The organism is Tepidimonas ignava (assembly GCF_004342625.1).
Lineage (GTDB): Bacteria > Pseudomonadota > Gammaproteobacteria > Burkholderiales > Burkholderiaceae_C > Tepidimonas > Tepidimonas ignava.
Genome location: NZ_SMAH01000005.1, coordinates 1 through 57,350, shown reverse-complemented (window position 1 = coordinate 57,350; position 57,350 = coordinate 1). Strand labels below are relative to the sequence as shown.

Genomic DNA, 57,350 nt, shown 5'->3' with positions numbered 1-57,350 from the left:
CTCGAAGCCCTCGGAGCCTTGTTGTTGTTCGTGTTCATCGTCTGGTGGACCATGTTCGCGGGCCGCAAGCGCGGCGAACCACCGCCAGCCGATCCGCCCGCCCACGGCGACGAGCCGCCGCGTTGAACGCGCCGGTGCGCCATCACAGGCGTCGGTGCTGCAGCGCAGGCAGGCGCCGCCGCACGTCGTCCAGGTGGGCGCGGTCCAGCTCGGCCACCACCACGCCCGGCCCGGTGGCTTGCTGCGCCAGCACCACCCCCCACGGGTCGACGACCATGCTCTGGCCCCAGGTGCGCCGGCCGTTGTCGTGCAGCCCGCCTTGCGCCGCCGCGATGACGTAGGCCTGGTTTTCGATGGCGCGCGCGCGCAGCAGCACCTCCCAGTGCGCCTGCCCGGTGACATGGGTGAAGGCCGCCGGCACCAGCACGATGTCGGCCGCCAGCGCCCGGTACAGCTCCGGAAAGCGCAGGTCGTAGCACACGCTCAGCCCCACCCGCCAGCGCTGCCCGGCGCGGTCGGTCAGCTCGAACGCCGTTGGCTGCTGACCGGCCTTGAGCACCGCGGCCTCGTCGTAGCCCTGCTGCCCGTCGTGGAAGCGAAACAGGTGGATCTTGTCGTAGCGCGCGACGCAGCGGCCGTGGGGGTCGTACACCAGCGTGGCGTTGGCCGCGCGCTGCGGGTCGTCGGTGGCCAGCGGCAGCGTGCCACCCGCGATCCACAGCCCCAGCTCACGCGCGGTGTCGCTCAAAAAATCCTGCACCGTGCCCAACCCCGGCGTTTCGGCGATGAGCAGCTTGTCGGTGTCGCGCTGCCCCATCAGGCAAAAGTACTCCGGCAGCACGGCCAGCTCGGCGCCGGCGTGGCGGGCCTGGTCCAGCAATTCGTGCGCCTGGGCAAGGTTGTGGTCGAGGCTGCTGCCCGACACCATCTGGATAGCGGCAACTTTCATGGCGTGCGCTCCGCGGGGTTGGCGGTACTGTCCGATGGCGCTATGGTACGCGCGACACGCTCCACCTGCGGGTCGGCCCACGGGCCGGTGATGCGAAACGTCTGCGTGGCCGCGGCCTGCAGCGGTTGGCGCAGCACCAGCTGCGCCAACAGCGTGCCCAACCCGGTGACGGGGTTGACCATCGAGGCCAGCAACGACGCCGTGCCGGCGTTGAGCTCGGGCACCACCACCACGGTGAGGTCTTGCGTCTCGCGCACCAAGTCGGCGCTGCCCTCCAGCAGCACCGCGGCGCTGACCCCCTTCATTTGCAGGTTGCGCGTGCTGGCGACCCCGCGCGTGATCGTGGTGTTGCCGCGCACGCTGTCGAAGGCAAAGCCCTCGCTGAAAACGTCCCGAAAGTCCAGCGTCAGCCGACGCGGCAACGACTGCAGGCTCAGCACCCCCAGCAGCTTGGCCACGCCCGGGTCGGCCTTGAGAAACTGGCCACGCTGCAGGTCCAGCTCCAGCTCGCCGCTGAGGCTGGGCACGTGCAGCGCCAGCGGCGAGCCCAGCCACCCCAGCGACCCTTCCAGCCGCCCCCGCCCGCCGCGCACGGTGCCCGGCCAGCCGAAGCGCTCCAGCAGCGCACCGGCGTCTTCGATGTCCAGCCGCAGCTGCAACGCGGTGCGCCGCGCGCTGGCCGCTTGCCCCGGCGCCGTCAGCGCCGCGGTGGGCGCCCAGTTGCCGCGCGCGCTCAGGCGCGCTTCGGGCAAGGTCAATTGCAAATGCTGCAGCCGCCACTCGCGCAGCGCCGCCCCGCCTTGGGCGGCGTCGCGGTTGATGGCCTGCACCTCCAGCCGCCCCAGCGCCCGCCCAGCGAGCTCAAAATCATCCACCACAACGTCAATGGCCGGCAAAGCGCGTGGGTGGCTGGCCAGGCGCTCCACGTCGGCGTCGGCCCCCGCGGGCAATTGCAAACGACTCAGCCGCGCGCGCACGCGCGGCTGCGCCCCCAGGTCGGCCTCCACGTAGCCGTCGGCTTGGCGTGCCGCCACCGTCAAGCGCCACAGGTCGCCGCTGCGGCTGCCGCCCAGCGTCACGCCGTCGAACGTGCGCCCCCCCCACTGCAGCCGCTGCACCGCAACCCCCAAGCGCGTCGGCCAGTACGCTTGGGCATCGGCCAGCGCAGCGCCCGCCGCGTCGCCGCCCCCGCCCGCGTCCAGCGCCTCCATCCAGCCGTCGGCGGACAGCGCCGTCAGGCGCAACGCCGCCACGACGCCTTCGTCCGGCCACGACGGTGGCGCGGCCCCCAGGGCGAGCCGCCCGCGCAGCACCCGGGTGCGCTCGCCCTGGTGCTCGCGCTCGTACTCGGCCAACAGCGCGCCCCCCGGCAGCGCCTCGGCCTGCACCTGCAGGCGCAGGCGGTCGCGCCCGCCGCCCGTGGAGGGGGCCACCGGCTGCAGCTCGACGCGGGTGCGCCAAGCGGCTTCGGCCGCCTTGGCCAGCGGCGCCGGCAGGTCCAGCCGCAGCCCGCGCAGGTCGGTCTCGACGCGCACACCCAAACCATCGCCCCCACCCTCCAGCGTGACGCTGTAGCCGGCGCTGCCCTGGGCGTGGCGGCCCAGCCAACGCGCCCAACCCCAGGCGGATTGGGCGCGCAACCCCTCGGCGCTGGCGTTGCCCTGCGCTTGCACGCGCAGCCGTTGCGGCTGCCCTGGCAGCGAGCCGCCACTGAGCCGCACCTCGCCGCCCAGGGCGCGCGCCCCCACCCCGGCCAGGCGCCAGCCTTGGTCGGTGAATTCCACCGTGCCCCGCACCTCCCGCAGGGGAGGCACCGCGGGGCTTAGTTGAACCTCGTTGCCGGCCAGCCGCACCTGGCAGCGCACGCGCGTGGCGCCGGTGTCGGCCAGCGGCATCGTCAGCTCCAGCGGCACCTCCACCGAGCCGCTGCCTTGGGCCGCGTCCAGGGCGCCGCCGGTCAGCGCCTGCAGCGGCGACTCGGCCACGACGCGCAGCGCCTGCGCCAGCGGCCCGCGCACGCTGCCGTGCACCTGCAGGCGCGGCGCGTCGGCCATGTAGTCTGGGATCGTCGCTTCGGCCAGCACCTGCAGCCCAGGCATGCCGCGCACGCTGCCTCGGGCGGCACGCACCTCCAGGCGGCTGCCGTCGATGCGCAGCTGCGCTTGCGTCAGTTGCAGCGCGGGCCAAGGCAAGCTGCCGGCGGGCAGCACGCTGGCCGGCGCGTAGTCCAGCGTCACGTCGTGCAGCTGCGCCTGCACCTGGAACGTCCCTTGATGCGGCTGCGCAAACGGAAAATCCCACAGGTCGCCCTGGATGCGCCAGCGCACATCGCTGGCGCGCCCGGCGCGGATGGCGTCACGCAGGTAGGCGCGCACGTCGGCCCCCACCTCGTGGGGCAGGTAGCGCACCACGCGCGCGCCCTCGGCACGGCTGAGGCGCAGGTCCAGGTCCAGCACGCCGGGAAAGCGGTCACGCGCGCCGCTGCGCGCGGGGTCGGCGGTGCGCCATGACAGCCGTCCTTGCCCTTGGGCGTCCGCGTTGGCCAACGTCAGGCGCGGCACCTCCAACTCCATGGCCTGGCCCTGCAGCCGCCAGCGCAGCGTCGCTTGCAACTGATCGAACGTCAGCCGCGGCTCATCGAACCCGCCCGGCAGCGTGATGGCGCCGCGGCGCAGCGCCACCTCGGCACGCCCTCCGCGTTCGTCGAACTCAAACTCGGCGTCCGCCCCCTCCACGCCCGGCCGCCCCCAGGTGTGCGGCGGCGTCACCGGGCCGGCGGCCAGCGTCAACCCCTGCACCCGCCCCCGCCCCGACCAGCGCGCGGGTGTCCCGTCACCGCCGGCGGCCTGCCAACGCCACTGCAGGCCTTGCACGACGCCGGCTGGCCGCAGCTCGTCGAGCCACCGCGCCGGCTCACCCAGCGGCAGCACGCGCCCCAAACGCTGCAGCACGGCCAGGTCCAGCCGGTCGGCCTGCAAGGCCCAGGCGCGCCAGCCTTGCCCACCGCTGGGCGTGAGCTCCAGCGTCACATCGCCTTCGGGCCAGCGCAGCCCCTCGGCCGCGTCGACCTGCAGACCTTGGGTACGCCAGCGCACCCGCTCGCCGTCGCGCTGCAGGGTCACACGCCCCTGCACGCGCGCCAGCGCCAGCGGCTCGCGCGCGGCGTCCCAGCGCAGATTCACGTCCTGCCCATGCACGTCGACCACCCAGGACACCCATTGCCCGGCGCGCACATCGCCCCACGCGCGCACCGCACCCACGCCGCGCACCGTTTGCAGCCCCCAGGCGGTCAGGTCCAGGTACGGCGCCAGCGCCCCCGCGTCCAGCGCCGGGGCCTCCAGGTACCACGGACCGGACCACCGCCGCCAATCGCCCCGCGCCACCTGCCATGGGGGCTGTGTGAAGCGCGCGCGCCAGCTCAGCCGCTGCCCCCACGGCGGTGGCGGGGTGGCGTCGAGCCGCAGCTCGTGGCGCCAGCCGGGGTTGCGCAGCACCGCCACCACGTCGGTCAGCGTCAGCGGCGGGGCCTGCGGCCGTCCTTCGTCGATCCAAGTCAGTTGCGCGCCACGCAACACCACCTCGCGCTGCGCGAACAGCCAGTCCGCCAGCGCGCCGTCGTCGGCCCCGGGCGTCACCTCCATGCCCGCCACCTGCAAGCGTCCATCGGGCAAGCGGCGCACCTGCAGCGCCAGCCCGTCCACCACCAACTGCTCAAACCCCAGTTGCAGCAGGGAGCGTGGCGACACCACCGCCTGCGCCAGCGGCACGTGCAACGCCTCGCGGCCTTGGGCGTCGATCAGCCGCACGCCATGCAGCGCGAGCTGGGGCGTCACTCCCCCGCGCACCACGTCGATGCGCTGCAGCTCCACGCGCACCCCCAGCGCCCGTGTGGCCGCCGCCTGCAGCCACGGACGCCAGGCGTCGACCCGCGGCACAATCCACCATTGCAGCGCCGCCCACGCCAGCAGCAGCGCGCACCAGCCGGCCAACGCCACGCCCAACACGACGCGGCTGGCCGACGCCGCGATGCGCCAACGCCGCGCCACGGGAGGATGGTCCAAGGATGGGGTCACGAAAACATTATGATCGCCACGGCACACACCGGTTCCGCCGCCAGCGCCGAGCATAGCCGCTTCGTGCAGCGGGTGCGGCGGCGCTACGCGCCCGAGCTTGCCCTGCTGCCGCCCGGTGCGCCCGGGCCGGACGCGCTGCGCGCCACGTGGGACGCGCTGCGCGCCCGGGGTTACGAACCTGCGGCGGCGCTGCGCGTGCTGCGTCACCTGACGCTGGAACGGCTGGCGGTGCTGGACTGTGAACACGGCGCCGCGCTGGCCGACATCACCCGCGCCGTCACCGCGCTGGCCGAATTCGTGCTGGACCAAGCGGCCGCCCTGGCCTGCGCGGAGCTGGACGCCGTGCACGGCTCCCCTTACGTCGACGGCCCCGCGCCCGGCCCCAACGCCCCCGCGGCCGATGCCCGTGGCCAGCGGCCCTGCGCCTGGTGGATCGTTGGCATGGGCAAGCTGGGGGCGCGCGAGCTCAACGTCTCCAGCGACATCGACCTGATCTACGTGTACGAGGCCGACGGCGAAACCGCGGGCGACGCGCAAGGCCGCCAGCGCATCACCAACCACGAGTATTTCGCCAAGCTGGTCAAGCGCATGCAAGCGCTCATCAGCGACGTCACCGAGCACGGACAGGCCTTTCGCGTGGACCTGGCGTTGCGGCCCAATGGCAACTCCGGTCCGCCGGCCGTGCCCCTGGGGGCGCTGGAGGATTATTTCCAAGCCCACGGGCGCGAGTGGGAGCGCTTCGCCTGGCTCAAAAGCCGCGTCGTGGCCCCGGCCGCCGCCGCGCGGCGCGCCGGCACCGGCCAGTGGTTGCGCCCGGTGGTGCTGCCGTTCGTGTTTCGGCGCTACCTGGACTACGCCGTGTTCGAAGCGCTGCGCCGCTTGCACCGCCAAATCCGCGACCACGCCGCACGCCGCGCCGCCGGTCACCCCGAACGCGCCTGGGACGTCAAACTCTCGCGCGGCGGCATCCGCGAAATCGAATTCATCGTGCAGCTGCTGCAGGTGGTGCGCGGCGGGCAATTCCCCGAGCTGCGCACCCGCCCCACGCTGCAAGCGCTGCAGCGCGTTGCGCGCGCCGGGCTGATGCCGGCCGACCAGGCGCAGCGACTGGCCGACGCCTACACCTTTTTGCGCCGCGTCGAGCACCGCATTCAGTACTTGGACGACCAGCAAACGCACGTGCTGCCCACCCGCGACGACGACCTGGCTTGGATCGCCGTCACCATGGGCTACGCCGACACCCCGGCGTTTCTGCGTGCGCTGGACGCGCACCGCGAGGTGGTGGCGCAGGAGTTCGACACCCTGCTGGGCGGCGAGCGCGGCGGCTGCAACGGCAAAGGCTGCAACGGCCACACCCGCGCCACGCCCGACGACCTTGCTGCCCTGCTGCCCCAATGCCCGCCCGCGCTGGCCGAGCGCTTGGCCCCTTGGGTGGAGCATCCGCGCGTGCTGGCGCTGCGCGACGAAGCGCGCACGCGCCTGGTGCGGTTGCTGGAGCGCACCGTGGCCTGGATCGACGCCGGGCGCGTGACCGAAACCGCCGCCATCCGGCTGGTGGACTGGATCGAGCCGCTGCTGCGCCGCGAGGCCTACCTGGCGCTGCTGCAAGAACGCCCCGCCGTGCACGAGCGTATGCTGCGCGTGCTGGGCGCGGCGCGCTGGCCGGCGCGTTACTTGCTGCGCCACCCCGGCGTCATCGACGAGTTGGCCAGCGTCGAGCTGTACGCCACGCGCTTCGACCGCGCGGCCTTCGTGGCCGACCTGGAGCAACGCCGCTGGGCGCTGCACAAAACCGGCGAGGACGACGACGAAGCCCTGCTGGACCTGTTGCGCCGCGCCCACCACGCCGAGGTGTTTCGCACGCTGGCGCGCGACGTCGAAGGCTTGCTGACGGTGGAACAGGTGGCCGACGACCTCAGCGCCCTGGCCGACGCGGTGCTGGACGTCACCGGCCGCTGGTGCTGGCAGCGCCTGCGGGGCCGCCACCGCGACGAACCGCGGCACGCCATCATCGGCTACGGCAAGCTGGGCGGCAAGGAATTGGGCTACGGCAGCGACCTCGACATCGTCTTCGTCTACGACGACGACGACGAGCGCGCCCCCGAAATCTACGCCGCCTTCGTGCGCAAGCTCATCAACTGGCTCACCGTCAAAACCGGCGAAGGCGACCTCTTTGAAATCGACACCGCCTTGCGCCCCAATGGCAACTCGGGCCTGCTGGTCACCAGCTTCGACGCCTACGCCAACTACCAGCAAAACCGCGGCAGCAACACCGCCTGGACCTGGGAACACCAGGCCATGACGCGCGCGCGCTTTGTCGTCGGCGCGGACGACCTGCGCGCGCGCTTCGACGCCGTGCGCCAGGCCGTCATCACCGCCCCGCGCGACCACGCCGCGCTGGCGGCCGAGATTCGCGCCATGCGCCAGCGCCTGTACGACGCGCACCCGGTTCGCCCTGGCTACTTTGACCTCAAGCACAGCCCCGGCGGCATGATCGACATCGAATTCGCCGTGCAGTACCTGGTGCTGGCGCACAGCGCCGCGCACCCCGCGCTGCGCGACAACGCCGGCAACATCGCCCTGCTGCAACGCGCCGAGGCGGCCGGGCTGCTGCCCCCTGGCATGGGCCACGCCGCCGCCGACGCCTACCGCCAACTGCGCCAGTGGCAGCACCGTGCTCGTCTGGACGAAGCGCCCACCCAAATCGACCCCGCCCAGGCCGAGCCGTGGGCCAGCGCGGCGCGGGCGTTGTGGGCGCACGTTCTGGGATAACCAATCCAGGACATTTATCACATTCAAATCCCGCCCGAGAAACAGCCCACAACCTAAAAAATTGAGCGCTCTGCTTCATGCGCACGCCGCTCACATCCGCTGCAATCAATCCATGCGCAGCGAGCAGCGTCGGGCCGAGCGGCACAGTGTCGAGCTTCCCGTCATGGTGCGAGACGGTGGCTTGGGCGTCACCCGCGACGTCAGCGCCAGTGGCATGTACCTATGGGTGCCGTCCACATGGGCAGTGGGTCACTTGCTGGACTTCACCGTCGACATGACATTGGGCGGCACGGCCATGCGCCTGTTTGGACGTGGCGAAGTGGTACGCGTTGAACCTGGTGACGGCGCCGTCGGCGTGGCGATCCGCTTGGCCGAAACGCACTGGCAACGGCTGCTCCGCCCCGAGGCTTAACGGTTTATCCACGTCACACCGCAACGGCAAGGAGTTTGCAATGGCAACGTACACATGGTCCTATGGTGCCGAAGGCTCAGGCTTGCATTTCACGGTGGTGTACAACACCACGACCGAACAATTCACGGTCACCAGTCTGGAAGGCTCGTTTGACCTCAATGCGCTGTGGTTCTCGAACGGCAATGGCTCCGTGGATGGCAACGTCACGCTGACGAAATCTGACAACAGCCTCAATATGAACGGCACCAACACGGTCTGGAGCGATGACGGCAGCTCATCGGGCGCCAAAATCACCTGGGACAGCTACCTCAAGCTATCCAACCCGGGCTTGGGCAGCGAGGGCACCGCCAAAAGCACCTACCTCACCGCGGGCGAGAGCTACACCTTCGACGCTCCCAACGGATTCGTGGCCGACGGCACCACCGTGGGCGTGCGCGCCACCAGCGTCAACGGCAGCGACAGCATCAAGTGGGTGGATACGGCGGCACAGTATGACAGCGGCACGCCACCCTGGGGTACCAACCCTTACACCGTCACCGGACCTGTCGACACGGAGGGTATGGCCGGAACTGACGGCGACGATGGTAACGATGGCGATGTCGGCTTGGATGGCACCGCCGGTAGCGATGGTGGCGCTGGCACCGAGGGCGCCAACGGCGCCAACGGTAGCAACGCCGTCGGTACAGGCAACAACAAGACCGTAGCAACGAAGGGCGAAAACGGGTCGGTTGGCACCGACGGAGTGGATGGTACCGATGGCGGTGCGGGTGGCGCCGGTGGCGCCGGTGGCGAGGGTGGCGACGGTGGCGATGGCCAACCGGCGTTGGCGCTGGACGGCACAGCTTCTTACACAGCGATTTTGATCGACGCTACCCAAGGCGACGTAACCATCATCGGTGGCGCTGGCGGCGATGGCGGCGATGGCGGCGCGGGTGGCACGGGCGGCGATGGCGGCGACGGTGGTACAGGCGGCGATGGCGGCGACGGTGGCAAAGGCGGCGCCGGGGGCAACGGGTCTTCCGCTAACGGCTACAAAGATGGTGCCAGCGGTGGTGACGGTGGGGCGGGCGGCGACGGCGGCGACGGCGGTGCTGGAGGCGATGGTGGGGCGGGCGGCGACGGTGGCGACGGTGGCGACGGTGGCGACGGCGCAGTCGCAATCGTCAACGGTGACGTGAAGCAGGTTTACATCATCGGCAACTACGATGTCACCATCCTCGGTGGCGATGGCGGCGCGGGTGGTGACGGTGGTGCCGGTGGCGCCGGTGGTGCCGCCGGTGCCGCCGGTGCCGGTGGTGCCGGCGGTGACGGTGGCGCCGGTGGTGCCGGCGGCAATGCAGGACCATCTGGTACGCAGGGCGCCACCGGCAGCCCAGGCGCTGCCGGTGATGATGGCGCTGACGGCACGGCTGGCGCTGACGGCGTTGATGGCGTTGATGGCACGGCTGGCGCTGATGGCACCGATGCGCCGGCGTTTTCCGACCCCGTCGAGGTGGATGCCACAGCGCACACAGGCCACCTGACCATTTCGGGCTCCAACGGCGACGACGTGATCAAGGTTGGCAGTGGCGGCTCCACCCTGTACGACACGCTGGGCAGCGACGCCTACATGCTTGGCGAGGGTGAGGACCTCATTGTGTTCGGCTCGAACCGGGGTGATACCGATGTCGACACCATCACCAACTTCGACACATCGACTGATACGCTGAACATTGCCGATCTTCTGGACGACACTTCGTGCAGCGACTTGGCTGGGTGCGTCGCCCTCGACGAAAGTGATGGCAATACAGCTCTGCAGGTGGATCGGGATGGTGGCGGCGATGGGTACCAAACCGTGGCCATCTTGGTCGGTGTGACGGGGCTGGACGCCCAAACATTGGTCGACAATGGCAACCTGATCGTTTGATCGCCCGACGATGGACCGCCCCCGCCGTGCCCTTTCTGGACCACGGTTGGGGGACGTGCACAGTTACGTCACACCGGACGCCCACCCATGCCGGACGGCGAAATCATGCAAAGCGGTGCGGTTGGGCAACTCGAGTTTGGCGTAGATCGAGGTGAGGTGGTTGCGCAGGGTGCGCTCACTGATGCAGAGGCGAGCGGCCACATGCCGGATCGATGCCGCTGGATCACGAACCAATTCACCGATCACGATGCGCTCTTTACGCGTCAGCCGAGCCAACTGCCGTTGATGGGGCGACACAGTACCGTGCGTTCGCGCCGCCGACGTCAGCACGCGTACCATCGCCGCACGCCCGAGCCAAAATTCACCCGCATGAAGTTTGACGATGGCCTTGAACAGCACGTCCACCGGATCGTGTTTGTCCACCACCCCGCGCGCCCCCGCCAACACGGCCGCATCCAGCTTTGAGACATCAGGGGAAGCACTCAAAACCAACACCGGCACATCAGGCCGAACCAATACGAGCGTTCGCACGGCGGTCATTGCGTCGGCCATCTCCAAATCGACCAACGCCACATCCATCGGTAGCAATGGCACTTGCTGTGCCAAAGCTGTCGCATCAGAGCCGTTCCCAACGTAGGTGAGGTCTGCACTCGGCTGCGCAAAGCAGGCACGCAACCCCATGACCAACAGAGGTTGGTCACACAGCGTCCACACACGGATCCCCGTGCGAACATGCACAGCTTGAGTGTTGGTCATTTTCACGGCTTCCTTGTTACGGGACGCGGGAGCCTGCCTGGTTAAACACCCACCAACATCCTTGGCGCCGCCGTCACCTCCCTTCAGGATGCAGTTAGCATACGGTAAACGTCCTTTTGACGGTAGGGGCACTGCACCCCAGCTGGGTAGCCGTTACCATGGCTGCCCGCCCTGATAGTGCCAACAGAGACGTGCCCACATGCCTTACCCCTCACCGCGTACCCTGGGCTTTTTGACCGCCGCCCTCCTCACCATGAGCACCCCTGCCCACGCCACCCCGTGTCCGTCCATCCTGCAGCACACCTTTGCCCGACTGCAAGACGAGCAGCCCCAAAACCTGTGCCAGTACGCGGGCAAGGTGGTGCTGGTGGTCAACACCGCCAGCTACTGCGGTTTTACGCGGCAGTACGAGGGGCTGGAAGCCCTGTACCGCCGCTACCGCGACCGTGGCCTGGTGGTGCTGGGCTTTCCATCCAACGACTTTGGCCAGCAGGAGCCCGGCAGCAACCAACAAATCGCCGAGTTTTGCGCCAACACCTTCGGCGTGCAGTTTCCCATGTTTGCCAAGAGCAGTGTGCGCGGGCCCGAGGCCAACCCGCTGTTCAAGCAGCTGGCCGAGCGCACCGGCACCACACCGAAGTGGAATTTCTACAAATATTTGATCAGCCGCGACGGCCGCACCGTGCTGGCCTACAACAGCCTGACCGGCCCTGAAAGCAAAACCTTGCTGCGCGACCTGGAGCGGCTGCTGGCCGACGGTGGGCAAGCGGCCCGCTGAGGGCACGGGTTCGGCTGGGTGGGTTCAACGCCCCGGGACGCCGACGCCTTGCGCGCGCCATGGGGCTGCCCCGTCATCTGGCAGCGCCACGCGACGCGCTCCGTTGTAGCGGCGTGCCCAGTAACGATCGTCCAGGCTGGACACCTTGACCCGGTCGCCTTTGTTGGGCGCGTGCACAAATTTGCCGTCGCCCAGGTAGACACCGACGTGGCTGAACGCCCGCCGCATCGTGTTGAAAAACACCAGGTCGCCGGGCTGGAGCTGGTCGCGCGCCACGGGCTGCGCGGCCTGCGCCTGCTCCACGGCACGCCGCGGCAGCATCAACCCCAGGGTGTTGGCGTACACGTAGCGCACAAAGCCGCTGCAATCGAACCCCGCCTGCGGCGAGCTGCCACCCATGCGGTACGGCACCCCCACCAGCCCCAGCGCGGTGTCGATGAGTTGCGTGGCCACCGTGCTGGTTTCGCTGCCCACGGTCTGCAGGCGCTGCACCCACGGGCCCAGCGCACTGCCGTCGGGGGTCGGCGCGACCGCATCCACCCCCACGGCCGGCACGGCCTCCGCGGGCGCCGCCACCACGGGCGACACCCACACGGTCAGGGCCAGCACCAGCCCAAGCATCTGTCCAGCACGCATAGGGCGCGATGTTAGCAGATGGCCCGCGCACACCCCGCCGCCACGCCCACGGCCAGCCGCTGCAGTGCCGCCCAGGGGTCGGATGGCCAATCGGGATGGGGCAGCCCCTTGACCACGCCATCCACCGTCTGCGCCTCGGCCAGCCAGCGGCCGGTCAGCGCGCTGCGCAGCCGTGGCGCCAGGCGCTCGTAGCGCTGCTCGCGCGCGCCCCACACGCGCTGCTCGCGCAGCGCCAGCGGCAAAGGCTGCCCGGCGTCCAGCGCGCGGCGCACCGCGTGCAGCGCGCGCAGCTCCTCGGCCAGCGCCCAGTGCACCGGCACCGGCGCCACGCCCTCGGCTTGCAAGCCTTGCAGCATGCGCTGCACGCGCGCCAACGCCCCGTCCAGCACCGCCAACGGCAGCTTGAACGGGTCGTAGCGCGCCACGTCGAGCACGGCGCGACGCACCTGCTCCAGGCTCAACTCGCCCGGTGGGTACAGCAGGCCGAGCTTGACCACCTCCTGATGCGCGGCCAGCAGGTTGCCTTCGACCCGGTCGGCCATGAAAGCCAGCGTGCGCAAGCCCTCTTCGCCTTCGGCCACGCGTTGCCCCTGCGCCGCCAAGCGTTGCGCGATCCACGCCGGCAATTGGGCACGCTCGACCGGGTCGATGCGCACCACCACCCCGTGCGCGATCAGCGCCGCCATCCAACCGCTCTTGAGCGTGGCCGCATCCAGCCGCGGCAGCACCACCAGCGTCACCGTGTCGGCGCTGTGCGCGGCCTGCGTCGCCAGCTGCTCCAGCGCGGCCGCCCCGTCGCGTCCGGGCTTGCCCGAGGGGATGCGCACCTCCAGCACGCGCTTGTCGGCAAACAGGCTCAGCGCCCCCAACGCGGCCAGCACGGCGCTCCAATCCGCCTGCGCGCTGGCCATCGTGAACACCGTACGTTCGACGTACCCCGCGGTGCGCGCCGCCGCCCGGATGGCGTCGCACGCCTCCTGCACCAGCAGCGTTTCGTCGCCATGCACCACGTACAGCGGCGCCAGCGCGCGCTGCAGTTGGCCGGGCAATTGAACGGGGCTGACCTGCATGAAGGCCATTGTAGGTGGCCGAGCGCATGACACGCCCAGCGGGCACAATCACGCGATCGACAACCAACGTCAACACAGCGATGACCACACCGGCACTTTCCCGTACCGTGGCGCTGATCGGTGCCCCCACCGACGTGGGCGCCGGCGCGCGCGGCGCCTCGATGGGTCCCGAAGCCTTGCGGGTGGCCGGCCTGGCCGACGCCCTGCGCGCGCAAGGCGTGCAGGTGCTCGACCGCGGCAACCTGCACGGACCGGCCAACCCCTGGCAACCGGCGCAGGGCGGCTACCGGCATCTGGACGAGGTGGTGGCCTGGAACCGCGCCGTGCACGCCGCGGTGCACGCCGAACTGCAGCACGGCCACCTGCCCATCCTGCTGGGCGGCGACCACTGCCTGGCGATGGGCTCGATCAGCGCCGTGGCGCGCCATTGCCGTGCCGTCGGCCGGACGCTGCGCGTGCTGTGGCTGGACGCCCACGCCGACTTCAACACCTCCGAACTGACCCCCAGCGGCAACCTGCACGGCATGCCGGTGGCGGTGCTGTGCGGCTTTGGGCCGACGGCGCTCACGCACTTGGGCGGTGCCAGCCCCGCCTTGCACCCCAGCCAGGTGCGCCAGATCGGCATCCGCAGCGTCGACCCCGGTGAAAAGCGCTTCGTGCACGAGCAGCGCCTGGAAGTGTACGACATGCGCTACATCGACGAGATGGGCATGCGCCACACGATGGAGCAGGTGCTGGCGGGGCTGGATGACAACACCCACCTGCACGTCAGCTTCGACGTCGATTTCCTGGACCCCGACATCGCCCCCGGCGTGGGCACCACGGTCCCCGGCGGCCCCACCTACCGCGAGGCCCAGCTGTGCATGGAAATGATCGCCGACACCGGGCGCCTGGGCAGCCTCGACATCGTCGAGCTCAACCCGGCGCTGGACGAGCGCAACCGCACCGCGCGGCTGGCGGTCGATCTGGTGGAGAGCCTGTTTGGCAAAAGCACCCTGATGCGCGAGCACCAGGTGCGGCGCAGGGGTTGAGCTCAGGCAGCGGGCCGCGGCAGCCTGTGGCCTTGGCCAGGCCGTCCTTGCGGCGTGGTTTCGCCGCCGTCGATGCGAAAACGTGCCACCGCAGCGGCCAGGTCGGCCGCTTGCTGTTTGAGCGCCGTCGCCGCCGCCGCCCCTTCTTCGACCAACGCGGCGTTTTGTTGTGTGGCCTGATCCAACGCCGAGATCGCTTCGCCAATCTGCGCGATACCGTGACGCTGCTCCTCGGCCGCGGTGGCCATGTCGTGGATCACAGACGCCAGGGCCTTGACTTCTTGCACGATGCGCTCGATATCGGCGCCTGCCTCAGCCACCAGCGCCGAGCCCTCGCGCACCTCGCCCACGGATGTTTCGATCAATGACTTGATTTCTTTGGCAGCCTGCGCACTGCGCTGCGCCAGCGCGCGCACCTCGGCCGCCACCACAGCAAAGCCACGCCCGGCTTCGCCCGCACGCGCAGCCTCCACCGCCGCGTTGAGGGCCAAGATGTTGGTCTGGAACGCAATGCCGTCAATCACGTTGACAATCTCACCCACCCGCTGCGATGAGTTCGAAATGTTGGCCATTTTGGTCGTCACCGCATGCATGACCTGGCCGCCCCGCTCGGCCGCCTCGGCCGCCCCGGTCGCCCGCTGACTGGCCTGCTGCGCGCGTTGCGCGGTTTGTGCCACCGCGCTGGTGAGCTGCTCCATGGTCGCGGCGGTTTCTTCCAAACTGGATGCCGCGCTCTCGGTGCGTGATGACAGGTCAAGGTTGCCAGCCGAAATCTCCTCGGCCGCCGTATGCACTTGCCCACTGGTGCTGCGGATATCGATCAGTACCGATTGCAGCTTGGCCACAAAGGTGTTGAAGTGCCCGCTGATGCGCGCCACTTCGGAAACGACCCCTTCGGTGTCCAGCCGCCGGGTCAGGTCGCTCCCCCCCGACGCGACGTCGGCCAGCGCCGCGTCGAGCCGTCGCAAAGGACGCAGCGACACGGCCACGATGAGGCCGACCACCAGCGCCGACACAACGCCCACCACCAACGCCCCAACCAACGAGTTGAGCGCCAGCACGCGCACCGCCGCCATCGCTTCGCCTTGATGCATCGCGATGATCAGCCGCCAATCGGTGCCGGCGATGGGCCGCGCGATCAGCAGCTGTGTCTCACCGGCCATGGTGGTCGGCACCGCGGCCGTGTCCAGGGCGGACAACGCACTGGCCGTCAGGGCAGGGGAGAGCTGCTCTGCCGGCTTGAGGATCCAGTCCCGGTTGGGATGCACGATCACGCGACCATCGCGCGCCACGATGAACGCATGGCTCGACGGCGTTGGCTTGATCGCATTGACGCTGGCTTGCACCGCGTCCATGAAGATGTCGCCCGCCACCACGGCCTGCACATCGGCACCTGCGCGCTTGGCCGCTGCGAAGGTGAGCACCAGCTTTTGGGTGCCCGCATCCAGGTACGGCTCGGTCAACACCACGCCTGAGCCGGCCGCCGCCAACCGGTACCACGGCCGCACGGTGGGGTCGTAGTCAGGCGGCAGGTTCTGCGGGCTGGAAAACGCCGTACGCTTGTCCGCGTAGCCAATGTAGGTGGTGTCATAGCCGGCGGTGTGCGCGACCTTTTGCAGCGATGGCACGGGATCAGGTTCATCCACCGCGGGCAGCAAGGCTTCGACACCGCGACGGGCAGTCGCCACGAACTCGGCGATCGTCGCGGCGCGAGCGGACGCCAACGCCGCGGCGTCACTGACCAGCGTGTCATGCACCACAGTGCGCGCGATCCAGATGTTGATGGCGGAGACCACACCCACGCTGCCCACAGCCAGCGCGGTGGCCGCCGCGATGAGCTGCCATCGAAGTGTTCGAATGCCCAACATGATGCCGTCCTGTTCGACCAGGCCCTAAACCTGCTGGTCGGATTGTCTTGCCCCACAGCGGGGGCGTAAACCCCGGTAAACCCGATGCCTGCCTGCGGCCTGTTCAGCGCAACCCTGCACTGGGCAGGTTGACGTGCGCCAGCAGCACCATCCACTGGCGCACGATGGCGGTGCGCATGTCGGCAAACAGCAGCGCTTCTTCGGCCTCTTTGCCCAGCGCCACCGTTTCGGCGTAGCTGAGTTCGCGCTCTTGTTGCAGCTCGGTGGGCTCGATCAGCTCGCGTCCGCCCGGGGTGCGCAGCGCAAAACGCACCCGGCGGCGCAGCAGCAGCTCACGCACCTGGCCGGCGCTGGTGGTGCCCACGACGACGCGCTCGCGCTGGTCCAGCAGCACGTGCAGCACCACATCGGGCACCGGCGCCGCGGTGCCGGGCGCGGCCGGCGCCCGTGCGTCGAGCACCTGCACGCCGCTGGCTTGCAGCTGCGCGCGCAGGCTTTGCAGCACGTCGCTGTCGGCGCCCGCTTGCAGGCGCAAGGTGCGAAACGCCAACTGCAACCCGGCGCCGCGCAGCTGGAACCCGCAGCCGGCCAGCGACGCCATGGCCGCCCCGGCCGCCCAGCCCATCCAGGTGCGCCGCGCCAGCACCGTCACACCACCACGTTGACAAGCCGCCCCGGCACGACGACCACCTTCTTGGGCGTGCGCCCTTCGCCGTAACGCGCCACCTCGGGCGCGGCCAGTGCGGCGGCCTCGATGGCGGCACGGTCGGCGTCGGCCGCCACCGTCAGGCTGCCGCGCACCTTGCCGTTGATTTGCAGCACCAGCGCCAACTCGTCGCGCTGCAACGCCGCCTCGTCGGGCTGCGGCCACGGCGCATCCAGCAAGTCACCCAGCGCGCCCGCGTACCCCAAGCGCTGCCACAGCACCCACGTGAGGTGCGGCGTGGCCGGGTACAGGCAGCGCAGCAAGATGCCAAAGCCTTCGATCAGCGCCACGCCGCCGCCGGGCTCGCCGCTGGGATCGAACGCCTCCAGCGCGTTGAGCATCTTCATGCAGCCCGACACCACGGTGTTGTACTGCATGCGCTGGTAGTCGTAGTCCACCTGCTTGAGCAAGGTGTGGATCTCGCGCCGCAGCGCACGGGCGGCCTTGCCATACGCCACCTCGGCCAGCGACCCCGCCCCCTGCGCGGCTTGGGCGGCGGCGCTGTGGTCGAGCGCCGCCAGGCGCAGGCCAAACGCCCACACGCGCCGCAGGAAGCGGTGGCTGCCTTCCACCGCCGCGTCGTTCCACTCCAGCGTGGCCTCGGGCGGCGCGGTGAACATCGTGTACAGGCGCGCGGTGTCGGCGCCGTATTTTTCGATCAGGTCCTGCGGGTCGACGCCGTTGTTCTTGGACTTGGACATTGTGCCCACGCCCTCGTAGTCGATCGGCGTGCCCGCCGGCAGCACGCCATCGGCGCTGGGCACCTCGCGCTTGAGGCGCGCGCCGACGATCTTGCCAGCGTCGTCCAGCACATGCTCCACATCGTGCGGCCAGAAGTACTCCTTGGCCCCCTTGGCGGTGCGGCGGCTGTAGATGTGGTTGAGCACCATGCCCTGCGTGAGCAGGCGCTGAAACGGCTCGTCCACCTGCACCAGCCCCAGGTCGCGCATCACCTTGGTCCAAAAGCGCGCGTACAGCAGGTGCAAAATGGCGTGCTCGATGCCGCCGATGTACTGGTCCATCGGCATCCAGTAGCGCGTGCCCTCGCCCACCATGGCGTCGGCCAGGTGCGGGTCGCAGTAGCGCATGAAGTACCACGACGAGTCCACGAAGGTGTCCATCGTGTCGGTCTCGCGCCGCGCGGGCTTGCCGCAGCGCGGGCAATCGACCCTCAGGAACGACTCGCACTTGGCCAGCGGGTTGCCGCTGCCGTCGGGCACCAGGTCTTCGGGCAGCACCACCGGCAGATCCTCGTAGGGCACAGGCACCGGACCGCAGTCGTCGCAGTGGATGATGGGGATGGGCGTGCCCCAGTAGCGCTGACGGCTGATGCCCCAATCGCGCAGGCGGTAGGTGGTTTTTTTCTCGCCCAGGCCCTGCGCGGCCAGCAGCTCGGCCACCTTGTCCACCGCCGCTTCGTGCGCCAGGCCGTCGAGCACGCCGGAGTTGACGCAGCGGCCGCGCTGCTTGTCGGCGTACCACTCGGCCCAGGCCTCGGTGGAAAACACCTCGCCCGGCACCTCGATCACCTGCTTGATGGGCAGCCCGTACTTCTTGGCAAAGGCAAAGTCGCGTTCGTCGTGCGCGGGCACCCCCATCACGGCGCCGTCGCCGTAGCTCATCAGCACGTAGTTGCCCACCCACACCGGGATGGCCTCGCCGGTGAGGGGATGGCGCACCGTCAGCCCCGTGGGCATGCCCTCCTTGTCTTTCAGGGCCAGCTCCGCCTCGGTGGTGCCGCCCAGCTTGCAGCGCTCGATGAACGCGGCCAGCGCCGGGTTGCCGGCTGCGGCGTGCTGCGCCAGCGGGTGCTCGGGCGCCACCGCGCAGAAGGTCACGCCCATGATGGTGTCGGCGCGGGTGGTGAACACGTACAGCCGCCCATCCTGGATCAGGCGCCCTTGCGCGTCGCGGATGTCGTGCGGGAAGGCAAAGCGTACCCCGGTGCTTTTGCCGATCCAGTTTTCCTGCATCAGGCGCACGCGCTCGGGCCAGCCGTGCAGGTAGTTGGGGTTGGACGGGTCGGCCACCGCCGCCAGCAGCTCCTCGGCGTACTTCGTGATGGCCAGGTAGTAGCCGGGGATTTCACGCTTTTCGACGAGCGCGCCCGTGCGCCAGCCACGGCCGTCGATGACCTGCTCGTTGGCCAGCACGGTCTGGTCCACCGGATCCCAGTTGACCACTTGGGTCTTGCGGTAGGCGATGCCCGCCTCCAGCATCTTCAAAAACAGCCACTGGTTCCACTTGTAGTACTCGGGCGCGCAGGTGGCGACTTCGCGGCTCCAGTCGATCGCCAGGCCCATCGCCTGCATCTGCCGCTTCATGTAGGCGATGTTGTCGTAGGTCCAACGCGCCGGCGGCACGCCGTTTTTGATGGCGGCGTTTTCCGCCGGCAGCCCAAAGGCGTCCCACCCCATGGGCATGAGGACGTTGTAGCCCTTCATGCGCAACTGACGCGCCATCATGTCGTTGATGGTGTAGTTGCGCACATGCCCCATGTGCAGCTTGCCGCTGGGGTACGGCAGCATCGAGCAGGCGTAGAACTTGGGCTTGGAGGCGTCTTCGGTGACGCGGTAGGCGTCGCGCGCGGCCCAAGCGGCCTGGGCGGCGGCTTCGACGTCGCGGGGGGTGTAGGTGTCTTGCATGGCAGGCGGCATCCGGCGGCGCGGCGAGCGCGGGCGGTGTGTCCGCCCCCATGGCGCCGCGCGCATCAGCACAGGGTTACTGCGGCGGGATTGTATCGGCCGCCACAGCGCCCAGGCGTGCTGCGCGCGCCGCTTGCGCCCACTTGGGCGTCACCACCACCGGACGCGGGGTCAACCTGCTGTTATGACAAACCCAACCGGGCAAAACGTCAATCCATGCAGGCCGGTCTCACGCCAGCACCTCGGCCAGGAAGTTGTGCATCGCCTGCCACGAGCGGGCGTCGGCGCGGGCGCTGTACACGGTGCCAAAACCCGGGTCGTTGGCTTCGGGGTTGGTGAAGGCGTGCATCGTGCCGCCGTAGGCGTGCAGCTGCCAGTCGGCGCCGGCGGCGGTCATTTCCTGCGCAAACGCCAGCACCGACTCGGGCTTGGCCATGGGGTCGTCCCAGCCGTGCAGCGCCAGCACCTTGGCGTCGATGCGCCGCCCGGCGGTGTTGCCCGGCGGCGTGAACAGGCCATGAAAGCTCACCACCCCACGCAGCGGCAGGCCGCAGCGGGCCATGTCCAGCACGCTCAAGCCGCCAAAGCAAAAACCGATGGCCGCCAGGCGCTGCGCGTCGACCTCGGGCTGCTGCGCCAGGGTGGCCAACGCCGCCCCCAGCCGGGCTTGCAGCAGCGGGCGGTTTTGCACCAGCGGCGTCATCAGCGCCGCGTTTTCTTCCTTGCTGGTGCCGCGTTTGCCCTTGCCGTAAACGTCCATCGCGAAGCCGACGTAGCCGGCTTGGGCCAGCGCGCGCGCTTTGCCATCTTCGAACGCGCTGCGCCCGGCCCAAGCGTGCGCCACGGCCACCGCGGGCCGCCGCGCGGTCGCGGCGTCGTCCCACGCCAGCAGGCCCTCGAAGGTGACGCCGTCGTGCGTGTACTCGATGGTGCGGGTCTGGATCGTCATCGTGCTTGCCTCCTCACGGTCACAAAAACGGCGGCGCGCCCAACAGCCGATCGTGGCCGCCGGTCAGCGCAACCCCAACACGTCGAACATGTCGTACAGGCCGGCGCGGCGCGTGGCCAAAAAGCGCACCGCGCGCAGGCTGCCTTGCGCGTAGGTGGCACGGCTGCTGGACTTGTGCGTGATTTCGATGCGCTCGCCGCTGCCCAGGAACATCACCGTGTGGTCGCCCACCACGTCGCCGCCGCGCACGGTGGCAAAGCCGATGGCGCCAGCCGGCCGCTCGCCCGTGTGGCCCACGCGCTCGTACACCGCGCAGTCCTGCAGCCGGCGCCCCTGCGCCGCCGCGATGACCTCGCCCATTTTCAGCGCGGTGCCGCTGGGCGCGTCGACCTTGTGGCGGTGGTGGGCCTCGACGATTTCGATGTCGTAGCCGTCGCGCAGCGCCTGCGCCGCCAGCTCCAGCAACTTGAGCGTGACGTTGACGCCCACGCTCATGTTGGGCGCCAGCACGATCGGGATGTGCTGCGCCGCAGCCTCGATCGCCGCCTTTTGGGCGTCGTCAAAGCCGGTGGTGCCGATCACCATCGCGACGCCATGGCGCACGCACGCCTGCAGGTGCGCCAGCGTCCCCTCGGGTCGGGTGAAGTCGATCAGAAAGCGGCTCGCGCGCAGCGCGGCCTCGACGTCGGCGCCGATGGTCACGCCGCTGGCGCGCCCCGCAAAGGCGGCGGCATCTTGCCCCAGGGCGGGGCTGTCGGGCCGGTCCAGGGCGGCGCTGAGCGTGCAGTCGTCGGCGGCCAGCACCGCTTCGATCAGCATGCGGCCCATGCGGCCGCTGGCGCCGGCGATGGCAATCGGGTACGGGGTGGTCATCGTCATGGATGGGCAGCAGGTCGTCAAGCAGGGCTGTCAGCGCGCTTCCAGCGGCGGGTAGCTCGCCCCCGCGGGCGGCGTGGCCGGGGCGGCCGGGGCGTCGGCCGCGCGCGCCGTGGATCCGGCCGGCTGCGCGGCCTTGAGCTGGTCGTCGCTGGCTTGCAGCGGCGGCGCCTCGCCCGTGGGCCGGCGCACCTGCAGCGCGGCCACGAATTCGCGCTCGGTGGGCAGCTCGCCGTCGGCCTGCGCACGCGCCATGCGGTCGCCGTCGAACCACACCGTCACCACGCGGCGCTGCACCGGCTGGCCTTGGCGTTGGTAGGTGAATACGTAGTCCCAGCGGTCGGCGTGGAAGATGCTGGCCACCAGCGGCGTGCCCAGGATGGCCTGCACCTGCTGGCGGGACATGCCGGGCTGCAACGCCTCGACCTGCTCGCGCACCACCACGTTGCCTTGCAGGATGTCGATGCGGTACGGCGTGATGACCCCGCCCAGCGTGGACAGGCGCTGGCTGAGGCCGTCCATCGACGAGCACCCTGCCAGCCCCAGGGCGGCCAGGCCCAGCGCAGCGGCTGCAACACGATGACGGTGAAAGGAAGCGATCGGTGGCATGGCAAAACCCGCACGGCGCGCACAAACAGCGCACCAGGTTATATCATCGGGCCCATTGTAGTGGCGTGCCCATGCGGCGTGGCGCCGCCCCTTTTTGCGACCCTGCCCACACGCGATGACCAGCCTCGAAGAACTCAAGAGCACCGGGCTCAAGGCCACGCTGCCGCGGCTCAAGATCCTGGAGATTTTCCAGTCGGGCCGCCAGCGCCACATGACCGCCGAGGACGTCTTCAAAGCCCTGCTGGAGGAGCAGTCCGACATCGGGCTGGCCACCGTGTACCGGGTGCTGACGCAGTTCGAGCAGGCGGGCATCCTGGTGCGCAGCAATTTTGAGTCGGGCAAGGCCGTCTACGAGCTCAACGAGGGCCAGCACCACGACCACCTGGTGTGCCTGGATTGCGGTCGGGTGGAAGAGTTCTACGACCCCGACATCGAGCGGCGCCAGCAGGCCATCGCCCAGGAGCGCGGCTTTACGTTGCAGGAGCACGCGCTGTCCCTGTACGCGCACTGCACCCGCACCGATTGCCCGCACCGCACCCGCCCGGCGGGGCGCCGCGGCGGCGGCTGAGCGCGATCGGCCAGCGCCGCCTCGGCTCAGCCGTCGTCGCGCAGCATCGCGGCGCGCTGGCGCTGCACAAACTCCTGGTAGGTGTCGATGCCGCGCAACTGCAGCACGGTGTTGCGCACGGCGGCCTCCACCAGCACCGCCATGTTGCGTCCGGCCACCACTGGGATGACGGTTTTGCGGATCGCCACACCCAGCACATCCTGGTGCAGCGGCTCGCCCGGCAAGCGTTCGTAATCACGCTCCAGCGTGGCCAGCCGCACCAGGTGCACGATCAGGCGCAGCCGCATCTTGCGCCGCACCGCCGTTTCGCCAAAGATGGCCTTGATGTCCAGCAGGCCGATGCCGCGCACCTCCAGCAGGTTTTGCAGCAGCTCCGGGCAGCGCCCCTCGATGGTGGTCTGGTTGACGCGGTACAGGTCCACCGCATCGTCGGCCACCAAACCGTGCCCGCGCGAGATCAGCTCCAGCCCCAGCTCGCTTTTGCCCAGGCCCGACTCACCCGTGATCAGCACCCCCAGGCCCAGGATGTCCATGAACACCCCGTGCATCGTGGTGCGCTCGGCAAAGTAGCGTGACAGGTGCGCGCGCAGCACGTCGATCACGAACGCCGCCGACGCCGCGGTGGCAAACAGCGGTATGTGGGCGCGCTCGCACATCGCCACCAGCTCCGTCGGCGGCGGCTGGTCGTCGGCCACCACCAGCAGCGGCGGCTCCAGCGTCACGATGCGCGCCACGCGGCGGCGGCAGTCTTCCTCGGTGGCGTTGAGCAGGTACGCCACCTCGCGCGCGCCCAGCACCTGCGCGCGGTACGGGTGGATGTAGTTGAGGTAGCCCACCAAGTCGGCGCCGGAGCGGGCCTCGGCCACCGCCTTGTCGTCAAAGCGCCGCTCGCTGGCGCTTTGACCCGCCACCCACTGCCACTTGAGCGTTTCGCGGTGGTGCTCAAACAGCACATCGGCACTGATGGCGCGGGGTTTCATGGGCAGCCCAAGGGGTAAGCAACGGTACGACGCCTGGCCGTCCCGCGGGGGACGGCCGGTGCATCAAGCCGGCGCGTGCGCCGACTGCCAGCTGGCGATCAACCCGTGCAGCGTGGCCGGGTTGTCGGCGGCCTTGAGCTGCTCGCGCAGCGACGCGTCGCTGAGCAACTCGGCGATTTCAGACAGAATTTCCAAATGCTTTTGCGTGGCCGCCTCGGGCACCAGCAGAAAAATCAACAGGCTGACGGGCTGCTCGTCCGGCGCATCGAAGCCGATGGGCTGCGCCAGCCGAAACACCGCCGCCATCGGCTGCTTGAGCCCCTTGATGCGGCCATGCGGGATGGCCACCCCATGCCCCAAGCCGGTCGAGCCCAGACGCTCGCGCGCAAACAGGCTGTCGGTGATGAGCGCGCGGTTGAGACCGTGCAGCGACTCGAACAGCAAACCGGCTTCCTCGAACGCGCGCTTTTTGCTGGTGGCATCGACGGCCACGAGCACATGCTCCGGGGGCAGGATGGCGGACAAACGGTTCATGGAAACTTCACCTTGGGCGCAGACCGCGGATGATACGCCGCCGCGTTGCATTTTGCCCACACTTGCAACGACAAACCGCCTGCGGCGGCAGGCGGTTTGTTGCGGCGCAGCAACACGCCGCGATTCCAGGCCTCAGGCCACCTCCCGTTTCATCGGCAGGTGGTGGTGCTCTTGCACCTTGTCTTTGTAGCGCAGCACCTGGCGGTCGAGCTTGTCGGCCAGCTCGTCCACCGCCGCGTACAGGTCGGCGTGCGTGCTTTCGGCGTAGATCTCCTTACCCTTGACGTGAATGTTGCATTCGGCCTTCTGGCGGTGATCCTTGTCCTTGATCTTGTCCACGGACAGCAGGACACGGATGTCCACCACCTGATCGAAGTGGCGGGAGATGCGCTCCAGCTTGGACGTGACGTAGCTGCGCAGCGCAGGCGTGACTTCGAGGTGGTGTCCGCTGATGGTCAGGTTCATGACGGGGCCTCCTATCGTTGCCTCAATGGACCCGGCCGCCGACCGACCGGGTTCGCCTTGTGGGGCGGCAGCCCGTGCGCCCGCCCCACGCCTTTACTATGCCCGTTTGACGCCGCCGTGACAAGCGCCCCGCCGCGCCCAACCCGGCCCCGGGATAGTCCCGATGGCCGCCGCGCCCCGCGCGCGTCGATACTGCATCGAGCCTTGCCCCGCCTGCGCCCACCATGGCCCTGGAAACCTTGCTCGCCACCGCCCTGCCCGCTGCAGGCCCACCCCCACCCGGGCGGCGGGCGCTGGTGCTGATGGGTGGCGGCGCGCGCACCGCCTACCAAGTGGGGGTGCTGCGCGCGCTGGCACGCTGGCTGCCTGCCGGCCAGCGGCTGCCGTTTGACGTGCTGGTGGGCACCTCGGCCGGCGCGCTCAACGCCACCTTCGTGGCCAGTTGCGCCGACGAGGGGCTGCACGCGCTGGACCGGCTGGCGTCGTTTTGGAGCCGGCTGCGCTCCGAGCAGGTGTACCGCCTGCACGCGCTGCGCCTGGGCCGCCCAAACCTGCTCAGCGCCGGGCTGACGCTGATGCGCCAGGTCCGCCGCCACCGCGCGCTGCTGGACAGCCTGCCGCTGGTGGACACGCTGCACCGCGCCATCGACCTGCCGCGGCTGGCCGCGGCCATCGACAACGGCGTGCTGTTCGCGCTGGGCGTGACGGCCTCCAGCTACACCACGGGCGAGCATTGGACGTTTTTTCAGGCCCGCGACGGCGCGCTGCCGCCCTGGCGCCGCCCCGGGCGGCGCGCCGAGCCGGCCGTCATCGGCATCGAGCACCTGATGGCCTCGGCCGCCATCCCGTTTCTGTTCCCCGCCGTGCCGCTGTGGGTCGATGGCCACAAGGAGTATTTCGGCGACGGCTCGATGCGCCAGCTCTCGCCGCTGTCGGCCGCCATCCACGCCGGCGCCGACCGCATCCTGGTCATCGGCGTCGGCCAGCCGCAGCGGGCCGCGCTGGGCCGCAGCAGCGCCACCGGCGGCGAGCCCAGCGCCGGCACCATCGCCGGCCACGCCCTGGCCAGCGTGTTCCACGACACGCTGCAGGCCGACGTGGAGCAGGCCCAGCGCGTCAGCCGGGCGTTGCGCGCGCTGCCCCCCGCCGTGGCACAGGCGTTGCCCTACCGCCCGGTGGAGGTGCTGGCCATCCAACCCAGCGCGTCGCTGGACGAGCTGGCGCTGCAACACGCGCACGCGCTGCCGCGCGCCACCCGCGACACGCTGGCCGGCCTGGGGGCGCTGGAAACGCGCCGCGGCAGCGCGGGCAGCGCCGCCGCGCTGGCCAGCTACCTGCTGTTCGAGCCGCCCTTCGTGCACGCCCTGATGCGCCTGGGCGAAGCCGACGCCCAGGCGCACGCCGCGGCGCTGCGCGCGCTGCTGGCCGACCGCCCCGAACCGGCCGCCGCAGTGCCATAATGCAGGCTTCACCGTAGCCTTGGAGCCCACCGTGGAAAGCAGCCCTAGTCGCGTGCTTGCGGTGCCGGCGCCCGGCCTGCGGCGCGACGGCTGACGGCGCCCCCGTGGCGCGGCCTTGCGTGTGCGGGTGGGGTGCGCGCCGCCGCAAGCGCTTGCCCTCCCCAACACCGACCCGTCCCGCGCCGCCATGCTCAACGTCTTCACGCTCGTCAACGGCCGCCTGTTCCAGGAAGAAATCGAATCCCTGGAAGATCTGGCCCGCTTTCAACCGATCTGGGTCGACATGGAGTCGCCCACGCCCGAGGAACGCCGCTGGGTGCGCCAGCACTTCGGCCTGTCGATCCCCGAAGACGCGATGGACGACGACATCGAGGAGTCGGCGCGCTTCTTTGAGGAAGACAACGGCGAGCTGCACGTGCGCTCGGACTTCCTCATCGACGACGACGATGGCCCGCGCCATGTGCGCGTGGCCTTCATCCTCAACGAACGCAACGCCGAACTGCGCAGCCACGGCGTGCTGTTTTCCATCCACGACGAGGACCTGCCGGTGTTTCGCCTGCTGCGGCTGCGCGCGCGGCGCATGCCCGGCCTCATCGACGACGCCAAGGACGTGCTGCTGGCGCTGTACGACACCGACGTCGAGTACTGCGCCGACATCCTGGAGGGCGTGCACGACGAGCTGGAATCGATCAGCGCGCAGGTGCTGTCGGGCCAACTGACCGACGACAGCGCGCAGCAGGTGCTGTCGGCCATCGCCCGCCACGAGGACCTCTCCGGCCGCATTCGGCGCGACATGATGGACACGCGCCGCGCCATCAGCTTTTTGATGCGCATGCGGCTGCTCAGCGCCGAGCAGTTCGAAGACGCGCGCCAGATCCTGCGCGACATCGACTCGCTCGAGGGTCACACGTCGTTCGTGTTCGACAAGATCAACTTTCTGATGGACGCCACCATCGGCTTCATCAACATCAACCAGAACAAGATCATCAAGATCTTCTCGGTGGCCAGCGTGGCGCTGCTGCCGCCCACGCTGATCGCCAGCATCTACGGCATGAACTTTCAGTACATGCCCGAGCTGGAGTGGCGCCTGGGCTACCCGTTCGCGCTGGCGCTGATGGTGGCCAGCGCCCTGCTGCCCATGTGGTACTTCCGCCGCCGCGGCTGGCTGCGCTGAAGCCTTGGGGTGCACAACCTGTTCCGCTTGACAGAATCCTTTTGGCGGAACACTATTGGGCATGATCCATTCGTTTGCGTGCTGCGACACCGAGGCGCTGTTCCACAGCCGACCCGTGGCACGGTTCAGCAACATCGAGCGGGTGGCGCGACGCAAGCTGCTGCAACTGCACGCGGCCACCGAGCTGGCCAGCCTGCGCATTCCCCCTGGCAACCGGCTCGAAGCCCTGCAGGGCGATCGCCAAGGACAACACAGCATCCGCATCAACGACCAATGGCGCGTTTGTTTCGTTTGGAAATCCGACGGCGCGCACCAAGTCGAGATCGTGGACTACCACTAGGAGCCGATCATGGCCGAGTTGCTCGACGAAATCCACCCGGGGGAAATCCTGCTGGAAGAATTCATGAAACCGCTGGGCATCACCGCCCGCCAGTTGGCGGCCGACATCGACGTGCCGCCCAGTCGCATCAGCGACATCGTGCACGGCCGTCGCCCCATCACGGCCGACACGGCCCTGCGGTTGGGCTTGTACTTTGGCATGGAGCCCCGGTTTTGGGTCAACCTGCAAGCGGAGTACGACACCCGCGTGGCGATGCGCGAGCGTTACGCCACCATCGCGCCACGTATCCGTGCGCGGCGACCCGCCGTGGCCTGAAGCGGCGACGCCCTCACAGCAGGTTGAGCGCCTTGCGCACGATGCGCGCACTGTAGTGGCGCGCCACGTCGCGCATGAAGGCCTGGAAGTCCACGTGCGCCTCGTCGTCGGCACGGTCGGATGCCGTGCGCACCGCCGCAAACGGCGTGCCGTAGTCGGCGCACACCTGCGCCACGGCGGCGCTTTCCATGTCCACGGCCAGCGCGTCGGGCAGCGCCTCGCGCAGCGCCTGCGACTCGGCCGCGCTGGTGATGAAGCGGTCGCCGCTGATGATGAGCCCCTGGTGCACCGTGGGGCGGTGCAGCCCCAGCGCGCGCAGCGTCTCGGCGCTCACGAGCTTGGGCAGCCAGGTGACGGCATCGCGCGCGGCTTCGGTGAGCACCTGCACCAGCACCGCGTCGGCGGCAAAGCGGCTCACGCCCGTGCCGGGCACCTCCCAGCGCGGAAACAGCGGCGCGGCGCTCAAGTCGTGCTGCAGGCAGTGGGTGCCCACCACCACGTCGCCCACCTCCACCCCCGGCGCCAAGCCGCCGGCCACACCGGTGAACAGCACGTACTGCGGCGCGAAACGCTCGTGCAGGATCGCCGACGTCGTGGCGCCGGCCACCTTGCCGATGCCGCTGAGCACCGCCACCACCTCGTGCCCCTGCAGGTGCCCAAGCCAAAACTCCCGCCCGGCGACGCGCTGCACGCGCTCATCGGGCATCAGGGCCAGGATTTCGGCCAGCTCTTCGTGGACGGCGCTGATGACGGCAATGCGGGCCATGGCTGCAAAGGGGCTCGATCAAGGGTCAGGAGGCGGGTTTGTCCCGCAATTCTCGCCGCAAAATCTTGCCCACGGGCGTCTTGGGTAGCTCGGTGCGGAACTCGATCACCTTGGGCCGCTTGTAGCCGGTCAGGTTGGCCGCGCAGTACTCGCGGATGTGCTCCTCGGTCAGGCCGGGGTCCTTGCGCACGACAACCAGCTTGACCGCCTCGCCCGAATGCTCGTCCGCAATGCCCACCGCCGCGCACTCCAGCACCCCTTCCATCTGCGCCACCACGTCCTCCACCTCGTTGGGGTAAACGTTGAAGCCCGACACCAGGATCATGTCCTTTTTGCGGTCGACGATTCTGAAGTAGCCGCGCTCGTCCATCACCCCGATGTCGCCGGTGCGAAAGTAGCCGTCGGCCGTCATCACGCGCGCCGTCTCATCCGGGCGCTGCCAGTAGCCGGCCATGACCTGCGGCCCGCGGATGGCGATCTCGCCCGGCGTGCCCACCGGCACCTCGTTACCCTCGTCGTCGATGCACTTCATCTCGGTGCTGGGGATCGGCACCCCGATGGTGCCGGAAAACGCCTTGACCGTGACCGGGTTGCAGCACACCGAGGGGCTGGTCTCGCTCAGGCCGTAGCCCTCGCAGATCGGGCAGCCGGTGCGCTCCAGCCAACGCTTGGCCACCGCCGCCTGCACCGCCATGCCACCGCCCAGCGACACGCGCAGGTTGCGCCAGTTGACGGTGTCGAACTCCGGGTGGTTCAGCAGCGCGTTGAACAGCGTGTTGACCGCCGGAAAGCTGTGGAACGTGTGCTGGCGCAGCTCCTTGAGCACCGCGGGGATGTCGCGCGGATTGGGGATCAGGATCGTTTTGCCGCCGGTGCGCAGCCCCAGCATCATGTTCACCGTGAAGGCAAAGATGTGGTACAGCGGCAGCGCGCACACGGCGGTGGGCTGCTCGTCCGCCGGGATGGTCTTGCGCGCCGGCGCCTCCCACGCCTCGGACTGCAACACGTTGGCGATCAGGTTGCGGTGCAGCAGCACCGCGCCTTTGCTGACGCCGGTGGTGCCGCCGGTGTACTGCAGCACCGCCACGTCGTTGGGGCCCACCTCCGGGCGGCGGTACGTGCCCTTGCGCCCGCGCGCCAGCGCCGCGTTGAAGCGCACCGCCTGTGGCAGCTCGAACGGCGGCACCAGCTTTTTGACGTGCCGCACCACCGCGTTGACGATGAGGCCCTTGATCCCCAGCAGGTCGCCCATCGACGCCAGCACCACGTGCTGCACCGGCGTGTGCGCCAGGCACTGCTGCAGCGTGTGGGCGAAGTTTTCGATGATGACGATGGCCTTGGCCCCGCTGTCCTTGAGCTGATGTTCCAGCTCACGCGCCGTGTACAGCGGGTTGACGTTGACCAGCACGTAGCCCGCGCGCAGGATGGCCGCGACCGCCACCGGGTACTGGATGCAGTTGGGCATCATCACCGCCACGCGCTCGCCGCGCGCCAGCCCCAGCCCCTGCAGGTACGCCGCCAGCGCACGCGACAGCTCGTCCACCTGCGCGTAGGTCCAGGCCTTGCCCAAAAAGCTGTACGCCGACCGCGCCGCGTACTTGGCAAAGCTTTCCTCCATCAACGCCACCAGCGACGGGTACTGGCTGGCGTCGATGGTGGCCGGCACCCCTTCGGGGTACTGCTGCAGCCAGGGTTTGTCGGCAGCGGTCACGGGGCGGGTTTCGCTGCTGGCACTGCTCATGGGGTCTCCTCTGACGTCAAGCTGACAATCGCCCCATTATGACGCAGCCCTCCCCCGCCGCGGGTGGGGGTTAGGGAAAATACGAACGTTCGTTCGCGTTTACGTCATGCCGCACAAGGACGCGGCCGCATCGTGCGCGACTTGAAGTCCACCCCCGCCAACACCTCGAAGTCGGCCAGCGGCCGGGCCGTGCCCAGCCCGTAGCGGTCGATCTGCGTCAGCGCGGTCGGGTCGGTGGGCGCCTCGCCCGCCAGCAGGTGGCGCACCCGCGCGAAAGACAGGGCGTTGAGCCGCGTCCAGTCGCGGTTGTCCTGCCAGTGCTTGGGGCGCCCGCGGTCGTGCGTGTAGTCGTGGTACAGCAGCACATCGTTGGGCGCGAACACGTCCCAGCCGTGCGTATACAACCGCGCCGACAGCGTGGACTCCTCGCCGTGGAAGTACAGATGTGGGTCGTACGGCACCTCGTCAAAGGCCGCCGCGGGCGCGAAGATGCACCCCGCCCCTACAAACGCCTGCCACACCGGCGCAGGGGGACGCTGCGCGTAGGGGATGGCGTGCGAATGCAGGACCAGGATGCCTTGCTCGTTGAAGGCTTTGGGCCGCGTGACGGGAATGGCGGGGTCGGCCAGCTGCCGCGGCGGCGTGTAGGGCATCGGGTGGCACGACAGCACGGCGCGCGGGTTACCAAGCTCCGCCCACATGCGCAAAAAACGCTCATCCCAGCCTGGCGCAAAGCGCGTGTGGCTGTCGATCTGCAGCACGAAAGGCTCGTCGCCGCGCAGCTCGGTCAGGATGCGGTGCCGCGCCCAGCATGCCCCCAGGCTGCTGGCCGCGTGCACGCACAGTTGCCGCACCGCTGGCCCCTCGGGCGCCAGGCAGTCATCGTCCACCGCCGGCACCACCTGCGACAACACCCCAAACACCACCCGCTGCGGCTGCGCAGCCTGCGCCAGCGCATCGCGGATCGTGGGGGCCGTCTCGGTGTCGCGGTAGTTGGCCACCGAGATGAAGATGCGCGCCCCCGTTTTCGCCATGGCCCCATCACCCCAAGGCCAGCGCCGCCGCAATCGGCTCCTGTGTGGTCGCGTAGCGTTGCGCTCGCTCGGTCAGCTCGCGCAGGTGCTCCTCCCGGCTCTGCAGGGGTTTGCCATCTTTGACCAGCCGCTCGTTGCGGCTGAACAGGACTTCGCACACCACCCGGGCCCACCTCTGCGGATCGGACTCACCCTGCCGGGCAAGCGCCCAGAACATCTGCTCGAACCGTCCCATCGACACGGCCCCACCGGTGACCGCGCTGGCCAGCCAACCACCGCCATCGGCGCCGTCAAAAGCACGACGGACCAAGGCTTGGTTGAGGCCAGCCACCCCGGGACGCACGACCGCTGGGTCATGGTCTGCCACCAAATGCACCTGGCCCGTGGCGATGAGCAGGGTCACGGCCTGCACCAGTTGATCGAAATGCACCCCGGCCGGGGCCACGGCAGCCTCCAGCGCCTCCACGGCGCGCACGGCATGATCCGCCAGCGCATCGACGACCGGCCCGTAGATGTTGGGGGCCATGTCTGCCTCGCCCAGGGTACCAGTAACCTTGAACCGCACCTGCGCCCGCGGCACCACCAGCACAACCCGCTGCTGCCGCAGCAAGGCGCGCCGTTCGTCCGGCCCGAGCGGCACCGCCCCTTTGACCCAGTAATCGCGCCGGAACTGCTGGTTGACCAGCACATCGCGCACCGTTTCGCGGTGCACCGGGTCGGGAATGTCGCGCAGCAGCGCGCGCTGGGCATCCGTCAGGTTGAGCGGCTCCACATGATCGGTCAGGTGCGCCGAGGCGGCCCAGGTCAGCTTGGCCTCGCTCATCTGCTGGGCGATGTCGGCAAAGTACATCGGCTCCCAGTCTTGGTTGAAATATTCGTGGGCCAGATAAGCGCGGCTTTGCTGCCGCAGCCGTTGCACGCGCCCCGCCACGGTGGGAGCCGCCTTGGCGTACTGCGGCTGCGTCCCCATCACCCGCTCGACAAACGCCAGGGCGGCGCCAATCCGCTCGGCCATGCCCGCCCCAGACGCCGTCATGGTTTCGGCGTGACGCGCCATCAGGTGTCGCACGGGCGCGAACGCTGCCCAACCCGGCAGGGTGTTGTAGCTGGCGTACACCACACCGCCCACCCGCAGGTGCCGGCGCACAAAGTCCACGATCAACTCGCGGTTGCGCCGCGACACCCAGCTCCAGATACCGTGCAAACCGATGAAATCGAACATCGGCACACCGTCGCGCTGGCCAAACTCGGCAAACGCGTCGTCAAACAAACGAGCGCGCCCGCCCCCAGCCTGTGCCAAGCGTTGGGCGTGAGCCACCTGGGCGGGGTTGAAATCCGTCCCCCACCACGCCACGGTGGAGGCCGCCGCGTGAATATTGACGCTGAGCCCCTGCCCAAAACCCAGTTCGCACGCCTCACGCACATCGGGCGGCGCCCACCCCTTGAGCAGCAGCGCCCAGCGCGCCCGCAGGGGGTTGAGCTCGTGGTAGTAACCGTGCGTGTACGTGATCTCGGTGACGTAACCGTCGGACCAATCGGCCATGTGACCTCCCCCGCCAACGCAAAGGGCACCCCTTGGGCAGAGGTGCCCCGTCTCAACCGACCGCCACCGCGCCGCCGGGTATCTCCATACGGCACGGCGGCGATCCTCATCAGGTCGGATCGCCGGTCTTGGTGATGGTGGCCAGATCCGGGGTCAGCGACGTGTCGATGGCGATCTGCACCGCGGCCGTGGTGGCGTTCTCCACCACCACCTGCTGCTGCACGCCACCCGCATCCGCGCCGTTGCTGTCCACCGACAGGGTCACGTTCGAACCGGCGGTCGCCTCGGTCACCGTCAGCGGCGCGGAATCCTCGGGCAGCACGTCCTGGATCCGGATCGCATCGTCGCTGCCGAAGCTCTTGACCACGTCCGAGTCGCCCGTGTTGGTGTCCGACAGGTTGATGACCACCACATCCTGACCCGTCCCCAAGTCGAAGGTGTCGCTGCCGGCGCCGCCGACGAGGGTGTCGTTGCCAGCGCCGCCGAGCAGGGTGTCGTTCTTGTCACCGCCGATCAGCACGTCATCCCCGGTGCCGCCGACCAAGGTATAGCCCTTGTCGTTACCGGCCACACCAACATCCTGATCGGTGAAGGTGCCGAGTGCACCAACCGCGTCGTCCAGGGTCTCGCCATTTTCTGCCACGGCGGCCGTCGTGGTCGTGGACGACCCCCCCGAGGTCGTGTTGGTGGTCTTGGACAGCTCCACCGTCTTGCCATCATCACCCACGTAGGTGGTGGTGACCACGGTGGTCGTGGTGGTGGTCACGTCCGTCTTGGTCGTCGTGACACCGGTCACGGTATCCGCGCTGATCGCATCGAGCCGGCCATCGTTGTTGGCATCGATGGTGACATGGAACTGGGTATCCACCTTGTCGCCATCGCCATCGGTGGCCCAGGCGTTGAAGACCAGGGTCAGGTCATAGGCCGTGGTGACCGTGGTCGTGGTCGTGGTCGTTGTCGTGGCGTCGGTGGTGATGGTGGTCTTGTACGACTTGTCGTAGGTGTAGTTGACCTTCACACCAGCATCGGGGTCAATCCGGTAGCCGTCGCCATCCCCCGCGGTGAAAGTGACCGTATCGGAAGTACCCAACGTCACCTTGATTGGCGTATCAATGTTGGCGTTATCCCCTTGGGTTGTTGGTGCGGTAACCGAGCCATCGTTGGTCTTCCCCCCGCCCACATCCCAGCTCGCCTTGTCACCTTTGCCAAAGTGATCAAGCGTCAGATCCAGGCTGGTGATGGTGACATTGGATGCCCCGGCCGGCAAACCGCTGGCACTGATTTCAAGTTTCAACGACTCCGTAGGGGCACGTCCACTGGGGTTGTCGATGAAGTTGTTGCCCACCCCGATTCCTTGGGTCGACCAGTTGACCTCATCCGCGTTTTCGCCGGTCTCGTTATCGCCATCGCTGCCGGTGGCTTTGATAGTGAAGGTAATACCGGACGAGCTGTCGGTCTGGCTGATGTTGAGCACCTCGCCCTTGCCACCACCCTTGCTGTCCCCAGTAAACGTCACACTGTCGGTAACGGTCTTGGTGATCGTCCCGTACTCAACCTTGTCCCCCGTCGTCGTGTCAACGTTGGTGGCGGTCTGGGTGGCGGTCGTGGTGTACGCATCGACCGTGCCCAGCATCGTCACGGTGTAAGTACCCGTTGGCAGGCCGTTGCTATCGCGGTCGAGCGCGACGGTGAAGACCACCTCGTCGGTGCCTTCCTTGACCGCCTTGAGACCACCCGAGCCATCGTCCACGTACACAAGGTTGGTACCGCCCGACTTCACGATCGCGGCATCACCGTTGCCAGCGATGGCGGTGACATAACGAACGGTCGGGTTGCCGTCGTCCTTGGTCGCCACGTCCTCAATGGCGGCATCCTTGCCCCAGCCGTCTGCGCCGGGTTCGATACCCAGCGACGCCGTGGCCGTCACCGGATCGGGTGGGGTCACGATCACCGTTTCCTGCAACAGGTTAACCATGGAATTGTGATCGCTGACGTCGATGATCTTGACCATCCCCTCGGCGCCGCTGGCCGTGGTCACGCCCGTGGTCAGGCGGGTCAGATCCGGGTCGGTCACCGGGGTTTCCACCGCCACAACAAACAGGTGATTGACCGTGGTACCAACAAAGTCCTTCCAGGCCTGCACATAGTTGGCATCCACAGCATCCCCCGACGCATTGATTACGGAGGGATTGGCCTGTGGATCGACCGCACCGGTCCAGCTGTACTCGCGGTTGGGGACCCCGTCGGTGATGAAATACGCCACGGTCTGGTCAGCCGCCGGCCGTGGGTCGGTCGCGGTACCCGCATCCGGGCCGTCGCCGCGGATAGTGTGGTGAATGGCCGCTTCATAATTGGTGTAGCCGTTCGCGCTCAGACCGGCCAAGAAGGTCTTCGCATCGGCAGCGCTCATCCAACCGGTCGATTGGGCGTTGGTCGAGAAAGTGGTGAACTGGACGTTAACACCGCCGTTGCTCTGGTATTGGTCAATCAGCGCGTCCAACGCGGCTTGCGCCGCCGCGAGCTTGGCTCCCCCCATGCTGCCGGACACATCCAATGTGACGATGACATTGGTCACCGGCAGGATCGTGTTGACGGTGGGCGAGACATTGGCGATCAATACATTCTGCGCGCCATTGGCCACGGCCACATCGTCCTGCACCTGGGCGTTGAGCGCGACTTGGACGGTATCGCCGTCCTTGTCCTGCGCCACCAGCTTGAGCGACTCCAACTGCAGCCAGTCTTCGCCCTGCTCCTTGTGCATCATCGGGCCAGTCACGGTCACCGTGTAGTCACCGTTTTGGGCGATCTGCATCGTGGCCGCAGCCTTGGACGCATCGGTGGTGACCTTGCCGTCCTGGTCGAAGTACACCGTGGCGCCGCTGGCCCCCACGCTGACTGTGGTGCTGCCCACCACGACGCCCGTGACCTTGCCAAAGCCGTCGGCGCCCCAGTTGACTGTGCCGGTCATGGTCTGGGTACCGGTGGTATGGCTTAGGTCGGGGGATTCGGCCTCCTTATTGCCGTTCAGGCCGGGCACCGATTCCTCTTCCAACTTGACGTCAATCGCAACATCTTTGCCATCCAACAGCTTGACCACCGGCGCATCGTCCTCGACGGACACACTCAGGGTCATGGTATCGGTCAGACCGGTCGCCAGCGAACTGGGGCGATCGTTGGCGATGACCGTGAAGCTCAGGTTGAGGCTGTCGTTGTCGTTCCAGAAGCCCTGCTCCGCCCCCGGCACGGCATGGTCGATAGGCCCATCAATGTCCACCTTGGCGCTGTAGCCGTCGACGTAATTGCCGCTGATGCTGACGGTGGCAATCGTCGTGTCACCCACCTTGCCGACAAGGGTCGTCGGGGTGCTGCCCGACCACGACCAAGTGACCGCCAGCCCGCCGGAGGTTACGATCGGCAGCCCCGACGTCGAGAAATAGACAGTCGGCACATCCCCGATGTCCGGATCCGCCACACCGAACGTCTTGCTGTCCTGGTCGGTCTGCCCTGATCCTTCCCTGTTACCGCTGGGCAGCGCGTCTTCCTGCACTGCCAGACTCAGGCTGTCGACGTTTTCCTCGGCATACTTGCTGGTTTCACCCGTATCTTTGACACCATCGCGGTCTTTGTCGATCCAGATTTCCTGCGTGGAATCCTTACCCGTGACAAACTCAGGCCGGTCGTTCACGCCCGTGACCGTGACCGTCAGGTTGGCCACATCGGTGTCGCCGTCGGCATCCTTCATCTGGTAGTTGAAGGTATCGGTCTGCTTGACGCCTTCACCCAGGGCGATGGCCTTGACGGTGTCCAACGTGTAGGTGGCATCGCCATCTTTCTCGATGGCCAGCTTGCCCACGATACCGTTGGCGTCGAGCGCGGTTTCGCCCGAGGTGTCGAAGAAATCGGTGGTGTTGTAGGTGCGGTCGCCACCGGCGCGGTTCCAGACCACCTCGGCGGGCGCCCCCTCGGCCTTGCCTTCGTACTGGTCGTTGACCAGCAGGTTGACCGATTTCGTGGCCTCGGTGGCCAGCAGCGTCAACGTATCGTCTGCCGCCACGGGTCCGGCGTCCTGGAAGTTGATCGCTCGGCCAATATCAAACCGATTGGACGCCGTATCCAGATCGCCATCCTTGGCGGTGGCCATCAGCGCCACCACGCCATCGCCCAGATTGGTGATTTCGTGCGGATCGTTGCTCGGGTGCATGACGGCGCGGTACAGGTCCACGGTCAGCACGCCGGTCGACGCATCGACGGCCAGTTTCAGCACCTCGGTCTTGACCGCAGGGGTCGAATCGTCCCCGCCCACCATAACGTAGCCGATGATCGAGCCATCGGTCTGTTGCTCCATCGTGACCGTTTGGCCCGTGGCGCTGTCCTTGAGCGTGGTTGTTTTGCTGCCGCTGCCATCCAGCACCTGCAGCCCAAAGACTTCCGACCCCGTTGCGGCGGCCCCATCCGCCCCGAAATTGAACTGGAAGCGACTGGACAGCTGGGTTTCGCCCGTGTCGTCGTCCGTATCGGTGCTGGTGCCCTTGTCCGCTTCCGCATCCTTGACCAACAGGGGCACGCCGGACCACTGGATGGTCAGATTGACGTCGTCGTAGTCCTTGTCGGATGAGCCGGTGGTGATCTTCAGGTCTTCCCAGTTGAAGTTGCCCTTGCTGGACTGGCCCGCCGAGGTGCCCGAGGGTGTGGCCTGCACATGCGACTGACCGTCGGGGTTGAGCCGCTGGTCCGAGAAGTACACCGGTGCGCCGTCCCCCGACAATGCGGTGGCACCGACCTTGGCCACCCACTGACCACCGACCTGCTCGAAGGTGACGGCAGTGTTGCTGGTCAGGCCCGTATTTTTGTTGTCTCCATTGGGGATGAGGAAAAAGCCAACCTGGTCCGGCGACACGCCAGACGGCAGCGCCACCGAGGTCGAGGTTCCGGTCTTGACGTTGTCCCAGATGACGGTACCCGAGACGGGGTTGCCACTGGCGTCCTTGATGTACCAGCCAAAGCTGTTGTTGTAGCCGGCCTCGCTGCCTTTGTACTCGACCGTGAAGGTGGGCACCAGACCCTGGGTGGGCGGATTGACCACCACCTCGGGCACGTCGTCCTGGACGCGGGCCGTCAGATCCACCTGGATGCGGTCACCGTCCTTGTCCTGGCCGACCAAGGTGATCGTGCTGAGGTCGAGCCAGTCCTCAACGGCTTGCATGGCGGCATCACGGTCTGCCTCGTCCAAACCCGCCAAATCGGTGTGGGTGGCCGTCCCGTGCTGCAGCCGCCCCACGACTTCGAGGGTGTACTTGCCCGCGTCGTCGCCCGTCGCATGGATGGTGAGAATGGCGCCGACGGCGTCCGTGCTGTCGGGCGCCAGCGCCTTGCCATCGACACCGAACTGAACGGTGATGACGCCGCCGTCCGGGCTGTAGTCCCGACCGTCGACCGTCGCCTTGACGACGCCACCGAAGGTGTCGGCGCCCCAGTGGATGACGCCCTCCTTGATCGTGCCATCGCCCTGGGTTCCCAGTCCGTCGTCGGTTTCGTTGTTGCCGCCGATGCCCTCGACAGACTCTTCCTCGAGGTCGAGTTGTTGTAACCCGACGGGTTGCTCGTCCTCGCCCAGGATAAGCTGGGGCACGTCGTCACCAAACGCCAGTTTGCCGTTCAGGTCCAGGGTCTGGGTGGCTTGGTCGTCGTCGCTGTCGGTGGCTGTGATGTTCAGAACAAAGGGAACTTCGCCCAGATTGAGCACCTTCAGCTCATCGGGGCCTTCGTTGTTTACGCCGTCCGGCGCGTCGTGCAGGATGGCGCGCTGCTGCTGAAGGACCAGTTGACCGAATCCGTCTACGGTCAACGTGAATGCGGGCAAGCCTTCCACGTTCGGCTCACCCTCGTTGCCCAACCGCGCCCAGACGGTGCGGCCATCGTCCGAGGTGTAGAGGTAAAGGGGCTCGCCAGTCAGCGTGTCGAACAAACCGGACGGCACACCGTTCAAGTCGCCAAACGCGAACGTCATGCCCGGCTCGCCGCTCGGCGGGGGCTCGTCGCTCGGCCCTTCATCCGGAACGAGCTTCGGCCCATCGGCACCAAACACCACCCGGAACACCGTGCCCATCACCTCGGCCTGGTCCGTTTCCGCGTCGCTGTCTGCGTCGGTGCCCGACTCCAACGCCTTGTCCTCGGTGCGCAGCTGAGGCAATTCGGCCATGACGGGCTCGTCGCCTTCGCCTTCCATTTCCACCGGCAGGATTTGGGGGCCGTCGTCGGTGATCGTGATGTCAATCCCCGACGAGGCCAGCACCGTACCGCCCGGCGCACGAACTTCGATGACGAATGGATCCAGAACCGTGTCGTCTTCGTAGGTGTCGTCACCGTCCAATACGTCGAACGGCCCATCGCCGTCGTCGCCATTGACCTCCGGCACGGGGTGTGTCACGTTACCGGTCAACGTATAGGTGTACGAATACACCCCCCCCTCTCCGAGCGTGACCGTGATGGTGCCGTACTCACCCTCCAGCGTCCATGGGCCGGCACCTATCAGCTGGACTTCATCGCCATCGTCGTTGACCAGCCAAATGGTGTTGGGGACGTTGCCCGGTGTGTAGGAGAACGACCCTGTGACAGTTTCATAGTCCTCGCTGGACCGCGTACCGGGCGAGCCGCTGTTCTGGTTGCCGGTGCCCTCACCCCCTTCGTCGAGTGAGCTTTCGCGAACAGTGCCCGTACCCCCCGTGATGGTGGGGGGCACGACCGGCGGTTCGGTGGCGGGTGGCTCGGTGGCGGGTGGCTCGGTGGCGGGCGGCTCGGTGGCGGGCGGCTCGGTGGCGGGCGGCTCGGTGGCGGGCGGCTCGGTGGCGGGCGGCTCGGTAGCTGGCGGCTCGGTAGCTGGCGGCTCGGTAGCTGGCGGCTCGGTGGCGGGCGGCTCGGTGGCGGGCGGCTCGGTGGCGGGTGGCTCGGTCGGCTCCGGCGCCTCCGCCGCCAGCAACGGCGCGTCGATCGGCCCTTGCGGGTCGAATTGGTAGGCATAGGACTGCGGGGTGACGGGCTCGACGATGCGCGCCAGCATGACGAAGCTGGCGCCGTCGTTTTCACCGCCACCTGCGGCGCCGGCGGCCGCGGGGTCGAGCTGCTCGGTCAGGTCGCCGCCCTGCTGCAGGATTTGGGTGATTTGCTCGATGGTTTGCGGCTGCACCGCGGCGTCGGCGGCGGTGGGGGTGGCGTCGGTGGCGACGATGCTTTCGTCGACCCGCACGGCCTGCGCCGGACCCATGGCCATGATTTGGCCGTCGTCGAGCAGCAGCTCCAACTGCGCGCCGGCGCCGGTGCGGATGACCTGGCCCTTTTCGATGACGTCGCCCACCTTGAGGGCACGCACGCTGCCATCGGGCAGGATGACGGCGGCGTTGCCGGTGAGCTTGACGACGGTGGCTTTGGCCATGGCGGACTCCTTGCAGGGTTGTGCGTACGATGCACGCACTGTAGCCCTGGGGCCGCTGCACGGCCATTGGACCAAAGTCCAATTTTTGGGGGGCGGTGGGGCGCGGCCGTGTCAGATCACGCCCTGGTCATCGTCCAGCAGTTGCAAGCGGCGGCTGAGCGCGGCGCGGCTGGCGCGCCGCTGCAGCAGCTTGGCCTGCGCAGGCGCGGGGAAGTCGGTGAACTGGATGACGCCGCGCGCGATCAGGATGTCGATCAGGTCTTCGGTGATGCGCGCCAGGTCCGCGTCGGTGCGGCTGAGGTGCTCGCGTTCCTCGTCGGGCGCGGGCGCCTCGGGGGCGGGGGTGGGGTCGCTCATGGCAGGGCTTTCGGCTCGGTCGCGGGCTGGCCGTCGGTCAGCAGCAGGGCCAGTTGCACACGGTCGCGCACGCCCAGCTTGGCAAACACCTGGCCCAGGTGCGCTTTGACGGTACGCTCGCTGATGAAGAGCTGCTCGGCCACCTCGCGGTTGGACTTGCCGGCGGCCACCGCGCGGGCCACCTGGGCTTCGCGTTCGGACAGCACCGACAGGTCCGCCACCGAGCGCGCCGCCGCCGGCGCATGGGCCAGCACGGTGCGGGCCGCGGCCAACAGGCGTTGCACCAGCTCGGGCCCGGCCCACAGGCCGCCGTGGCGCACGACGTGCTCGACTTCGCGCAGCATGGCGGGCACCGCCAGCAGGTGCACGTAGCCGCGCGCGCCGGCGTTGAGGGCGCGCAAGCCCTCGTCGTCGTGGGGCACGGGGCTGAGCACCACCACCGCCACGTCGCGCCGCTGCTGCGCCAGCTCGCGCACGCGTGCCTCCCAGCCCGGCAGGGTGACCGGCACCCACACGGTGTCGCCCGCGCGCAGCGTGGCCTGCAGCGTGGCCCAGGTGCTCCACTGGCCGTCGGCAAAGGCCTGCAGCCAGCGCTCGGGCGGCGCGGAAGGCGCGGGCGGCGCGGCCCCGGGGCCGGCGACGAGGAAGTGGCGTTTGCCGCTCATGGGGTGACTCCCGACGGATCAGCGCTCGGTCAGCGCGTTGGCCTTGGCGCGCAGCACGGGCTTGAGCAGGTACTGCAGCACGGTCTTTTTGCCGGTAAGGATGTCCACCTGCGCCACCATGCCGGGGATGATAGGCAGCCCCGGCCCAAGGCTGGCGCGGTGGGTGCGCAAGCGCACGATGTAGTAGGCGTTGCCTTTGTCGTCCACCACCGAGTCGGCGCCGATGCTCTCCACGTCGGCTTCGAGGCCACCGTAGATGGCAAAGTCGTAGGCGGTGAACTTGACCATGGCGCGCAGGCCGGGCCGCAAAAAGGCGATGTCCTTGGGGGCGATGCGTGCCTCCAGGATCAGCGCGTCGTCCAGCGGCACGATCTCCACCACCTCGCGCCCCGGTTGAACGACCGCGCCCACGGTGTTGACGTGCAGCCGCTTGACGGTGCCGCGCACGGGCGACTTGAGGTCGGCCTTGAGCACCTTGTCTTCCAGCGCGCGGCCCCCTTCGGCCAAGGCGGACAGGCGGCTGAGCGTGTCGGACAGCTCGGCGCTCATCTGCGCGCGCGCCTGCAGTTGCACTTCGTCGATGCGGCGCTGTGCCTCCGCAATGGCCGCCTGCACGCGCGCGATCTGGGCCGTGGCCTGTTCGCGCTCGCCGCGCAGGCGGGTGACTTCGCGCTCCAGGCGCAGCACCTCGACTTCGGACACGGCGCCGCTGCGCACCATCGGGCGGGTGGCTTCCAACTCACGCTGGGTCAGCTCCAGGCTGCGTTCGGCTTGCTCGCGGCGGGCGCGCGCTTCGTTGAGCTCCTGTTGGCGCTGCCCAAGCTGGCTTTGCGTGATGCCGATTTGCGCCGCGATTTCGGCACGCTTGGCCTCGTAGGCGGCGCGTTCCTGCGCCACCAGCTGCGGCGCTTCGCGCAGCAGCTCGGCCGAGGGGTTGAACGGCCGCCCCTGGATGAGCGCCTGCAGCCGCTCGGCTTTGGCTTGCAGCGCCAGTTGCGTGGCGCGGCTTTCGCTCAGGTTGGCGGCAAAGCGCGTGGGGTCCACGCGCAGCAGCAACTGGCCCGCTTGCACGAGTTCGCCCTCGCGCACCAGGATTTCGGTCACCACGCCACCATCGACGCTTTGCACCACCTGCACCTGGCTGGAGGGCACGACGCGCGCTTCGCCGCGGGTGACTTCGTCCAGCTCGGCAAACGCCGCCCACACGATGAGGGCCACCACCACCACCGCAGCGATGCGCAGCAGGTAGCGCGCGCGCAGCGGCTCTTGTTGCAGCTGCGCCCAGTCGGCGTCGGCGCCCCAGTCCTGGACCTGCTGGGCGTCGGGCGCGCCGCCCAGGCGGTCCACGAATCGCCCAAACAGCAGCCGACCCAGGCCGCCGCCACGCTCGGTGAGGCGGCCGATGCGGTCGAATCCCTTGGCTCCCAGCTCGCTCATGGCGCCACCTTTCCGATGCGGCCTTCGCGCAGCGCTTGCACGACCAGATCCTTGGGGCCGTCGGCCACGACGCGGCCAGCGTCCAGCACGATCAGGCGGTCCACCAGGTCCAGCAGCGACGTGCGGTGCGTCACCAGCACCAGCGTCTTGCCCGCCAGGTGCTGCTTGAGGCGCGCCTTGACCGTCTCTTCGGTGCTGTGGTCCATCGACGCCGTGGGTTCGTCCATCAGCAGGATCGTGGGGTCGTGCACCAGCGCACGGGCGATCGCCACGCCCTGGCGCTGACCGCCCGAAAGCGACTCGCCACGCTCGCCCACCACCATGTCGAAACCCTGCGGGTGGGCGTTGACAAAGTCGGTGATGGCGCCCACGTGCGCCGCGCGCAACAGGTCTTCGTCGTCGGCCTGGGGCGCGCCCAGCACAATGTTGTCGCGCAACGTGCCGTAAAACAGCATCACGTCTTGCTGCACGTAGCCGATGTGGCGGCGCAGCTCGGCCGGGTCGAGCTGGCGCACGTCCACCCCGTCGATCAGCACCGCGCCGCTGGTGGGCCGGTACAGCCCCAGGATGAGTTTTTGCACCGTGGTCTTGCCCGAGCCGACCCGGCCCAGGATGGCCACGCGCTCGCCGGGCTGGATGCGCAGGCTCACCCCGCGCAGCGCGCCGTTTTGCTGGCCCGGGTATTGGAACGACACGTCGCGCAGCTCGATGGCGCCTTCGAAGTGGCCCCGGGTGACGAAGTGCGCTTGCGGCGGGCGCTCGACCTCGCGCTTCATCAACTCGTCGAGCGAATCGAGCGCCGTGCGCGCGGTGTGGTACTGCACCAGCAGCCCCGCCACCTGGCCGATCGGGGCCATCGCGCGCGAGGCCAGCATGGTGCAGGCGATCAGCCCGCCCAGCGACAGTTCGCGCTCGCCGATCAGGTACACGCCGATCATGACCATGACGACGTTGACCGTTTGCTGCACGAACATCGAGGTGTTGCTGGCGCTGCTGGACAGCAAGCGCAGCTGCGCGCCGACGCGCGCCAGCAGCGCGGCGCTGTGCTCCCATTTGCGCTGCAGGGGCGACTCGGCCGCCAGCGCCTTGACGGTTTCGAACCCCACCAGCGCCTCCACCAGCGTGGCGTTGCGCTGCGCGCTGGCGCGGTAGGTGGTTTCGGTGAGCTGGTGCATGCGCCCCTGCACCGCCAGCGCGTACAGCAGCATCAGCACCGCCCCCACCAGCAGCGGCAGCACCATGGGCGGCGCGATCCACGTGATGACAGCCACGAACAGCAGCGCGTACGGCAGGTCGACGAAGGCCATCACCGTGGCCGAGCCGATGAAGTCGCGCACCGACTCGAACGCGCGCAGGTTGGAAGCGAACGAGCCCGCCGACGCCGGGCGCTGCTCCATGCGCAGGCCCAGCACCCGCTCCATGATCAGCGCCGACAGGCGCACGTCAGCGCGGCTGCTGGCCAGGTCGACAAAGCGCACGCGCAGCATGCGCAGCACCATGTCGCCCAGCAGCACCACCAGCACGCCCAGCGCCAGCACCCACAACGTGTCGAACGCCTGGTTGGGCACGACGCGGTCGTACACGTTCATCACGAACAGCGGCATGGCCACCGCGAACAGGTTGGTCAGAAACGCCGCCAGCAGCACGTCACGGTACAGACGGGCGTTGTCGGCGATGACGCTCCAAAACCAGTGGCCGTCGCGCCCCTTGGACACGACGCCCGCGCGCGCCTCGAACTGCTGCCGTGGCCGCAGGTACACGGCACGGCCGCTGTAGCGCGCCTGCAGGGCCTGCAGCGGCACATCCACCGGGGCGTCGTCCAGCTCCGGGTACACGACGCGACAGGTGCCGTCGTCGCGGCGCTCCAGCAGCACGCAGGCGTCGCGTCCGTCCAGCAACAGGATGGCCGGCAACAGCTCGGCGCGCAGCGCGTGCAGCGGCTGGCGCACGATGCGGCTGCTCAGGCCGCAGCGGCGCGCGGCACGCTCCAGCAGGCTGGGCGTCAGGCGGCCATCGACCAGCGGCAACCCTGCGGTCACGCCCTCGGCGCTGTTGGTGCGCCCGTGGGCGCGCGCCACGACGAGCAAACACGCCAGCAACGGGTCGGGCTGGCCCACGGTGGGCGGGGTGGGTGCAACCGGCGCCGCAGGGCTGGCGGACTCGGCCATGCCAAGGTCTCCTGATGGGATGGGCCGGCGCTGGGCCGGGCGTGCGGCGACGCCGCCCCACACCACCCGCCACGCCGGCATGAAGTGATGAAAATGAGTGTAACAGCGTTGCGGGCCGCTTCAACCGACCAGCAGCGCCGCCGGCTCGTCGCTGGCCACCACCTGTTGCGCCCACGCCTGCAGCTTGCGTGTGTCGCTGCGCAGCACCTGCTGCTTGACCGGCAGGATCTGTGTCGGGTGCATCGAAAAGCTGCGCAACCCCAGCCCCAGCAGCAGCCGCGTCAGGGTCACGTCGCCGGCCATCTCGCCGCACACGCTGACCGGTTTGCCCGCCTCGCGCGCGGCGGCGATGGTGTCGGCCACCATGCGCAGCACCGCCGGGTGCAGCGGGTCGTACAGGTGCGCCACCGACTCGTCCACACGGTCGATGGCCAGCGCGTACTGGATCAGGTCGTTGGTGCCGATGGACACAAAGTCCACGTGCGGCAGCAACATGCGCACCGCCAGCGCAGCGGCGGGCACCTCGATCATGGCCCCCAGGCGCACCGGGCCGTACACGGTGCCGCGGCGGTCGAGCTGCTCGCGCGCCTTGGCCAGCATCGTGTGCACCTGGCGGATTTCACGCAGGTGCGCCACCATCGGGATGAGGATGTTGACGCGCCCGTGCGCCGCCGCGCGCAAGATGGCGCGCAACTGCGTCAGGAACATGGCCGGCTCGGCCAGGCTCCAGCGGATGGCGCGCAACCCCAGCGCGGGGTTCAGGTGCTCGTCACGCCGGTGGTGGTCCAGCGGCTTGTCGGCGCCCACGTCCACGGTGCGGATGGTCACCGGCAGCCCGTGCATGCCCTCCACCGCGCGGCGGTAGGCGTCGTATTGCTCTTCCTCGTCGGGCAGGTGGCCGCCGCGGCCCATGAACAAAAATTCGGTGCGAAACAGCCCCACGCCCACCGCCCCCACGGCCAGCGCGGGCAGGGTGTCCTCGGGCAGCTCGATGTTGGCCAGCAGCTCGATGCGCTGCCCGTCCAGCGTCACCGCGGGCGTATTTTTGATGCGGGTGAGCTTTTCGCGCTCCACCTCGCCTTGGCGCTGCTTGTAGCCGTACTCGGCCAGCATCATCGGTGTGGGGTTGACGATCAGCACGCCCGCGTCACCGTCGATGATGACCAGGTCGTCTTGCTGCACCCACTGGCTGGCGTTGCGCACGCCCACCACCGCGGGGATTTCCAGGCTGCGCGCCACGATCGCCGTGTGGCTGGTGCGGCCACCGACGTCGGTGACGAAACCGGCAAACACGCCGTGCTTGAAGTGCAGCATGTCCGCCGGCGACAGGTCGTGCGCCACCAGCACCAACGCCTCGCCCTCGGCGCTGGGGGTGGGCGCGTGCGCCAGCGGCGACGGTGCGCCTTGCAACACGCGCAACATGCGCTCCACCACCTGCTCCAGGTCGGCCCGGCGCTCGCGCAGGTAGGGGTCTTCCATGTCGTCGAACTGGCGCGCCACCACCTCCAGCTGCGCGGTCAGCGCCCACTCGGCGTTGTAGTGGCGCTCGCTCACCCAGTGCTTGACGCCCTCTTGCAACTGCTCGTCCTGCAACAGCATCAGGTGCACTTCCAGCAGCGCCGCCAGCTCGGCGTGCGCCCCCACCCCGTCGTGCGCCAGGCCCTGACGAAGCCGCTGCAGGTCGTCGATGACGGTGTCGCGCGCGCGGCGCAAGCGCGCCATCTCGTCAGAAACCTGCTCGGGCGCGATGAAGTAGTGCGCCACGTCCACCCGGCTGGCTGCCGCCAGCACCGCGCGGCCGATGGCCACGCCGCGTGACACCGCCTGCCCGTGCAGCGTGAAGGTGGTCATTCCCCTTCTCCGAATCGGTCGGCGATCAGCGCCAGGATGGCCTGCATCGCCTCGTCTTCCTGCGGTCCGTCGGTTTCGATCTCGACCGTGGCCCCCAGCCCGGCGGCCAACATCATCACCCCCATGATGCTCTTGGCGTTGATGCGCCGGCCCGCGCGGCTCATCCACACCTCGCATGGGTAACTGGCCGCCAGCTTGGTCAGTTTGGCCGCGGCGCGCGCGTGCAGACCGAGCTTGTTGCAGATGGTGGCGCTTTGCTTGAGCATGGCGGGCGGTGTGCGTTGGATAGGCGGGGCGCGGGCCTTACGGGCTGGTAGGGGGCGAGGTGGGCGGCGCCAGCGGCATCACCCCTTGCGTGCCGCCGCTGGTGGCGCGCGCCACCAGCGCGTCGATGGGTTCGTGGCGGTAGGTGACCGCGCGCAGCAGCATCGGCAAGTTGACGCCGGCCACCACGCGGGTGTGCACGCCGTCGCCCAACTGGGCGGCGACGTTGCCGGGGGTCGCGCCCACAAGGTCGGTCAGCACCAGCGTGTCGTCGGCGCCGTGCAACGCGATCAGCGCGCGCGCCTGCGCCAGCGTGACCTCGGGCGGCTGGTCCGGGGGCACGTCCAGCGCATCGACCACGCGCTGCGCCTCCGGGAAAACGTGCAACACGCACTGGCGCAAGGCGGAGGCCAGCGGCGCGTGGGCGATGACGAGGATACCGTTCACGGCCTGTGATTATGGGCCAGCGGCGCGCCACGCGACGGCGCCCCAAAACGCCTCGGCCTGCGCCTGCGGCAGCGGCTGCGCACCGCCGTAGACGGCCGCCTGCAGCAGCCAGCCGCCGCGCGCGCTGTAGTGCAGTTGCGCCAGCACCGCGCGGCCGTCCGGCGCCTGCCCGTGCCCGCGCACACAGCGCTGCTGCGCAGCGCCGCGCGCCTGGCAAGGCTGCTCGAGCCAACCCGGCGGCAGCGCGTCACCCTCGGGCGCCACCCCCAGCGTGGCCCAACTGGCGCGCAGCCAGTGGGTCATCGCCTGGGGGGCGGCCGCCTCGTGCGGCAGGCGCGCTTCGGCCAGCACCCAGGTGCGCCCGTCCGCCGTGCAGCTCAGCACCCGCAACGGCACCGCGGGCTGGTCCGGCCCCAGCAGCGGCACGGCGCGCTCGCCCTGCTCGGGCTTGCACGGCAGCAGCGCCTGCACCGGCGCGCTCAGTGGCGCGGTGCGCCAGTCCAGCGCGGCGCTGCACGCCACCAGCACGGCGCCCAACAACGCCGCGCCCCCCCGGGCTGCACGGATCTTCGATTCGTCGCACAATCGCATACCGCCATCGTAGCCGAGCTTGCCGCATGAGCACCGCCACCCCAACCGCCCCGCCGATGGGCAGCGACGCCCTGCCCACCCCCGCCTCGCTGCCGCAGGCCGCCGCGGTGGCGCGCGCGCAGGGCGAGCCGCTGGTGGTGATGGTGACGCTGCGCGGTTGCGCGTTTTGCGACATCGTGCGCCGCCACCACCTGCTGCCGATGCTGCGCCGTGGCGAGGTGCACGCGGTGCAGGTGGACATGCTGGACCGCAGCACGGCGCTCGCGGGCTTCGACGGTCAGCCCACCACCGGCTACGCGCTGGCGCGCGGCTGGCGCATCAGCGTGGCGCCCACGCTGTTGTTCGTGGACGAACGCGGGCGTGAACTGGCCGAGCGGCTCGAAGGCATGGGCCTGGCCGACTTTTACGGGCCGTACCTGGAGCAGCGCTTGCAGCAGGCGCGCCAGCGGTTGCGCACGGGGCGGTAGGCACTCAGTCGTCCTGGCCCAGCACGGCGGCGCACACCCGCGCACGGCCCAGGCGCTTGGCCTCGTACAACTGGGCGTCGGCCAAGCCCAGCAGCAACGCCGGTTGCCAGCCGGGGTGCGCCGGCCCGCGGCGCGTGGCCACGCCCATGCTGGCGGTCAGCACCCCGCCGTCCACCCCTTGCCGATGGGGGATGCCCATCGCCCGCACTTCGGCCAGCAGCGCCTCGGCTAGCGCGCGCGCGTCGTCGGCGTCGGTGTCGGGCAGCAGGCAAGCGAACTCCTCGCCGCCGTAGCGCGCCACCACGTCGGTGCTGCGGCGCACGTGCTCGCGCAGGCACGCGGCCACGCGGCGCAGCGCGTCGTCGCCCGCCTGGTGCCCGTAATGGTCGTTGTACGCCTTGAAGTGGTCCACATCGACCAGAATCAGGCTCAGCGCCGTGCCGTGGCGCTGCGCCCGCGCCCACTCGATGGCCAACCGCTGGTCGAATTGACGCCGGTTGGCCACACCGGTCAGCCCATCGACGTAGGCCAAGGCACGCAGCAGGTCCGACTGGAACTTCAGCGTCAGGTGGGTGCGCACCCGCGCGCGCACAACGCTGGGGTTGATGGGTTTGGAGATAAAGTCCACCGCGCCCGCTTCCAGGCAGCGTGTTTCGATGTCGCCACCGCCGTGCGCGGTGACAAAAATCACCGGAATGTCGGCCGTTTCGCGCTGCTGGCGCAGCCGCGCCAGCACCTCGAAGCCGTCCAGGCCGTCCATCACGACGTCGAGCAGAATCAGGTCGGGCAACTGCTCGCTGGCCACTTTGAGCGCCTGCTCGCCACCCGTGGCCATGAACAACTGGTACTCGCCCGCAAGCGCCCGGTACAGCACCTGCAGCTGCACCGGCTGGTCGTCCACCAGCAGCAGCCGCGGCTTGCGCGCGGGCCACGCCGGCGGCAGGGTGTGTTCAGGCGCCGCCATCGCTTGCCTCCTCGCCGCCCAGCAGCGCCTGCACGGCGGCGCGCGCGGCCTCGAAGTCCATCGCCTCCATGGCCTGGTGCAGCGGTGCCCAGCGCGGGTCGCGCGCCACCGCGGGGTCGGCCAGCAGGCTGTCGTGCAGCTCCAACGCTTCCATGTCGCTGGCGGCCAACAGCGCCACCAGGCGCTGCAGCGTGTCGCGCCAGCGCGCCGGGTCGGCGGCCTGGGCCTGGTCGGCAGCGCCAGCTTCGGTCGGCTCAGGTGGCACCAGGCCACGCGCCACCAACTGCGCCAGCACGCGCTGCAAGGCCTGCGCGCTGGCCTGCAGCTCCTCGGCCAACGGCGGCCACCACGTCGGCACGGCCTGCGCCTGCGCGGCCGTGCCGGTCAGCGCCTGTTTGACAGCGCGCTCGGCCTCGGCCGCGCACTGGGCCAGCCGCGTGGCACCCACGGTGGCCGCCGTGCCCTTGAGCGTGTGCAGCAACGCCGCCAGCGCCGCGTCGAGCGCGGCGCCCAGCTTGGCGTCGAGCTGGGCCTGGGTGTGCGGCAAGCCTTGCACAAAGCCGCGCACGATGCGTTGGTACAGCGACGGATCGCCCCCCAGGCGCTGCAAGGCCCCGGGCACGTCCACCCGATCGGCGTCGGGCCACGGCGCCGCCAGCGCCTGGTCGTCCAGCGGCGGCCCCTCGGCGGGGGCTGGCGCGGGCGCGTGCGTGTCCCCGCGCACCCCGTGCGGCGCCCAGTGCAGCAGCACGCGCACCAACTGGTCGATGGCAAACGGTTTGCCCACATGGTCGTTCATGCCCGCCGCCAGGCACGCTTCGCGGTCGCTGGCCATGGCGTTGGCGGTCATCGCGACGATGGGCAGCGCAGTCAGCCCCAGTTGCGTGCGAATGGCCTGCGTGGCCTGCAAGCCATCCATCACCGGCATTTGCATGTCCATCAGCACCACGTCCCATGCCTGGGGATGGGCCCTGAGCTGGTCCAGCGCCGCCTGGCCGTGCTCGGCCACGGTGACCTCGGCGCCTTCGCGCTGCAGCAGCTCGCTCGCCACCTGCTGGTTGATGACATTGTCTTCGACCAGCAGCACGCGCATGCCCGCCAGCCGCCGCGCCCCCGCCACGGGCGCCGGTGCCGGCGTACCGTGGGCGCTGGCGCGCGCCTGACGCACGGCTTCCAACAGCATCGACGCGGTCACCGGTTTGACCAAAAAGCCGTCCAACGCCGCCTGCCGCTCGGGCGGCACGTCGGCCAGCACCTCGCGCCCGCTGGCCGTGACCATCACCACCGCCACGCGCGCGGCCAGCGTCGGGTCGCCGCGCAGCGTTTGCGCCAGCGCCAAGCCATCCATGCCGGGCATGGCCCAGTCGACGAAGACCACGTCGTACGGCACCGCGGCGCTGCGCACACGCTGCTGCGCAGCCTCGGCATCGGCCACGGCGTCGCAGGTCCACCCAAGCTGGTGCACCGCCGCGCACAGCAGCTCGCGCGCCTGCGGGTGGTCGTCCACCACCAGGCAGCGCAGGCCCAACAACTCCGGCGGCACGCCGTCGGCGGCCAGCGCGGCGGGCACCTCGCGCGCCACCGGCAGCTCGACTTCGAAGGCAAACGTGCTGCCCTGCCCCGGGGTGCTTTGCACACCCAGGTCGCCCCCCATCATCTGCACCAAGCGGCGGCTGATGGCCAAGCCCAGCCCCGTGCCGCCGAAGCGGCGCGTGGTGGACGCTTCGGCCTGCTGAAACGGCGTGAACAGGCGCGCTTGCGCCTCCGGCGCGATGCCAATGCCGGTGTCGATGACGGCGATGCGCAGCCGCACGCGCTCGCCGCCGTCGGCGTCGGTGTGGCGCTGCAGCAGGCGCGCCTGCACGGTGACGCTGCCGCTGGCGGTGAACTTGATGGCGTTGCCGGCCAGGTTGATGAGCACCTGCTGCAGCCGCATCGCGTCGCCCACCAGCACGCGCGGGATGGCGGGGTCGAGGTCGTACAGCAGCTCCAGCCGCTTGCCTTTGAGGCTGGCGGCCATGATGGTGGCCAAGTCGCGCCACAGGCGGTCGATGGCAAACGGCTCGGGGTCCAGCTCCAGCTTGCCGGCTTCGATCTTGGAAAAGTCCAAGATGTCGTTGAGGATGCCCAGCAGCGACTTGGCAGCGGACTCGGCCTTTTCGGCGTAGTCGCGCTGGCGCGCATCCAGCGCCGTGCCCAGCAACAGTTGCAGCATGCCCAGCACGGCGTTCATCGGCGTGCGGATTTCGTGGCTCATGTTGGCCACGAACTGGCTCTTGGCGCGGCTGGCTTCCTCCGCCGCGCGACGGGCATTTTCCAGCTCGGTGACGTCGTAGCGCAGGCCCACGTGCAGGCCGCTGGCGGTGTTGCGCTCGACGATGCGCAGCGCTTGGCCGTTTGGACGGTGCACGACACGGTCGGTGGTGCCGGCGCGAAAGTCGGCCAGCCGCTGCTGCAGCCACGCCTCGGGTTCGGCGCCACCAAGGTCGATGCTGCGCCGCTCGACGCCGGTGCGGATGAAGGTCTCAAACGTCACGCCGGGCTGCAGGATGTCGGCCAGCGCCGCGTGCATCTGGTAGAAGCGGTCGTTGGCCCACAGCAGCCGCTCCTGGGCGTCGAACACCGACAGCGCCGCCCCCGCCGCGTCCAGCGCGCTGATGAGCAAGTCGCGGTTGTCCTCGGCGGCACGGCGCGCGTTTTCGAGGTCGGTGACGTCGATGCGAAAGCCCACCGTGTAGCCCTCGGGCGTGCGCCGCTCGACGATGCGCAGCACCCGCCCGTCGGCCAGCCGCTGGACGAAGTCGTCGTTGGCGGCGCGGTGGCGCTGCAGGCGCTCGGCCACCCAGGCGTCCACGCGCCCGACCGCCTCGGCATATTGACCGCGCTCGGCGCCGTAGCGGATGATTTCTTCGAACGTGCGCCCTGGCTCCAGCATCGGCGCCGACACGGCGTAGATCTGCCGGTAGCGCTCGTTGCAAAACACCAGCCGGTCGTGCTCGTCGTACAGCGCAAAACCGTCGGGCAGGGTCTCGATGGCGCTGCGCAACAAGGCCTCGGCGCGCGCCGCCGCTTCCTCGGCCACCTTGAGGTCGGTGATGTCCAGGGTGGTGCCGTACACCTCGCGCGCGCGGCCTGCGGCATCACGCTCGAACACCTCGCCACGCGCGCGCACCCACAGCCAGTGGCCGTCGGTGTGGCGCAGACGCAGCGTGTACTCGAAGCTGTCGCTCAAACCGTCGGCGTACGCCTGCAGCGCCAACATCGCGCCGGGCAGATCATCCGGGTGCACATGCTCCACCCACGTCGCCACCCCCAGCCGCAGCGGGCCAGACTCCGGGCGCCCCACCAGCCGCAGCCAGCGCGTATCAACCTCGATGTCACCGCTGTCAGGCTGCCACACCCAGGTGCCTGCACCGGTGGCGCGCACAATATTTTCCAGCCGTCGGCGGCTGGCCGCCAGCGCCGCCTCCACCTGCTTGCGTGGCGTGATGTCGAAACGGATCGACAGGTAGCGCTCGATGTGCCCCTGCGCGTCCAGCAGGGGCGCGACGATGCTGTCGACCCAGTACAGGCGGCCGTCCTTGGCGCGGTTGCAGATTTCGCCCCGCCACGCCCGGCCGCTGCGGATCGTGCGCCAGAAGTCGGCCCAGAACGCCGCGTCGTGGTGGCCGGAGTTGATGATGTTGTGTGGCGCGCCGATGAGCTCGTCGCGGGCGTAGCCGCTGATGGCGCAAAACGCCTCGTTGACGTCGACGATGGTGCCGTCGGGTGCAGCCTGGCTAACGATGGCGTGCTCGCTCACGGTGCGCATCAGGCCTTGGGCTTCGGCCAGCGCGGCTTGCAGGCGCTCTTGCGTGCGCACGCGCTCGGTAACGTCCACCTCCACCGCCATGAAGCCGGTGCACACACCGGCCGCGTCGTACAGCGCAATCAACTCGATGTTGACCCAATACCGTCGCCCATCCTTGGCGCGGTTGAGGATGTCGACCTCACAGCCCTGGCCCCGCTGCACCGCCGCGCGCAACGTGGCCACCGCCGCCGGGTCGGTTTCGGGGCACTGCAGCAACCGCCCCGGTATTTGCCCTAGCAGCTCGGCGCGCGTGTAGCCGGTCAGTCGCTCGCAGGCGTCGTTGACCCATTCGACGCGCCCGGCGCGGTCGGTGATGATGATGCCGTTGTGCGTGTGGCGCGCCACCAACGACAGGCGCTGCACGTCGCTTTGCAGCAAACGCAGCTGCTCGCGCTCGGCGCGGCGCAGGCGAAACACCGCCATCGTCGACCATCCCGCCAACAACGCCACCGGCAGCGCACCCACGCCGACGATCGCCGCCGCCACCGGCTGCCACTGCCGCTCCAGCGCCGGCGTGCTGCGCACCCACAGCTCGTAGCGCCGCCCAGCCAGCTCGACGCTGCGCTGCGCGCCCGCCCACGCGCCGTCCAAGCCGTTTTGCCCCGCCAACCCACGCTGAACGCCACCGTGGCGGTCACCGTCCAACAGGCTCACGCCGCGCGGCCCATCCAGCTGCACGGGCTGCCCCGGTGGCGCGTCGCTGGCTGCGCGCGGCGCCTCGGGATCGATCCAGTGCCAGTCGTAGCGCTCGCCGGTCAAGCCGGCTTCGCGCGCCAGCGCCTGCGCCGGCACCCCCAACACGGCAAACCCTTGCAGGGCCTCCCAACGTTGCTCGACGCTGGCGGGCGTCCACCCGCCACGGTACATCGGCAACACGAGCAACAGCCCGTACTCGTCGCGCGCGGTGTTGGCCAGCCGCAGCGGCGCGGTCACCACGAGCTCACCGGTGGCCGCCGCCTGCTGCATGGCCTGCCAGCGCAGTGGGTCGCTGGCCAATTCCAACCCGATCAGGTGTTCTTGCCCGCTCGGTTCGATCCAATCGATCAGGTAACGGTCGCGCGCCGGGTCGTCGTGGGGGCGCAGCAACCGGTAGCGCACCTCCACCGGCAGACCACGCTGGCGAGCCTGGGCCAGCCAATGCCCCACCTCGGCCGACGGCACCCGGCGCACAAACGCCAATCCGCTGGTGGCCGGGTAGCGCTCGGGCAGCTCCAGCGGCCCCACGTACGCGCGCGCCGCACGCCAGTCGGCCTCGGGCTGGGCATGCAGCCAGCCGCGCACCCCCAACAGCAGCGCGCCGTAACGGTCGAAGGCGGCTTGCAACCGCGCTTGCGCACCGTCAAGCTCGTGGTCCAGGTAGGTTTGCAGTTCGGTGCGGGCACGCTGCTGCAGCCAGACCGACACGCCCAACCCCAGCGCCAGCACCAGCAGCGCCACCACCACCGCCATCCACCCGGGACCGCCCCAACGAAGGCGACCCAGCGCCGCGTCGTGGTCGACGGGGAATGCACGCGCCATGGACCGCCCCCTCACCCGCTCACTTCACCACACGGGCCAACTCCGCCGCCAGCCGCTGGCCATCCAGCGGCTTGGCCACGTAGCCATCAGCCCCCGCCTCGAGCAGGCGGCGCCGGTCCTCCGGCATGTCGTAGGCGGTGACCATGATGACCGGTGTGTGCCGCAGGCCCGCTTCGCGCTGCCGCAGCAAGGCCAACGCTTCGGTGCCGTCCATGCCCGGCATCGTCACGTCCATCAGCACGACGTCGAACCTTTGCGCCTGCAACGCCTCCAACGCTTTGTGGCCGTCGGTGACGAGCACGCCGCTGTGCCCCATGTCGCGCAGCAAGCGCGCCGCCAGGCGCAGGTTGAGCGGGTTGTCATCGGCCACCAACACGCGCAGCGGCCGCATCGCAGTGGGGTTCGTGGTCATGGCGCCATCGTACCCGCAAATGCAGGTTGGCCAAGCATGCGCCGCGTTGCGTTGGACCCACATCACCGGATAATTGGCACGATGAACATCCGATTGCGCCCCTGGTTGTTGGCCGCACCGCTGCTGGCCCCGCTGGGTACCCTGTGGGGGTGCTCCAGCGCGGAGCGCGCGCCCACCTCGACCTTTCACCTGCTGGACGGCCGCACCCTGACCTCGGCCGAGCTGCAGGGCAAGGTGCTGCTGGTCAATTTTTGGGCCACCACCTGCGCCACCTGCGTCAAGGAGATGCCGCTGCTGGTACAAACGCACCAGCGCTTTGCCGCGCGGGGCTTCGAAACCGTTGCGGTGGCCATGAGCTACGACCCGCCGGAGTGGGTGGCCAATTTCACGCGCACGCGCCAACTGCCGTTCCTGGTCGCGCTGGACAAGGACGGCACGCTGGCGCGCGATTGGGGCGACGTCAAACTGACCCCCACCACCTACATCGTGGATCGGCAGGGGCGCATCGTCAAACGTTACGTGGGCGAGCCCGAGCCGGCCGCGCTGCACCAGCTGCTGGAGCGACTGCTGACCTGACGCGCGCCGCCCACGGACGCTGGATCACTCGCGGTAAGCGTCGTGGCAGGCTTTGCAGGTGGCCGCGGCGTCACCAAAGGTCTTTTTGATGGCGTCGAGGTTGCCCGTGCGCGCCGCCGCATCGAGGTCGGCCACGGCCTTCATCATCTTGTCCGCACCGGCGCGCACCTTGTCCATCTCCATCCAAGCTTCGGGTTTGGTGCGGCTTTTGACCTTTTCGGTGTCGGGCGTGAAGCCCGCCCACGGCAGCTTGGACAGCGTGGCCACCAGCGCCGCGTTGTCCTGCGCCACCTTGGCGTCAAACGGGGCTTTGCCCTGCACCATCGCACCGATGCGGCCGAAGTGCGCCGCCATCACGGTGAACGCCGCCTGGCGGTATTTGACCGCGTCTTCGGGTTTTTGGAACTGCGCGTGGGCACCCGCACTCAACACCAAGGCCATGGCCGCCACGGCCAGCGAACGCATCTTCATGAGAAACCTCCTGCAAAACGGTTGGAGACGGTACGGTGGCGTACACCGTACAGTGTATGCTGATGCGCGCCGCCGTGCTCGGTTCCCTGCACCCCCAATTTGACCCTCTGACCGCCATGCGCAACCCGTCGCCCCCTGCACTGGTACCCGTTCGGATTTGGGACCTGCCCACCCGCTTGTTCCATTGGCTGCTCGTGCTGGCGGTCGTGGGCTTGATCATCACCGGCAACCTGGGGGGTAACTGGATGGTGTGGCACGCCCGCCTGGGCCTGACGGTGCTGGGGCTGCTGGTGTTCCGGCTCGTGTGGGGGGTGGAGGGCGGCCAGTGGTCGCGCTTTGCCAGCTTTTCCTACAGCCCACGCAAGTTGATGCACTACCTACGTGGCCGCGCGCCCGCCAACGCCGAGGTTGGCCACTCGCCGTTGGGCGCGCTGTCGGTGTGGGCCATGCTGGCGGTGCTGACGGTGCAAGTCGGCACGGGCCTGGTCACCGACGACGAAATCGCCTTCACCGGCCCGCTGGCGCGCTTCGTCGAGACCAGCACGGCGCTGGCCGCGACCGCCTGGCACAAAGGGCCCGGCAAGCTGGTGCTGCTGGCCCTCATCGGGCTGCACGTCGGCGCCATCGTCGTGTACCACCTGCGCGGCAAGCGGCTGGTGCCGCCGATGCTGCACGGCGACAAGCTGCTGCCCCCGGGTACCCCGGGCAGCCGCGACGACGCGCGCCAGCGCGTGCTGGCCCTGGTTTTGGCGCTGGCCTCGGGTGCGCTGGCGGCGTGGGTTGGCTCGCTCGGGTAGCGCGATCGCGCTACGATCGTGCCATGGCCGTCCACCGCCGCAAGCTGCCCATCGGCATCCAGACCTTCGCCAAGATCCGCGGCGAGGGCTGCTACTACGTCGACAAAACCCCGCTGATCGCGCGGCTGGT

The 57,350-nt window shown here is 69.1% G+C and carries 47 protein-coding genes (2 of these 47 only partly in view); 15 read left to right on the top strand and 32 right to left on the bottom strand.

All coding sequences use genetic code 11. The features are described 5' to 3' along the window. Positions 1–53, bottom strand: the 5' end (the start) of a protein-coding gene (mltA, locus tag EDC36_RS05100; RefSeq protein WP_132962173.1) for a murein transglycosylase A. It extends 1,321 nt beyond the left edge of the window; 53 of the gene's 1,374 nt are visible here — the first part of the coding sequence; it begins with the start codon at positions 51–53; its stop codon lies beyond the left edge, outside the window. Here mltA and EDC36_RS13165 point away from each other — a divergent pair. Next, on the top strand, positions 1–126 hold the 3' portion of the coding sequence (locus EDC36_RS13165) for a hypothetical protein (protein WP_165902815.1). 15 nt of this gene lie to the left of the window's left edge; the window shows 126 of its 141 coding nt (coding positions 16–141); the start codon falls outside the window, past its left edge; it ends in the stop codon at positions 124–126. The genes mltA and EDC36_RS13165 overlap by 68 nt on opposite strands. Positions 127–142: 16 nt before the next feature. On the opposite strand, the gene EDC36_RS05095 is transcribed toward EDC36_RS13165, so the two are convergent. Then, positions 143–949: a carbon-nitrogen hydrolase family protein gene (locus EDC36_RS05095; protein WP_132962172.1), complete on the bottom strand. Its 807-nt coding sequence runs from the start codon at positions 947–949 to the stop codon at positions 143–145. Further along, positions 946–5,022 carry a YhdP family protein gene (locus EDC36_RS05090; protein WP_165902819.1) on the bottom strand — a complete coding sequence of 1,359 codons (4,077 nt, stop codon included), beginning with the start codon at positions 5,020–5,022 and terminating at the stop codon, positions 946–948. The genes EDC36_RS05095 and EDC36_RS05090 overlap by 4 nt, the downstream gene beginning before the upstream one ends. 9 nt (positions 5,023–5,031) lie before the next feature. On the opposite strand from EDC36_RS05090, the gene glnE reads away from it, so the two are divergent. The 3 genes from glnE to EDC36_RS13160 all read left to right on the top strand — a co-directional run bounded on the left by glnE (position 5,032) and on the right by EDC36_RS13160 (position 10,112). Beyond that, the gene (gene glnE, locus EDC36_RS05085; RefSeq protein ID WP_132962170.1) at positions 5,032–7,794 is read left to right on the top strand and encodes a bifunctional [glutamate--ammonia ligase]-adenylyl-L-tyrosine phosphorylase/[glutamate--ammonia-ligase] adenylyltransferase; all 2,763 of its coding nucleotides are present in this window, start codon (positions 5,032–5,034) and stop codon (positions 7,792–7,794) included. Positions 7,795–7,906: 112 nt separating this feature from the next. Then, on the top strand, positions 7,907–8,206 hold the full coding sequence (locus tag EDC36_RS05080; protein ID WP_132962169.1) for a PilZ domain-containing protein: 300 nt from the start codon (positions 7,907–7,909) through the stop codon (positions 8,204–8,206). Positions 8,207–8,246: 40 nt separating this feature from the next. Beyond that, a complete protein-coding gene (locus EDC36_RS13160) occupies positions 8,247–10,112 on the top strand; it encodes a calcium-binding protein (RefSeq protein WP_165902818.1) in 1,866 nt (621 codons plus the stop codon). 63 nt (positions 10,113–10,175) lie between these two features. Here the strand turns inward: EDC36_RS13160 and EDC36_RS05065 are convergent, their stop codons facing one another. Then, positions 10,176–10,868 carry a response regulator transcription factor gene (locus tag EDC36_RS05065; protein ID WP_243646485.1) on the bottom strand — a complete coding sequence of 231 codons (693 nt, stop codon included), beginning with the start codon at positions 10,866–10,868 and terminating at the stop codon, positions 10,176–10,178. A gap of 253 nt (positions 10,869–11,121) precedes the next feature. On the opposite strand from EDC36_RS05065, the gene EDC36_RS05060 reads away from it, so the two are divergent. Continuing rightward, positions 11,122–11,646: a glutathione peroxidase gene (locus tag EDC36_RS05060; RefSeq protein ID WP_243646479.1), complete on the top strand. Its 525-nt coding sequence runs from the start codon at positions 11,122–11,124 to the stop codon at positions 11,644–11,646. A 24-nt stretch (positions 11,647–11,670) separates the two neighbouring features. Here EDC36_RS05060 and EDC36_RS05055 read toward each other — a convergent pair whose 3' ends face one another. After that, positions 11,671–12,282 (bottom strand): C40 family peptidase, encoded by a 612-nt coding sequence (locus EDC36_RS05055; RefSeq protein WP_207895049.1) that lies wholly within the window; start codon positions 12,280–12,282, stop codon positions 11,671–11,673. An 11-nt stretch (positions 12,283–12,293) separates the two neighbouring features. Further along, positions 12,294–13,352 (bottom strand): DNA polymerase III subunit delta, encoded by a 1,059-nt coding sequence (holA, locus tag EDC36_RS05050; protein WP_132962164.1) that lies wholly within the window; start codon positions 13,350–13,352, stop codon positions 12,294–12,296. Between the two features lie 80 nt (positions 13,353–13,432). Here holA and rocF point away from each other — a divergent pair, with 80 nt between their 5' ends. Then, positions 13,433–14,383 carry an arginase gene (gene rocF, locus EDC36_RS05045; RefSeq protein ID WP_132962163.1) on the top strand — a complete coding sequence of 317 codons (951 nt, stop codon included), beginning with the start codon at positions 13,433–13,435 and terminating at the stop codon, positions 14,381–14,383. Positions 14,384–14,385: 2 nt separating this feature from the next. Here the strand turns inward: rocF and EDC36_RS05040 are convergent, their stop codons facing one another. The 6 genes from EDC36_RS05040 to EDC36_RS05015 form a co-directional block, all read right to left on the bottom strand. After that, the gene (locus tag EDC36_RS05040) at positions 14,386–16,251 is read right to left on the bottom strand and encodes a methyl-accepting chemotaxis protein (protein ID WP_132962162.1); all 1,866 of its coding nucleotides are present in this window, start codon (positions 16,249–16,251) and stop codon (positions 14,386–14,388) included. A gap of 103 nt (positions 16,252–16,354) precedes the next feature. Beyond that, a complete protein-coding gene (locus EDC36_RS05035; RefSeq protein WP_243646478.1) occupies positions 16,355–16,903 on the bottom strand; it encodes an LPS-assembly lipoprotein LptE in 549 nt (182 codons plus the stop codon). Then, positions 16,900–19,602, bottom strand: coding sequence for a leucine--tRNA ligase (gene leuS / locus EDC36_RS05030; protein WP_132962161.1), 2,703 nt, complete (start codon positions 19,600–19,602; stop codon positions 16,900–16,902). The genes EDC36_RS05035 and leuS overlap by 4 nt, the downstream gene beginning before the upstream one ends. 229 nt (positions 19,603–19,831) lie before the next feature. Beyond that, positions 19,832–20,551, bottom strand: a complete 720-nt coding sequence (locus tag EDC36_RS05025; RefSeq protein WP_132962160.1) for a dienelactone hydrolase family protein — start codon at positions 20,549–20,551, stop codon at positions 19,832–19,834. A 63-nt stretch (positions 20,552–20,614) separates the two neighbouring features. Then, positions 20,615–21,424, bottom strand: a complete 810-nt coding sequence (gene dapB, locus EDC36_RS05020; protein ID WP_390616961.1) for a 4-hydroxy-tetrahydrodipicolinate reductase — start codon at positions 21,422–21,424, stop codon at positions 20,615–20,617. Positions 21,425–21,460: 36 nt separating this feature from the next. Further along, entirely contained in the window at positions 21,461–22,036 is a 576-nt protein-coding gene (locus EDC36_RS05015) for an outer membrane protein assembly factor BamE (protein ID WP_132962158.1), read from the bottom strand. A 115-nt stretch (positions 22,037–22,151) separates the two neighbouring features. Here EDC36_RS05015 and fur point away from each other — a divergent pair, with 115 nt between their 5' ends. Next, positions 22,152–22,604: a ferric iron uptake transcriptional regulator gene (gene fur / locus EDC36_RS05010; protein ID WP_132962157.1), complete on the top strand. Its 453-nt coding sequence runs from the start codon at positions 22,152–22,154 to the stop codon at positions 22,602–22,604. Between the two features lie 26 nt (positions 22,605–22,630). Here fur and hprK read toward each other — a convergent pair whose 3' ends face one another. The 3 genes from hprK to hpf form a co-directional block, all read right to left on the bottom strand. Further along, entirely contained in the window at positions 22,631–23,584 is a 954-nt protein-coding gene (hprK, locus tag EDC36_RS05005; protein WP_132962156.1) for an HPr(Ser) kinase/phosphatase, read from the bottom strand. A gap of 63 nt (positions 23,585–23,647) precedes the next feature. Next, positions 23,648–24,118 carry a PTS sugar transporter subunit IIA gene (locus EDC36_RS05000; protein WP_132962155.1) on the bottom strand — a complete coding sequence of 157 codons (471 nt, stop codon included), beginning with the start codon at positions 24,116–24,118 and terminating at the stop codon, positions 23,648–23,650. Positions 24,119–24,250: 132 nt separating this feature from the next. After that, positions 24,251–24,583, bottom strand: coding sequence for a ribosome hibernation-promoting factor, HPF/YfiA family (gene hpf / locus EDC36_RS04995; protein ID WP_132962154.1), 333 nt, complete (start codon positions 24,581–24,583; stop codon positions 24,251–24,253). Positions 24,584–24,807: 224 nt separating this feature from the next. Between hpf and EDC36_RS04990 the strand changes: the two genes are divergently transcribed. From EDC36_RS04990 to EDC36_RS04975, 4 genes are all read left to right on the top strand, one after another. After that, positions 24,808–26,043 (top strand): patatin-like phospholipase family protein, encoded by a 1,236-nt coding sequence (locus EDC36_RS04990; protein WP_132962153.1) that lies wholly within the window; start codon positions 24,808–24,810, stop codon positions 26,041–26,043. A gap of 187 nt (positions 26,044–26,230) precedes the next feature. Then, positions 26,231–27,217: a magnesium/cobalt transporter CorA gene (gene corA / locus EDC36_RS04985; protein ID WP_132962152.1), complete on the top strand. Its 987-nt coding sequence runs from the start codon at positions 26,231–26,233 to the stop codon at positions 27,215–27,217. Positions 27,218–27,278: 61 nt separating this feature from the next. After that, on the top strand, positions 27,279–27,557 hold the full coding sequence (locus EDC36_RS04980; protein WP_132962151.1) for a type II toxin-antitoxin system RelE/ParE family toxin: 279 nt from the start codon (positions 27,279–27,281) through the stop codon (positions 27,555–27,557). Between the two features lie 9 nt (positions 27,558–27,566). Next, positions 27,567–27,872: a HigA family addiction module antitoxin gene (locus tag EDC36_RS04975; protein ID WP_132962150.1), complete on the top strand. Its 306-nt coding sequence runs from the start codon at positions 27,567–27,569 to the stop codon at positions 27,870–27,872. 13 nt (positions 27,873–27,885) lie between these two features. Here the strand turns inward: EDC36_RS04975 and EDC36_RS04970 are convergent, their stop codons facing one another. From EDC36_RS04970 to EDC36_RS04910, 13 genes are all read right to left on the bottom strand, one after another. Continuing rightward, complete coding sequence (locus EDC36_RS04970) at positions 27,886–28,638, bottom strand: 5'-methylthioadenosine/adenosylhomocysteine nucleosidase (protein ID WP_132962149.1); 753 nt, start codon at positions 28,636–28,638, stop codon at positions 27,886–27,888. 25 nt (positions 28,639–28,663) lie between these two features. Further along, positions 28,664–30,379, bottom strand: a complete 1,716-nt coding sequence (locus EDC36_RS04965; protein ID WP_132962148.1) for a long-chain-fatty-acid--CoA ligase — start codon at positions 30,377–30,379, stop codon at positions 28,664–28,666. A gap of 104 nt (positions 30,380–30,483) precedes the next feature. Further along, on the bottom strand, positions 30,484–31,413 hold the full coding sequence (locus EDC36_RS04960; RefSeq protein WP_132962147.1) for a GlcNAc-transferase family protein: 930 nt from the start codon (positions 31,411–31,413) through the stop codon (positions 30,484–30,486). Between the two features lie 7 nt (positions 31,414–31,420). Then, positions 31,421–32,956 (bottom strand): methyltransferase regulatory domain-containing protein, encoded by a 1,536-nt coding sequence (locus EDC36_RS04955; RefSeq protein WP_132962146.1) that lies wholly within the window; start codon positions 32,954–32,956, stop codon positions 31,421–31,423. 109 nt (positions 32,957–33,065) lie between these two features. After that, entirely contained in the window at positions 33,066–40,385 is a 7,320-nt protein-coding gene (locus tag EDC36_RS04950; protein ID WP_132962145.1) for a retention module-containing protein, read from the bottom strand. Positions 40,386–40,496: 111 nt separating this feature from the next. Then, complete coding sequence (locus EDC36_RS04945; protein WP_132962144.1) at positions 40,497–40,742, bottom strand: hypothetical protein; 246 nt, start codon at positions 40,740–40,742, stop codon at positions 40,497–40,499. Continuing rightward, positions 40,739–41,407 carry a response regulator transcription factor gene (locus EDC36_RS04940; RefSeq protein WP_132962143.1) on the bottom strand — a complete coding sequence of 223 codons (669 nt, stop codon included), beginning with the start codon at positions 41,405–41,407 and terminating at the stop codon, positions 40,739–40,741. Before EDC36_RS04940 ends, EDC36_RS04945 begins: the two co-directional genes overlap by 4 nt. Positions 41,408–41,425: 18 nt before the next feature. After that, positions 41,426–42,844, bottom strand: coding sequence for an HlyD family type I secretion periplasmic adaptor subunit (locus EDC36_RS04935; RefSeq protein WP_132962142.1), 1,419 nt, complete (start codon positions 42,842–42,844; stop codon positions 41,426–41,428). Continuing rightward, positions 42,841–45,012, bottom strand: coding sequence for a type I secretion system permease/ATPase (locus tag EDC36_RS04930; protein WP_132962141.1), 2,172 nt, complete (start codon positions 45,010–45,012; stop codon positions 42,841–42,843). The genes EDC36_RS04935 and EDC36_RS04930 overlap by 4 nt, the downstream gene beginning before the upstream one ends. Before the next feature lie 120 nt (positions 45,013–45,132). Beyond that, positions 45,133–46,863 (bottom strand): phosphoenolpyruvate--protein phosphotransferase, encoded by a 1,731-nt coding sequence (gene ptsP, locus EDC36_RS04925; RefSeq protein ID WP_132962140.1) that lies wholly within the window; start codon positions 46,861–46,863, stop codon positions 45,133–45,135. After that, positions 46,860–47,129 (bottom strand): HPr family phosphocarrier protein, encoded by a 270-nt coding sequence (locus EDC36_RS04920; protein WP_132962139.1) that lies wholly within the window; start codon positions 47,127–47,129, stop codon positions 46,860–46,862. Before EDC36_RS04920 ends, ptsP begins: the two co-directional genes overlap by 4 nt. Positions 47,130–47,166: 37 nt before the next feature. Further along, entirely contained in the window at positions 47,167–47,574 is a 408-nt protein-coding gene (locus EDC36_RS04915) for a PTS sugar transporter subunit IIA (RefSeq protein ID WP_132962138.1), read from the bottom strand. Positions 47,575–47,583: 9 nt separating this feature from the next. Further along, positions 47,584–48,165, bottom strand: a complete 582-nt coding sequence (locus tag EDC36_RS04910; RefSeq protein WP_132962137.1) for a hypothetical protein — start codon at positions 48,163–48,165, stop codon at positions 47,584–47,586. A 26-nt stretch (positions 48,166–48,191) separates the two neighbouring features. Here EDC36_RS04910 and EDC36_RS04905 point away from each other — a divergent pair, with 26 nt between their 5' ends. Next, positions 48,192–48,632, top strand: a complete 441-nt coding sequence (locus EDC36_RS04905) for a thioredoxin domain-containing protein (protein ID WP_243646477.1) — start codon at positions 48,192–48,194, stop codon at positions 48,630–48,632. A 4-nt stretch (positions 48,633–48,636) separates the two neighbouring features. On the opposite strand, the gene EDC36_RS04900 is transcribed toward EDC36_RS04905, so the two are convergent. Genes EDC36_RS04900 through EDC36_RS04890 form a run of 3 tightly spaced genes read right to left on the bottom strand, consistent with a single transcriptional unit; the run spans position 48,637 to position 55,376 of the window. Beyond that, positions 48,637–49,596: a diguanylate cyclase domain-containing protein gene (locus tag EDC36_RS04900; protein WP_132962136.1), complete on the bottom strand. Its 960-nt coding sequence runs from the start codon at positions 49,594–49,596 to the stop codon at positions 48,637–48,639. Next, positions 49,583–54,964 carry a PAS domain S-box protein gene (locus tag EDC36_RS04895; RefSeq protein ID WP_132962135.1) on the bottom strand — a complete coding sequence of 1,794 codons (5,382 nt, stop codon included), beginning with the start codon at positions 54,962–54,964 and terminating at the stop codon, positions 49,583–49,585. The genes EDC36_RS04900 and EDC36_RS04895 overlap by 14 nt, the downstream gene beginning before the upstream one ends. 19 nt (positions 54,965–54,983) lie before the next feature. Then, positions 54,984–55,376, bottom strand: coding sequence for a response regulator (locus tag EDC36_RS04890; protein WP_165902817.1), 393 nt, complete (start codon positions 55,374–55,376; stop codon positions 54,984–54,986). Between the two features lie 81 nt (positions 55,377–55,457). Here EDC36_RS04890 and EDC36_RS04885 point away from each other — a divergent pair, with 81 nt between their 5' ends. After that, positions 55,458–55,952, top strand: coding sequence for a TlpA family protein disulfide reductase (locus EDC36_RS04885; protein WP_132962133.1), 495 nt, complete (start codon positions 55,458–55,460; stop codon positions 55,950–55,952). 24 nt (positions 55,953–55,976) lie between these two features. Here the strand turns inward: EDC36_RS04885 and EDC36_RS04880 are convergent, their stop codons facing one another. Further along, complete coding sequence (locus EDC36_RS04880; RefSeq protein WP_132962132.1) at positions 55,977–56,423, bottom strand: c-type cytochrome; 447 nt, start codon at positions 56,421–56,423, stop codon at positions 55,977–55,979. A gap of 56 nt (positions 56,424–56,479) precedes the next feature. Here EDC36_RS04880 and EDC36_RS04875 point away from each other — a divergent pair, with 56 nt between their 5' ends. Continuing rightward, entirely contained in the window at positions 56,480–57,220 is a 741-nt protein-coding gene (locus EDC36_RS04875; RefSeq protein WP_390616928.1) for a cytochrome b/b6 domain-containing protein, read from the top strand. A gap of 23 nt (positions 57,221–57,243) precedes the next feature. Continuing rightward, the coding region (locus tag EDC36_RS13465; protein ID WP_132962130.1) for an AAA family ATPase at positions 57,244–57,350 on the top strand (107 nt) is incomplete at its 3' end.

What these genes read in the sequence shown, in the direction of transcription:
- EDC36_RS05095 (WP_132962172.1), bottom strand. Translation starts at nt 949, where the DNA reads ATGAAAGTTGCCGCTATCCAGATGGTGTCGGGCAGCAGCCTCGACCAC.
- glnE (WP_132962170.1), top strand. Translation starts at nt 5,032, where the DNA reads ATGATCGCCACGGCACACACCGGTTCCGCCGCCAGCGCCGAGCATAGC.
- EDC36_RS05080 (WP_132962169.1), top strand. Translation starts at nt 7,907, where the DNA reads ATGCGCAGCGAGCAGCGTCGGGCCGAGCGGCACAGTGTCGAGCTTCCC.
- EDC36_RS13160 (WP_165902818.1), top strand. Translation starts at nt 8,247, where the DNA reads ATGGCAACGTACACATGGTCCTATGGTGCCGAAGGCTCAGGCTTGCAT.
- EDC36_RS05065 (WP_243646485.1), bottom strand. Translation starts at nt 10,868, where the DNA reads ATGACCAACACTCAAGCTGTGCATGTTCGCACGGGGATCCGTGTGTGG.
- EDC36_RS05060 (WP_243646479.1), top strand. Translation starts at nt 11,122, where the DNA reads ATGAGCACCCCTGCCCACGCCACCCCGTGTCCGTCCATCCTGCAGCAC.
- EDC36_RS05055 (WP_207895049.1), bottom strand. Translation starts at nt 12,282, where the DNA reads ATGCGTGCTGGACAGATGCTTGGGCTGGTGCTGGCCCTGACCGTGTGG.
- holA (WP_132962164.1), bottom strand. Translation starts at nt 13,352, where the DNA reads ATGCAGGTCAGCCCCGTTCAATTGCCCGGCCAACTGCAGCGCGCGCTG.
- rocF (WP_132962163.1), top strand. Translation starts at nt 13,433, where the DNA reads ATGACCACACCGGCACTTTCCCGTACCGTGGCGCTGATCGGTGCCCCC.
- EDC36_RS05040 (WP_132962162.1), bottom strand. Translation starts at nt 16,251, where the DNA reads ATGTTGGGCATTCGAACACTTCGATGGCAGCTCATCGCGGCGGCCACC.
- leuS (WP_132962161.1), bottom strand. Translation starts at nt 19,602, where the DNA reads ATGCAAGACACCTACACCCCCCGCGACGTCGAAGCCGCCGCCCAGGCC.
- EDC36_RS05025 (WP_132962160.1), bottom strand. Translation starts at nt 20,551, where the DNA reads ATGACGATCCAGACCCGCACCATCGAGTACACGCACGACGGCGTCACC.
- dapB (WP_390616961.1), bottom strand. Translation starts at nt 21,424, where the DNA reads ATGACCACCCCGTACCCGATTGCCATCGCCGGCGCCAGCGGCCGCATG.
- EDC36_RS05015 (WP_132962158.1), bottom strand. Translation starts at nt 22,036, where the DNA reads ATGCCACCGATCGCTTCCTTTCACCGTCATCGTGTTGCAGCCGCTGCG.
- fur (WP_132962157.1), top strand. Translation starts at nt 22,152, where the DNA reads ATGACCAGCCTCGAAGAACTCAAGAGCACCGGGCTCAAGGCCACGCTG.
- hprK (WP_132962156.1), bottom strand. Translation starts at nt 23,584, where the DNA reads ATGAAACCCCGCGCCATCAGTGCCGATGTGCTGTTTGAGCACCACCGC.
- EDC36_RS05000 (WP_132962155.1), bottom strand. Translation starts at nt 24,118, where the DNA reads ATGAACCGTTTGTCCGCCATCCTGCCCCCGGAGCATGTGCTCGTGGCC.
- hpf (WP_132962154.1), bottom strand. Translation starts at nt 24,583, where the DNA reads ATGAACCTGACCATCAGCGGACACCACCTCGAAGTCACGCCTGCGCTG.
- EDC36_RS04990 (WP_132962153.1), top strand. Translation starts at nt 24,808, where the DNA reads ATGGCCCTGGAAACCTTGCTCGCCACCGCCCTGCCCGCTGCAGGCCCA.
- corA (WP_132962152.1), top strand. Translation starts at nt 26,231, where the DNA reads ATGCTCAACGTCTTCACGCTCGTCAACGGCCGCCTGTTCCAGGAAGAA.
- EDC36_RS04980 (WP_132962151.1), top strand. Translation starts at nt 27,279, where the DNA reads ATGATCCATTCGTTTGCGTGCTGCGACACCGAGGCGCTGTTCCACAGC.
- EDC36_RS04975 (WP_132962150.1), top strand. Translation starts at nt 27,567, where the DNA reads ATGGCCGAGTTGCTCGACGAAATCCACCCGGGGGAAATCCTGCTGGAA.
- EDC36_RS04970 (WP_132962149.1), bottom strand. Translation starts at nt 28,638, where the DNA reads ATGGCCCGCATTGCCGTCATCAGCGCCGTCCACGAAGAGCTGGCCGAA.
- EDC36_RS04965 (WP_132962148.1), bottom strand. Translation starts at nt 30,379, where the DNA reads ATGAGCAGTGCCAGCAGCGAAACCCGCCCCGTGACCGCTGCCGACAAA.
- EDC36_RS04960 (WP_132962147.1), bottom strand. Translation starts at nt 31,413, where the DNA reads ATGGCGAAAACGGGGGCGCGCATCTTCATCTCGGTGGCCAACTACCGC.
- EDC36_RS04955 (WP_132962146.1), bottom strand. Translation starts at nt 32,956, where the DNA reads ATGGCCGATTGGTCCGACGGTTACGTCACCGAGATCACGTACACGCAC.
- EDC36_RS04950 (WP_132962145.1), bottom strand. Translation starts at nt 40,385, where the DNA reads ATGGCCAAAGCCACCGTCGTCAAGCTCACCGGCAACGCCGCCGTCATC.
- EDC36_RS04945 (WP_132962144.1), bottom strand. Translation starts at nt 40,742, where the DNA reads ATGAGCGACCCCACCCCCGCCCCCGAGGCGCCCGCGCCCGACGAGGAA.
- EDC36_RS04940 (WP_132962143.1), bottom strand. Translation starts at nt 41,407, where the DNA reads ATGAGCGGCAAACGCCACTTCCTCGTCGCCGGCCCCGGGGCCGCGCCG.
- EDC36_RS04935 (WP_132962142.1), bottom strand. Translation starts at nt 42,844, where the DNA reads ATGAGCGAGCTGGGAGCCAAGGGATTCGACCGCATCGGCCGCCTCACC.
- EDC36_RS04930 (WP_132962141.1), bottom strand. Translation starts at nt 45,012, where the DNA reads ATGGCCGAGTCCGCCAGCCCTGCGGCGCCGGTTGCACCCACCCCGCCC.
- ptsP (WP_132962140.1), bottom strand. Translation starts at nt 46,863, where the DNA reads ATGACCACCTTCACGCTGCACGGGCAGGCGGTGTCACGCGGCGTGGCC.
- EDC36_RS04920 (WP_132962139.1), bottom strand. Translation starts at nt 47,129, where the DNA reads ATGCTCAAGCAAAGCGCCACCATCTGCAACAAGCTCGGTCTGCACGCG.
- EDC36_RS04910 (WP_132962137.1), bottom strand. Translation starts at nt 48,165, where the DNA reads ATGCGATTGTGCGACGAATCGAAGATCCGTGCAGCCCGGGGGGGCGCG.
- EDC36_RS04905 (WP_243646477.1), top strand. Translation starts at nt 48,192, where the DNA reads ATGAGCACCGCCACCCCAACCGCCCCGCCGATGGGCAGCGACGCCCTG.
- EDC36_RS04900 (WP_132962136.1), bottom strand. Translation starts at nt 49,596, where the DNA reads ATGGCGGCGCCTGAACACACCCTGCCGCCGGCGTGGCCCGCGCGCAAG.
- EDC36_RS04895 (WP_132962135.1), bottom strand. Translation starts at nt 54,964, where the DNA reads ATGGCGCGTGCATTCCCCGTCGACCACGACGCGGCGCTGGGTCGCCTT.
- EDC36_RS04890 (WP_165902817.1), bottom strand. Translation starts at nt 55,376, where the DNA reads ATGACCACGAACCCCACTGCGATGCGGCCGCTGCGCGTGTTGGTGGCC.
- EDC36_RS04885 (WP_132962133.1), top strand. Translation starts at nt 55,458, where the DNA reads ATGAACATCCGATTGCGCCCCTGGTTGTTGGCCGCACCGCTGCTGGCC.
- EDC36_RS04880 (WP_132962132.1), bottom strand. Translation starts at nt 56,423, where the DNA reads ATGAAGATGCGTTCGCTGGCCGTGGCGGCCATGGCCTTGGTGTTGAGT.
- EDC36_RS04875 (WP_390616928.1), top strand. Translation starts at nt 56,480, where the DNA reads ATGCTGATGCGCGCCGCCGTGCTCGGTTCCCTGCACCCCCAATTTGAC.